Annotated in this window: 43 protein-coding genes and 1 tRNA gene (1 of these 44 running past the window's edge); 14 read left to right on the top strand and 30 right to left on the bottom strand. The window is 72.0% G+C overall.

What is annotated here, in order from left to right:
* Both JD276_RS13850 and JD276_RS13845 read right to left on the bottom strand, forming a co-directional pair.
* Positions 1 to 916, bottom strand: partial view of a 5-oxoprolinase subunit B/C family protein gene (locus JD276_RS13850; protein ID WP_200116254.1) — the 5' portion only. The gene continues 884 nt to the left of window position 1, outside the view; the window shows 916 of its 1,800 coding nt (coding positions 1-916); its start codon is at positions 914 to 916; its stop codon lies beyond the left edge, outside the window.
* Complete coding sequence (locus tag JD276_RS13845; RefSeq protein ID WP_200116253.1) at positions 913 to 1,677, bottom strand: LamB/YcsF family protein; 765 nt, start codon at positions 1,675 to 1,677, stop codon at positions 913 to 915. The genes JD276_RS13850 and JD276_RS13845 overlap by 4 nt, the downstream gene beginning before the upstream one ends.
* Positions 1,678 to 1,915: 238 nt before the next feature.
* On the opposite strand from JD276_RS13845, the gene JD276_RS13840 reads away from it, so the two are divergent.
* Positions 1,916 to 2,587, top strand: a complete 672-nt coding sequence (locus JD276_RS13840) for a GntR family transcriptional regulator (protein ID WP_200116252.1) — start codon at positions 1,916 to 1,918, stop codon at positions 2,585 to 2,587.
* Between the two features lie 105 nt (positions 2,588 to 2,692).
* Here the strand turns inward: JD276_RS13840 and JD276_RS13835 are convergent, their stop codons facing one another.
* The 6 genes from JD276_RS13835 to sdhC are packed head-to-tail and all read right to left on the bottom strand — an operon-like array spanning position 2,693 to position 10,134.
* Entirely contained in the window at positions 2,693 to 5,566 is a 2,874-nt protein-coding gene (locus JD276_RS13835) for an FAD-binding and (Fe-S)-binding domain-containing protein (RefSeq protein WP_200116251.1), read from the bottom strand.
* A 10-nt stretch (positions 5,567 to 5,576) separates the two neighbouring features.
* Positions 5,577 to 6,605 (bottom strand): YihY/virulence factor BrkB family protein, encoded by a 1,029-nt coding sequence (locus tag JD276_RS13830; RefSeq protein WP_200116250.1) that lies wholly within the window; start codon positions 6,603 to 6,605, stop codon positions 5,577 to 5,579.
* 26 nt (positions 6,606 to 6,631) lie between these two features.
* Complete coding sequence (locus JD276_RS13825) at positions 6,632 to 7,396, bottom strand: succinate dehydrogenase iron-sulfur subunit (protein WP_200116249.1); 765 nt, start codon at positions 7,394 to 7,396, stop codon at positions 6,632 to 6,634.
* 4 nt (positions 7,397 to 7,400) lie between these two features.
* Entirely contained in the window at positions 7,401 to 9,212 is a 1,812-nt protein-coding gene (gene sdhA / locus JD276_RS13820) for a succinate dehydrogenase flavoprotein subunit (RefSeq protein WP_200116248.1), read from the bottom strand.
* 36 nt (positions 9,213 to 9,248) lie between these two features.
* Positions 9,249 to 9,692 carry a succinate dehydrogenase hydrophobic membrane anchor subunit gene (locus JD276_RS13815; protein ID WP_200116247.1) on the bottom strand — a complete coding sequence of 148 codons (444 nt, stop codon included), beginning with the start codon at positions 9,690 to 9,692 and terminating at the stop codon, positions 9,249 to 9,251.
* Between the two features lie 19 nt (positions 9,693 to 9,711).
* On the bottom strand, positions 9,712 to 10,134 hold the full coding sequence (gene sdhC / locus JD276_RS13810; RefSeq protein WP_200116246.1) for a succinate dehydrogenase, cytochrome b556 subunit: 423 nt from the start codon (positions 10,132 to 10,134) through the stop codon (positions 9,712 to 9,714).
* Positions 10,135 to 10,348: 214 nt separating this feature from the next.
* Here sdhC and JD276_RS13805 point away from each other — a divergent pair, with 214 nt between their 5' ends.
* Together JD276_RS13805 and JD276_RS13800 are read left to right on the top strand one after the other, a co-directional pair.
* Positions 10,349 to 11,494, top strand: coding sequence for a mannose-1-phosphate guanylyltransferase (locus JD276_RS13805; RefSeq protein ID WP_200116245.1), 1,146 nt, complete (start codon positions 10,349 to 10,351; stop codon positions 11,492 to 11,494).
* Positions 11,495 to 11,558: 64 nt separating this feature from the next.
* The gene (locus JD276_RS13800; RefSeq protein ID WP_200116244.1) at positions 11,559 to 12,065 is read left to right on the top strand and encodes a glutathione peroxidase; all 507 of its coding nucleotides are present in this window, start codon (positions 11,559 to 11,561) and stop codon (positions 12,063 to 12,065) included.
* 11 nt (positions 12,066 to 12,076) lie between these two features.
* Here JD276_RS13800 and JD276_RS13795 read toward each other — a convergent pair whose 3' ends face one another.
* Entirely contained in the window at positions 12,077 to 12,409 is a 333-nt protein-coding gene (locus JD276_RS13795; protein WP_200116243.1) for a sugar ABC transporter ATPase, read from the bottom strand.
* Positions 12,410 to 12,696: 287 nt separating this feature from the next.
* On the opposite strand from JD276_RS13795, the gene JD276_RS13790 reads away from it, so the two are divergent.
* Positions 12,697 to 13,968: an MFS transporter gene (locus JD276_RS13790; RefSeq protein ID WP_200116242.1), complete on the top strand. Its 1,272-nt coding sequence runs from the start codon at positions 12,697 to 12,699 to the stop codon at positions 13,966 to 13,968.
* On the opposite strand, the gene JD276_RS13785 is transcribed toward JD276_RS13790, so the two are convergent.
* From JD276_RS13785 to JD276_RS13760, 6 genes are all read right to left on the bottom strand, one after another.
* A complete protein-coding gene (locus JD276_RS13785) occupies positions 13,913 to 16,531 on the bottom strand; it encodes a LuxR C-terminal-related transcriptional regulator (RefSeq protein WP_200116241.1) in 2,619 nt (872 codons plus the stop codon). The two genes, JD276_RS13790 and JD276_RS13785, sit on opposite strands and share 56 nt — an antisense overlap.
* 202 nt (positions 16,532 to 16,733) lie before the next feature.
* A complete protein-coding gene (locus JD276_RS13780) occupies positions 16,734 to 20,924 on the bottom strand; it encodes an isopeptide-forming domain-containing fimbrial protein (RefSeq protein ID WP_200116240.1) in 4,191 nt (1,396 codons plus the stop codon).
* Positions 20,925 to 21,212: 288 nt separating this feature from the next.
* Positions 21,213 to 21,288 (bottom strand) — tRNA-Ala (locus JD276_RS13775).
* A gap of 62 nt (positions 21,289 to 21,350) precedes the next feature.
* Positions 21,351 to 22,397 carry a hypothetical protein gene (locus JD276_RS13770; protein ID WP_200116239.1) on the bottom strand — a complete coding sequence of 349 codons (1,047 nt, stop codon included), beginning with the start codon at positions 22,395 to 22,397 and terminating at the stop codon, positions 21,351 to 21,353.
* 101 nt (positions 22,398 to 22,498) lie between these two features.
* Complete coding sequence (locus tag JD276_RS13765; protein ID WP_307866583.1) at positions 22,499 to 23,125, bottom strand: GNAT family N-acetyltransferase; 627 nt, start codon at positions 23,123 to 23,125, stop codon at positions 22,499 to 22,501.
* A 9-nt stretch (positions 23,126 to 23,134) separates the two neighbouring features.
* Complete coding sequence (locus JD276_RS13760) at positions 23,135 to 24,067, bottom strand: UTP--glucose-1-phosphate uridylyltransferase (protein ID WP_200116238.1); 933 nt, start codon at positions 24,065 to 24,067, stop codon at positions 23,135 to 23,137.
* A gap of 114 nt (positions 24,068 to 24,181) precedes the next feature.
* On the opposite strand from JD276_RS13760, the gene JD276_RS13755 reads away from it, so the two are divergent.
* From JD276_RS13755 to mscL, 3 genes are all read left to right on the top strand, one after another.
* A complete protein-coding gene (locus tag JD276_RS13755) occupies positions 24,182 to 24,778 on the top strand; it encodes a 5-formyltetrahydrofolate cyclo-ligase (RefSeq protein ID WP_200116237.1) in 597 nt (198 codons plus the stop codon).
* Between the two features lie 45 nt (positions 24,779 to 24,823).
* On the top strand, positions 24,824 to 25,147 hold the full coding sequence (locus JD276_RS13750) for an FmdB family zinc ribbon protein (protein WP_200116236.1): 324 nt from the start codon (positions 24,824 to 24,826) through the stop codon (positions 25,145 to 25,147).
* A 73-nt stretch (positions 25,148 to 25,220) separates the two neighbouring features.
* On the top strand, positions 25,221 to 25,703 hold the full coding sequence (gene mscL / locus JD276_RS13745; RefSeq protein ID WP_200116235.1) for a large-conductance mechanosensitive channel protein MscL: 483 nt from the start codon (positions 25,221 to 25,223) through the stop codon (positions 25,701 to 25,703).
* 96 nt (positions 25,704 to 25,799) lie between these two features.
* On the opposite strand, the gene JD276_RS13740 is transcribed toward mscL, so the two are convergent.
* The 6 genes from JD276_RS13740 to JD276_RS13715 all read right to left on the bottom strand — a co-directional run bounded on the left by JD276_RS13740 (position 25,800) and on the right by JD276_RS13715 (position 36,874).
* Positions 25,800 to 26,033, bottom strand: coding sequence for a hypothetical protein (locus JD276_RS13740; protein ID WP_200116234.1), 234 nt, complete (start codon positions 26,031 to 26,033; stop codon positions 25,800 to 25,802).
* A complete protein-coding gene (locus JD276_RS13735) occupies positions 26,030 to 29,755 on the bottom strand; it encodes an AAA family ATPase (protein ID WP_200116280.1) in 3,726 nt (1,241 codons plus the stop codon). The genes JD276_RS13740 and JD276_RS13735 overlap by 4 nt, the downstream gene beginning before the upstream one ends.
* A 235-nt stretch (positions 29,756 to 29,990) precedes the next feature.
* Positions 29,991 to 31,391, bottom strand: a complete 1,401-nt coding sequence (locus JD276_RS13730) for a uracil-xanthine permease family protein (protein WP_200116233.1) — start codon at positions 31,389 to 31,391, stop codon at positions 29,991 to 29,993.
* Positions 31,392 to 31,438: 47 nt separating this feature from the next.
* Positions 31,439 to 32,824, bottom strand: coding sequence for a M18 family aminopeptidase (locus tag JD276_RS13725; protein WP_200116232.1), 1,386 nt, complete (start codon positions 32,822 to 32,824; stop codon positions 31,439 to 31,441).
* A 46-nt stretch (positions 32,825 to 32,870) separates the two neighbouring features.
* A complete protein-coding gene (locus tag JD276_RS13720; protein WP_200116231.1) occupies positions 32,871 to 35,258 on the bottom strand; it encodes a trehalose-6-phosphate synthase in 2,388 nt (795 codons plus the stop codon).
* 95 nt (positions 35,259 to 35,353) lie between these two features.
* Positions 35,354 to 36,874 (bottom strand): leucyl aminopeptidase, encoded by a 1,521-nt coding sequence (locus tag JD276_RS13715; RefSeq protein ID WP_200116230.1) that lies wholly within the window; start codon positions 36,872 to 36,874, stop codon positions 35,354 to 35,356.
* 327 nt (positions 36,875 to 37,201) lie between these two features.
* Between JD276_RS13715 and JD276_RS13710 the strand changes: the two genes are divergently transcribed.
* A complete protein-coding gene (locus JD276_RS13710; RefSeq protein WP_200116229.1) occupies positions 37,202 to 38,251 on the top strand; it encodes an LLM class flavin-dependent oxidoreductase in 1,050 nt (349 codons plus the stop codon).
* Positions 38,252 to 38,342: 91 nt separating this feature from the next.
* On the opposite strand, the gene arr is transcribed toward JD276_RS13710, so the two are convergent.
* Positions 38,343 to 38,750 carry an NAD(+)--rifampin ADP-ribosyltransferase gene (gene arr / locus JD276_RS13705; RefSeq protein ID WP_233615742.1) on the bottom strand — a complete coding sequence of 136 codons (408 nt, stop codon included), beginning with the start codon at positions 38,748 to 38,750 and terminating at the stop codon, positions 38,343 to 38,345.
* Positions 38,751 to 38,880: 130 nt separating this feature from the next.
* Entirely contained in the window at positions 38,881 to 39,384 is a 504-nt protein-coding gene (locus tag JD276_RS13700) for an SRPBCC family protein (protein WP_200116227.1), read from the bottom strand.
* A gap of 496 nt (positions 39,385 to 39,880) precedes the next feature.
* Here JD276_RS13700 and JD276_RS13695 point away from each other — a divergent pair, with 496 nt between their 5' ends.
* From JD276_RS13695 to JD276_RS13680, 4 genes are all read left to right on the top strand, one after another.
* The gene (locus tag JD276_RS13695; protein ID WP_200116226.1) at positions 39,881 to 41,896 is read left to right on the top strand and encodes an ABC-F family ATP-binding cassette domain-containing protein; all 2,016 of its coding nucleotides are present in this window, start codon (positions 39,881 to 39,883) and stop codon (positions 41,894 to 41,896) included.
* A gap of 222 nt (positions 41,897 to 42,118) precedes the next feature.
* Positions 42,119 to 42,841 (top strand): VIT1/CCC1 transporter family protein, encoded by a 723-nt coding sequence (locus JD276_RS13690; protein ID WP_200116225.1) that lies wholly within the window; start codon positions 42,119 to 42,121, stop codon positions 42,839 to 42,841.
* A gap of 82 nt (positions 42,842 to 42,923) precedes the next feature.
* Positions 42,924 to 43,262 carry an MGMT family protein gene (locus JD276_RS13685; RefSeq protein WP_200116224.1) on the top strand — a complete coding sequence of 113 codons (339 nt, stop codon included), beginning with the start codon at positions 42,924 to 42,926 and terminating at the stop codon, positions 43,260 to 43,262.
* Positions 43,259 to 44,224, top strand: a complete 966-nt coding sequence (locus JD276_RS13680; RefSeq protein WP_200116223.1) for a LysR substrate-binding domain-containing protein — start codon at positions 43,259 to 43,261, stop codon at positions 44,222 to 44,224. Before JD276_RS13685 ends, JD276_RS13680 begins: the two co-directional genes overlap by 4 nt.
* A gap of 115 nt (positions 44,225 to 44,339) precedes the next feature.
* Here JD276_RS13680 and ypfJ read toward each other — a convergent pair whose 3' ends face one another.
* The 5 genes from ypfJ to JD276_RS13655 all read right to left on the bottom strand — a co-directional run bounded on the left by ypfJ (position 44,340) and on the right by JD276_RS13655 (position 54,811).
* On the bottom strand, positions 44,340 to 45,209 hold the full coding sequence (gene ypfJ / locus JD276_RS13675) for a KPN_02809 family neutral zinc metallopeptidase (protein ID WP_200116222.1): 870 nt from the start codon (positions 45,207 to 45,209) through the stop codon (positions 44,340 to 44,342).
* 214 nt (positions 45,210 to 45,423) lie between these two features.
* Positions 45,424 to 46,398: a prolyl aminopeptidase gene (gene pip, locus JD276_RS13670; RefSeq protein ID WP_200116221.1), complete on the bottom strand. Its 975-nt coding sequence runs from the start codon at positions 46,396 to 46,398 to the stop codon at positions 45,424 to 45,426.
* A gap of 30 nt (positions 46,399 to 46,428) precedes the next feature.
* Complete coding sequence (locus JD276_RS13665) at positions 46,429 to 48,552, bottom strand: acyl-CoA dehydrogenase family protein (protein WP_200116220.1); 2,124 nt, start codon at positions 48,550 to 48,552, stop codon at positions 46,429 to 46,431.
* A gap of 210 nt (positions 48,553 to 48,762) precedes the next feature.
* The gene (locus tag JD276_RS13660; protein WP_200116285.1) at positions 48,763 to 50,508 is read right to left on the bottom strand and encodes a DEAD/DEAH box helicase; all 1,746 of its coding nucleotides are present in this window, start codon (positions 50,506 to 50,508) and stop codon (positions 48,763 to 48,765) included.
* A 1-nt stretch (position 50,509) separates the two neighbouring features.
* On the bottom strand, positions 50,510 to 54,811 hold the full coding sequence (locus JD276_RS13655) for an efflux RND transporter permease subunit (RefSeq protein WP_200116219.1): 4,302 nt from the start codon (positions 54,809 to 54,811) through the stop codon (positions 50,510 to 50,512).
* 79 nt (positions 54,812 to 54,890) lie between these two features.
* On the opposite strand from JD276_RS13655, the gene JD276_RS13650 reads away from it, so the two are divergent.
* Positions 54,891 to 56,213: a DUF445 domain-containing protein gene (locus tag JD276_RS13650; protein WP_233615738.1), complete on the top strand. Its 1,323-nt coding sequence runs from the start codon at positions 54,891 to 54,893 to the stop codon at positions 56,211 to 56,213.
* Between the two features lie 38 nt (positions 56,214 to 56,251).
* Here the strand turns inward: JD276_RS13650 and JD276_RS13645 are convergent, their stop codons facing one another.
* Positions 56,252 to 56,902: a hypothetical protein gene (locus JD276_RS13645; protein ID WP_307866581.1), complete on the bottom strand. Its 651-nt coding sequence runs from the start codon at positions 56,900 to 56,902 to the stop codon at positions 56,252 to 56,254.
* A gap of 134 nt (positions 56,903 to 57,036) precedes the next feature.
* On the opposite strand from JD276_RS13645, the gene JD276_RS13640 reads away from it, so the two are divergent.
* Entirely contained in the window at positions 57,037 to 57,246 is a 210-nt protein-coding gene (locus JD276_RS13640; protein WP_200116217.1) for a DUF3073 domain-containing protein, read from the top strand.
* 133 nt (positions 57,247 to 57,379) lie between these two features.
* Here JD276_RS13640 and JD276_RS13635 read toward each other — a convergent pair whose 3' ends face one another.
* A complete protein-coding gene (locus tag JD276_RS13635) occupies positions 57,380 to 57,562 on the bottom strand; it encodes a hypothetical protein (RefSeq protein WP_200116216.1) in 183 nt (60 codons plus the stop codon).
* Positions 57,563 to 57,671: the final 109 nt, after the last annotated feature.

Here is a 57,671-nt window from a genome sequence, read left to right as displayed (position 1 = left end):
CACCGCGATCGGCCGCGCCCGAGGCGCTCACGCCGAGCTCGGCGAGGCCGGGGCGGCCGGCGTCCTGGACGAGGGTCTGCAGCCCGGGATCCCGCACGATCAGCGCGGGCGGGGAGGCGAGGCCCGGCGCGCTCTCCGAGCGAGGTTCGGAGGCGCCCGACGCGCCGTCGTCGGGCCGGGCCGGGCCGGGGTCGCCGACGCTCCGGGCGCCCGTCGCGCGGGGATCGGCCGCGCGCGCCTCCTCCCGCGTCGCTGCGAAGCGCACGCGCCCGCCCGGGATCAGTGCGGCGGGCTGCTCGCGGCCGAGATCCCACATCGGGTAGTCGGTGCGGCCGAGCAGCTGCCAGCCGCCCGGGCTGGGCCGCGGGTACACCCCAGAGAACCGGCCGGCGATGGCGACGGCGCCCGCCGGGATCCGCGGCCGCGGAGACGGCCGGCGCGGCACCGCGAGCGCGGGATCGCCCCCCGAGAGATAGGCGAAGCCCGGCGCGAAGCCGGTGAAGGCGACCGTGTACTCCGCGGCCGTGTGGCGCTCGATCACCTGATCGACGCTCATGCCGGTCAGCTCGGCGACCTCGGCGAGATCCGCCCCGTCGTAGCGCACGGGGATCACCGTGCCCGGCGCCTCGGCGGCCCGGCCCGCGCCGCCGCCGGCACCGGCGAGGAGGCCGCTCAGCCGCGCCGCGAAGACCCGCGGGTCGCGCGCTTCGCCCCCGCGCACGAGCACGGTCTCGGCGGCCGGCACGAGCTCGACCACGTCGAGTGCGCCGGCCGCCCGGGCGGAGTCGAGCGCCTCCAGCACGCCGAGGGCGCCCTCGAGGCTGCCGCAGTCGAGCAGCACCGACTCGTCGCCCGAGGCGCGCAGCCGGGGCGTCCGCAGCGCACCGCGGGAGGCGGCCGGCCCGGCTCCGGTCACCGGGCGCCCGCGAATGCCGCGAGCTCGACGCCGGCGCCCCGCAGGCGATCCCGCACTGCGACCGCCATCTGCACGGCGCCGGCGCTGTCTCCGTGCACGCAGATGGACTGCGCGCGCACCTCGACGTCGCTGCCGTCCCGGGCGGTGATCCGGCCCTCCTGCACGAGGCGCAGCATCCGCTCGGCGACCTCCGCGGGGTCGTGCAGCACGGAGCCCGGCTCCCGCCGCGAGACCAGGGCGCCGTTCGGCTCGTAGGCGCGGTCGGCGAAGGCCTCGAGCACCACCGTGAGCCCCGCGGCCTCGGCCTGGGCGACGATGGGGGTGCCCGCCAGGCAGACGAGCGGCAGGCCCGATCCCTCGGCCCGCATCGCCGCGATGACCGCCGCCGCCTGCCGCTCGTCGTGGGCGATCGTGTTGTAGAGCGCGCCGTGCGGCTTCACGTAGCGCACCTCCGTGCCCTCGGCGCGGGCGAGGGATCGCAGCGCGCCGATCTGGTAGAGCACGTCGGCCTCGAGCTCGGCGTTCGTGGGGTTCAGCGGGCGACGGCCGAAGCCGACGAGGTCGGGGTAGCCGACGTGGGCGCCGACCGAGACGCCCTGCTCGGCGGCGGATCGGAGCGTGCCCCTGATGGCCAGCGGGTCGCCGGCGTGGAAGCCGCAGGCCACGTTGGCGCTGGTGACGATGCCGAGCATGGTCTCGTCGTCGCCCATGCGCCACGCGCCGTAGTGCTCGCCCAGATCGCTGTTGAGGTCGATGCGCATGTGCTTCCCCGCTTCCTTGCCAGCTTCGTCTCGATGCCCCGCGCCGGGCCGTCGGCGCCGAGGCGGGATCGCCCATCACACCGCCGAACACCTGCCATAAGCGCGGATGAACTGCTCTCGAGAATACACGTCCTGTTGAGCAAAGTGAAGCGCTTTGTTGAACAATTTGGATCCGGGGAAATCGGACGAGGAGGATCGCGGGCACGCCCGCTCGCGCCCGGGCACTACAATCGCCCGTATGCCCTCTCCCACGGCCGCCCCGGAGCCCGGATCCGCCGGCTCGAGGGCGCAGCGGTCGGCGGACGCGCTCCGGGAGCTCATCGCCGACGGCGCGCTCGCCCCGGGAGACCGTCTGCGCGAGGCCGAGCTCGCGGCCCGGCTCGACGTCTCGCGCAACACGCTGCGCGAGGCGTTCCGCATGCTCAGCCAGGAGGGTCTGATCTCGCAGATCCCCCATCGCGGCGCCCTCGTGGCGATCCCGACCGCGGCCTCGATCGTCGACCTCTTCCGCGTCCGCCGACTCGTCGAGTGCCAGGCGGTGCGCGAGGCCTCCCCCTCGCACCCGGCCGTGGCGCTGATGCGCGACGCCGTGGAGTCGGCCACCGGAGCCCGCGAGCGCGGCGACTGGCGCGGGGTCGGGAGCTCGAACCTCGCCTTCCACGCGGCCGTCGTGTCGCTCACCGACAGCCCCAGGCTCGCCCACCTCTACCGGCAGCTCGCGGCCGAGCTGCGGCTCTCCTTCGGCCTGGTCGACGACCCCGCCCGCCTGTACGCGCCCTTCCTCGACCGCAACGCGGAGATCCTGCACCGCCTCGAGGCGGGGGAGCCCGACGCGGCCGCCTCCGCGCTCGAGGACTACCTCGTCGCGTCCGAGCGGATCCTGCTCGCCGCGCACGAGCGTCCCGCCTGAACGCGGCTCCCCAGCGGCGGATATGCCTCCAGCGGAACCCGGGTCGCCTTTTCGGTTCCGCTGACGGCAGATCCCCCGCTGGAGGCGGCCCGCCGCGAGCCCGCCTCAGCGCAGCGTCGCGGCGAGCAGCTCGGCGAGGTGGACGCCCTCCGCGCCCGCCAGCTGGCCGGCCTGCGTGCGGCACGAGAAGCCGTCGGCGAGGAACACGTCGCCCTCCTCGAGCTCCCGCAGCGCCGGGAGCAGCTGCTGCTCCGCGACGGCGACCGAAACCTCGTAGTGCCCGCGCTCCATCCCGAAGTTGCCGGCCAGACCGCAGCACCCGCCCAGGGTCCGCACCTCCGCGCCCAGCTCGCGCAGCAGCTCCGCGTCGGCCCCGTAGCCCATCACCGCGTACTGGTGGCAGTGCGGCTGGACGACGATGCGCCAGCCCGCGAGCGACCCGGCGGCCCACGTCCGCGGATGGGCGGGCGCGTGCGCGCTCAGCAGCTCGGCCAGCGTGAGGGTCCTCGCGGCGAGCCCTGCGGCGCGGGGATCGTCGGGGAAGAGCTCGGGCAGGTCCGACCGCAGCACCGCCGTGCACGACGGCTCGAGCCCCATGACGGGGATCCCCGCATCGACGTAGGGGTGGAGCTCGTCGAGCAGCCTTCCCAGCCGGGCGCGGGCGCCGTCGAGCTGCCCGGTGCTGATCCAGGTGAGACCGCAGCAGACGGAGCGCTGCGGCGTGAGCACCTCGAAGCCGCACGCCTCGAGCACGCTCACCGCCGCGTGCGCGATGGGCGGGGAGAAGTGGTCGCTGAACGTGTCCGTCCAGAGCAGGACGCGCGGGCGAGGCGAGGCGCCCGCGACCGCGGTCCGGGCGCCTCGCGACTCGGGCGCGGCTCGCATGCCGCGCCCGCGCTCGGCGGTGAAGGTCCGCTCGGCGAAGCGCGGCACCTCGCGCCTGGCGTCCATTCCTCCGAGCGGCAGGGCGATCCGGCGCAGCGGACCTATGCGCATGGCCGCGTTCACGAGTCCCGCGAACGGCGCCGCCAGTCTCGTCCAGCGGGGCAGCCACCCCAGCACGTAGTGGTTGACGGGGCGGAGTCTGCCGCGGTATCTCCGGTACAGCGTCTCGGCCTTGTAGGTCGCCATGTCCACTCCGGCCGGGCAGTCGCTCGAGCACGCCTTGCACGAGAGGCAGAGGTCGAGCGACTCCTCGACCTCCTGCGAGCGCCAGCCGTCGACGACCAGCGAACCGTTCGCCATCTCCTGCAGCACCCGCGCGCGCCCCCGTGTCGAGTCCTTCTCGTCCGCCGTGGCGCGGTAGGAGGGGCACATGAAGCCTCCCACCGCGGGATCCGCGACCCGGCACTTCCCGACGCCGACGCAGCGGTGCACCGCGCGCGTGAAGTCGCCGTCGTCGTGCGAGAACGAGAACCCCCCAGGCGTCGGCATCGGCAGGGCCGCGGGCCGCCGCAGCTGCAGGTCCAGCGGGGCGGGGTCGACGATCACCCCCGGGTTCAGGAGGTTCCGCGGATCGAAGAGGCCCTTGAAGCCGGCGAACGCGCGGAGGGCGTCGGAGGAGTACATGTGTGAGAGCAGCTCGCTCCGGGCCCGACCGTCGCCGTGCTCCCCCGAGATCGAACCGCCGTGGGCGGCGACGAGGCGGGCGCCGTCCTCCATGAAGGCGCGCAGCGCCGCACCGTCCTTCTCCAGGGGGAGATCGAGGCGCAGGTGGATGCAGCCGTCGCCGAAGTGGCCGTAGGGCATGCCGGTCACTCCGTGCTGCACGAGCAGCTCGTCGAGATCGCGCAGGTAGGCCCCGAGCCGCTCGGCGGGGACAGCCGCATCCTCGAACCCCGGCCAGGCCTGCTTCCCCTCGGGCGTCCTCCCCGCGAGGCCCACGCCGTCCTCGCGGATGCGCCAGATCGGCCTGGCGCTCCGCGCGTCGGGGAAGACGCGGGAGCCGACCGCGCCGGAGTCCCGGAACACCCGCTCGGCGCGCTCCATCGTCGCGCGCCGGTCCTCGCCCGACAGCTCGACGAGCAGCCACCCCGCCCCGTCGGGCAGCGCGGCGACGGAGCCCGCTCCGTGCCGGCGCCTGACCGTGTCCACGAGGCGGGCGTCGAGGCCCTCGATCGCCCCCGGGCGATGCGCCAGGAGGGCGGGCACGGCGTCGGCGGCGTCGATCATGCTCGGGTACCCGAGCACGAGGAGCACGGGGTCGAACGGCGACTCCACGAGGCTCACGGTCGCCTCCAAGGCCACGACGCAGGTTCCCTCGGTGCCGACGAGCGCCTTCGTCAGATCCCCCCGATGCTCCGGCAGGAGGTGCTCGAGCGAGTACCCCGACACCTGCCGGCCGAAGCGGCCGAGCTCGGTGCGGATCGTCGCGAGGTCGGCGCGCACGAGTTCCTCGAGCCCCTCGACGGCGTCGATGCCCGCCGAGCCGCGGAAACGACGCCCGCGGCCGTCGACGACGTCGAGGTCGAGCACGTTGTCGACCGTCCGCCCGAAGGAGAGCGAGTGCGAGCCGCAGGCGTTGTTGCCGATCATCCCCCCGATCGTGCAGCGGGCCCAGGTGGAGGGATCCGGCCCGAACCGCAGCCCGTGGGGTCGCGCGGCCCGCTGGAGGGCGCCCATCACGGCTCCCGGTTCGACCACCGCGGTCCGCGCCTCGGGATCGAGTTCCAGGATGCGGTGCATGTGGCGCGAGAAGTCCATCACGATGCCGGGACCGACGGCGTTGCCCGCCACCGACGTCCCCGCGCCCCTGCTGGTGAGCGGCGTTCCCGTCGCGAGCGCGAGCTCGACGACGGCGACGGCGTCGTCGGCGTCGCGCGGGAAGACGACGACCTCCGGGACGACGCGGTAGTTGGACGCGTCGCTCGAGTACTCGGCTCTGCGCCGCGAGGACGCGTCGACCTCGCCGTCGACCGCTGCGCGGAGGTCAGCGATCAGCGAGCGCGCCCCCTCGGAGCCGGTCGTCGAGACTCCCATAGCGGGAATGCTACACCGGCGCCTCGGGCCGCCCCAGCTCGGCGTCCTCCCCCGTGGCGATCCACGACGCGGTCAGCAGCAGCGCGCGGCAGATGAAGTTGAACCACAGCAGCAGACCGACGAAGACCGCGAAGGACGCGAGCAGCGGGTTGCTCGACGCCCCGCCGAGCGCCGCGGCACCGGCGATCTTCAGCAGGAAGGTGACTCCCGCCCCCAGCGCGCAGCCGATGAGCAGGTGCGCGCGGGGCACCCGGATCTCCGCGAGGAAGCGGAACATCGCCATGAGCACGACCGCGTCGAAGACGTACATCGCGGCGTAGCGCGCGAACGTGCCGAGTCCGCCGACGATCCAGCTGTCGGGATCCCAGGCCAGCCAGTCGAGCAGAACGTCGAAGAGGTTGGAGCTCACGACCGTGAGGCCTGCGGAGACGAGGATCGCGAGCGAGAAGCACACCGCGAGCACGAGGTCGCGCATCTTCAGGAGGAACCAGTTGCGGTACTCCTTGACCTCGAGCCCGAAGATGATCCGGATCGCCCGCCGCGTCCCCGTGAACCACAGCACCGCGACGAACGCGAGCGATGCACCGGCGACGACGCTGCCGATGCTCACCGCGGGCGCGTTCAGCAGGCTGTGGAGCGAGACGAGGCTGCTGCCGTCGTCGCCGATGAGGCCGGGCACGAGCAGGTTGAGCTGCTGGACCAGGGTGTCGAGCAGCTCGGTGCGCCCGCGCAGCCAGATGCCGAGCACGCTGAATCCGAGCCACAGCCCGGCGAACACCGCGAACAGCGCCTGATAGCTCATCCCCGCGGAGAGCACGCCGCCGCCCACCTGGGTGAAGCGGGACACGGTACGCCACACGCGGGTGCGCCGCGCCCACTGCCACCGCTGCCGCCCCTCGGCGATGAGTTCGCGCGTGCGGCCGATCTCCGCCTCGCTCCGCGGTGGGCGGGCGTCGAGCAGGCGGCGACGGGAGGCCCGGGACGACGAAGCCCCGGGATCCGCGCTCGCGTGAGCGTCGGGATCCCGGGGCTTCGTCATCGGAACTCGCGGCGGACGAGCGCCGGCTAGGAGGTCTTGCCGGTGCGGATGGCCGCCTTGACCTCGGCGATCGCCTTCGTGACCTGGATGCCGCGCGGGCAGGCGTCCGTGCAGTTGAAGGTGGTGCGGCAGCGCCAGACGCCCTCGGTGTCGTTCAGGATGTCGAGGCGCACCTGCGCGTTGTCGTCGCGCGAGTCGAAGATGAAGCGGTGCGCGTTGACGATCGCGGCCGGGCCGAAGTACTGGCCGTCGGTCCAGAAGACGGGGCAGGACGAGGTGCACGCGGCGCAGAGGATGCACTTGGTCGTGTCGTCGAAGCGCTCGCGCGCGGCGATGTCCTGGATGCGCTCCTTGCCGGGCTCGGGGGCCGAGCTCGCGACGAGGAACGGCTGCACCTCGCGATAGGAGGCGAAGAACGGCTCCATGTCGACGATGAGGTCCTTCTCGAGGGGCAGCCCCTTGATCGCCTCGACGTAGATCGGCTTGGAGATGTCGAGATCCTTGATCAGGGTCTTGCACGCGAGCCGGTTGCGGCCGTTGATGCGCATCGCATCGGATCCGCAGATGCCGTGCGCGCATGAGCGGCGGAACGAGAGCGTGCCGTCCTGATCCCACTTGATCTTGTGCAGCGCGTCGAGGATGCGGTCGGTCGGGTACATGGGGACGTCGAAGTCCTCCCAGTACGCCTCGTCCTTCACCTCGGGGTTGTAGCGCCGGATCAGCAGGGTGACGTTGAACGGCTGGGGGGCGTCCTCGACGGGAGCCGCGGCTTCGGCGGTTGCGGTGCTCATCGTCCTAGTACTTCCTCTCCATCGGCTGGTAGTTCGTGACGACCACCGGCTTCCAGTCCAGGCGAATGTGGTCTTCCGGATCCGCGGAGTGCGGATCGCCGGAGAGGTACGCCATGGTGTGCTTCATGTAGTTCTCGTCGTCGCGCTTGGGGTAGTCGTCGCGCATGTGCCCGCCGCGGCTCTCCTTGCGGTTGCGAGCGGCGAAGACGAGCACCTCGGCGAGGTCGAGCAGGAAGCCGAGCTCGATGGCCTCGAGCAGGTCGGTGTTGTAGCGCTTGCCGCGATCCTGCACGCCGACGTTGTTGTAGCGCAGGCGCAGGTCGTGGATCACGCCGAGCACCTCGGTCAGCGACTCCTCGGTGCGGAACACCTGAGCACCGCGGTCCATCGTCTCCTGCAGTTCCTTGCGGAGGTCGGCGACGCGCTCGGTGCCGGTGCCCGTGCGGAAGCGGTCGACGAGGTCGCGGATCTCCCGTGCGGGATCCTCCGGGAGCTCGACGAAGGAGGCGCCGTTCGCGTAGTCGGCGGCGCGGTTGCCCGATCGCTTGCCGAAGACGTTGATGTCGAGCAGCGAGTTCGTGCCGAGGCGGTTCGAGCCGTGCACCGAGACGCAGGCGCACTCGCCCGCCGCGAAGAGGCCGGGCACGACGGTGTCGTTGTCCATCAGCACCTCGGCGTCGACGTTCGTCGGGATGCCGCCCATCGCGTAGTGGGCCGTCGGGAACACCGGGACCGGCTCGGTGACGGGGTCGACGCCCAGGTAGGTGCGCGCGAACTCGGTGATGTCGGGCAGCTTGGTCTCGAGCACCTCGGCGCCCAGGTGGGTGCAGTCGAGGTAGACGTAGTCCTTGTGGGGGCCGGCGCCGCGCCCGTCGAGGACCTCCTGCACCATGCAGCGGGCCACGATGTCTCGCGGGGCGAGGTCCTTGATGGTCGGCGCATAGCGCTCCATGAAGCGCTCGCCGCTCGCGTTGCGGAGGATGGCGCCTTCGCCTCGGGCGCCCTCGGTCAGGAGGATGCCCAGGCCGGCGAGGCCCGTGGGGTGGAACTGGTAGAACTCCATGTCCTCGAGCGGCAGCCCCTTGCGCCAGACGATGCCGACGCCGTCTCCGGTGAGGGTGTGCGCGTTCGAGGTGGTCTTGAAGATCTTGCCGAAGCCGCCGGTCGCGAAGACGACGGACTTCGCCTGGAAGACGTGCAGCTCGCCCGTCGCGAGCTCGTAGGCCACCACGCCGGCGGGCCTGCGGTCCTTGCCCTCGCCCGTCATGACGAGGTCGAGCACGTAGAACTCGTTGAAGAAGTTGACGCCCAGCTTCACGCAGTTCTGGAACAGCGTCTGCAGGATCATGTGACCCGTGCGGTCTGCCGCGTAGCAGGCGCGGCGCACGGGCGCCTTGCCGTGGTCGCGCGTGTGCCCGCCGAAGCGGCGCTGGTCGATCTTGCCCTCGGGCGTGCGGTTGAAGGGCAGGCCCATGTTCTCGAGGTCGATGACCGCGTCGATCGCCTCCTTGGCGAGGATCTCGGCAGCGTCCTGGTCGACGAGGTAGTCGCCGCCCTTGACCGTGTCGAAGGTGTGCCACTCCCAGTTGTCGTCCTCGACGTTCGCGAGGGCCGCCGCCATGCCGCCCTGGGCCGCGCCCGTGTGCGAGCGGGTCGGGTAGAGCTTCGTGATGACCGCGGTCTTCGCCTTGGGGCCGGCCTCGATGGCGGCGCGCATGCCCGCGCCGCCGGCGCCGACGATCACGACGTCGAACTGGTGGTAGGTGACACCGTCCTTGACGGTCACTTCCTCGCCCTGGTGGGTGTTGCTAGTCACGAGATTCTGATCTCCGTATCGGTTTCGGTGAAGTCTTTAGGACGCCGTGCAGAACGAGGCGAGCAGCTCGGGATCCGCGCCGGCGGGGCAGGGGTCGAACGTGAACACCACGAGCGTGCCCAGCACGATCAGCAGGGCCGCGGCGAGGAAGAGGGCGACCTTCAGGGCCTTGGCGAGCCCGGGGCGCGAGACGTAGTCGTTCACGATCGTGCGCATGCCGTTCGTGCCGTGGATCAGGGCCAGCCACAGCAGCAGCACGTCCCAGACCTGCCAGAAGGGGTTCGCGAGCTTGCCGCCGACGAAACCGAAGTCGATGGCGGCGACGCCGTCGCCCACCATCAGGTTCGAGAAGAGGTGGCCGAAGATCAGCACCACCAGCAGCACGCCGGAGGCGCGCATGTAGATCCAGCCCCACTTCTCCCAGTTGGTGCGCTTCTTGGCGGGGGTCTGCGAGCGCGGGGATTCGATCGTCATGGTCATGTTCTGCTCCACCCTCGTCTCAGTGCCCGAAGACGTTCATCAGGTGACGCGGCGTGAAGGCCAGCATCACGATCACCCAGAGCACGACGACGGTCCAGAACATCGCGCGCTGGTGCTTGGCACCCTGGCTCCAGTAGTCGACCAGGATCACGCGGATCCCGTTGAAGGCGTGGAAGACGATGGCGCCGACCAGGCCGACCTCGCCGAGACCCATGATCGGGGTCTGGTAGGTGCCGATGACGGCGTTGTACGCCTCGGGGCTGACGCGGATCAGCGCCGTGTCGAGCACGTGCACGAGCAGGAAGAAGAAGATCGCGACGCCCGTGATGCGGTGCAGCACCCACGACCACATGCCCTCGTTGCCGCGGTAGAGCGTGCCACCCGGCGTCTTGCGCTTCTTGACCGCTGGCGCGGCGGCTGCCGTTTGGGCTGACACGTGCATCCTCCTCAAGATCCTGCGCCACCGGGCAGGCTCCCCGGCGGCCGACGCCGCAGGTTCCGGTGCGAGGCGTTCCGCGCAGGAGTGCGCGGACAGCCTCGTAGCTGGGAATCTGCCGCGACCCCATTATGGCACCTTTCCCGGGTGCTCCCGTCCGCAGAGGCCGGGCCGCGCCGCATTTCCCACCAAGCGACATCCGATCGTTAGGCTGGTGCCCATGACCGCTGCTTCCGAGGCCCTCTCACCGGCCCGCACTCCGGCTCTCGAGCGCCTCACCTGCGTGATCCCCGCGGGAGGCGTCGGCTCCCGGCTCTGGCCGCTCTCCCGCGCGAACGCCCCGAAGTTCCTGCTCGACCTCACGGGCAGCGGCGACTCCCTGCTGCGGGCGACCTGGGATCGGCTCTCCCCCGTCACTCCCGCCGAGCGCGTGATGGTCGTCACGGGCAATGCGCATCGCGCCTCCGTGACCGAGCAGCTGCCGGAGCTCCTGGCGCAGAACCTGATCACCGAGAGCGAGCCGAAGGACTCGTCGGCGGCCATCGGTCTCGCCGCGGCCATCCTCGAGACCCGGGATCCCGACGCGATCATCGGATCCTTCGCCGCCGACCATGTGATCCGGGGCGACGTGCTGTTCCAGCGCGCCGTCTCGACCGCGGTGCAGGCCGCTGACCAGGGGTACATCGCCACCATCGGGATCCATCCGTCGCATCCGGCGACCGGCTTCGGCTACATCGCCTGCGGCTCGGCCCGCGGCGACCTGGCGCCCTTCGACGTGTACGAGGTCACCGAGTTCGTGGAGAAGCCCGACGAGGCGACGGCGACCGACTACCTGCTCCGCGGCAGCTATCTCTGGAACGCCGGCATGTTCATCGCGAAGGCCACGGTGCTGCTCGACCAGATGGCGCTGGCGGAGCCCGAGCTGGTGCGCTCGCTGCGCGAGATCGCGGATGCGTGGGACACGGACCGCGGCGCGCAGGTGCGGGAGCGCCTGTGGCCGGCGCTGCCGAAGATCGCGATCGACTACACCGTGGCCGAACCGGCCGCCGCTGCCGGCAAGATGGTGTGCGTCGCGGCGCACTTCGACTGGGACGACGTCGGAGACTTCGCCTCCGTCGCGAACCTGCTCACCCGCGGCCGCTCGAGCGACCTCGCCGTGCTCGGCGACGGCGCCCAGGTGCTGTCCGACGCCTCGAGCGGCATCGTCGTGTCGGAGAGCGACCGCCTCGTCGCCCTGGTGGGCATGGAGGACGTCGTGGTGGTCGACACCGCCGACGTGCTCCTCGTCACGTCGAAGAGCCGCGCGCAGGACGTGAAGAACCTCGTGAACCGCATGCGCCTCACGGGCGGCGGGCACCTGCTCTGATCCGGATCCGCCGCGCCTCCCCCACCTCCGCCCTCGGCGGAGCTGCAGCGCGTACGATGCTGCCATGCGCCTCGATACAGCAGCTCTCCGCAGGATCCCGCTGACCACGATCGACGGGGAGGCGACCTCGCTCGCCGCCTATGCCGATCAGGCGGTGCTCGTCGTCAACGTCGCGTCCAAATGCGGCCTCACACCCCAGTACGAGCAGCTGGAGGAGCTGCAGCGCCGCTACGGCGACCGCGGCTTCACGGTGCTCGGCTTCCCGTGCAACCAGTTCATGGGTCAGGAGCCGGGCAGCGCCGAGCGGATCAAGGAGTTCTGCTCGACGACCTACGGCGTCACCTTCCCCCTCATGGAGAAGACGAAGGTGAACGGCAGGCACAAGCATCCGCTCTACGCGCAGCTCCGCCGCGTGCCCGATGCGGCGGGGCGGGCGGGGAAGGTGAAGTGGAACTTCGAGAAGTTCCTCGTCGCACCCGACGGCGGGGTGACGCGCTTCCGTCCGGCCACGCGCCCCGACGATCCGGCCGTGATCTCGGCGATCGAGCGGGCCCTGCCGGATCGGACGTAGCTCCGAGACGCTCAGAGGTCCTCGGGGGCGAGATCCCCCTCGCCCTCTTCCCCGAGTTCGGCGACCAGCGGATCCTCGCCCTGACTCTCGGGCTGCAGCTCCGAATCGGGCAGGTCCTCGGCGGGGATCTCGGGATCGCCGCCGGGTGTCCCGACGGGGTCGTCGCCGATCGACGGATCGGGGTCGTTCTCCGCCGCGGCGCTGTCGAGCGCCTCCGTCCGGTCCCATTCGGTCTGGGCCGGATCGGCCGCCGGGTCCGCCGGCGCCGTGGCGTCGCCGTCGCGAAGCGGTCGCACGGCGTCCGCGTCCCCGGCGTCGGAGAATGTGTCCGGTGTCGATTCCATGGCTCCTCCTCGGTGCGTCCCGCGGTGCGCGGGGCGGGCCGTCCGACCCGCTCGCCCTCAGTCTGGCTGGTCCCGGCCCGACTGCTCAGAGGGTTGAAGAAACGGCGCCCGCTGGGTACAGTCGCGAACTCCTCGGAGGTCCGCTCGTCGAGGGCGCCGAAGCAGGAGGGGCGATCCGGAGTCGCGCCCGATGACCGCATCGGGGCCGCTGCAGGCTCGGTCCTTGACTAAGCTGAGGAGCACGGCTCGTCGATGTCCGGGAGCCGCTGGGGGAGGTCGGGGGCGGCGTGCGGAGGGTGCTGATCTTCGCCGCCGTCAATCTCGTGGCGCTCGGCTCGCTGACGGCGCCCGCGATCACCGGTCTCCCGATGCTGGTGGGGCGACTCGTTCCCGAGAGTCAGCGGACATCGTCTCTGGCCTTCGTCGTCACATGCGGGGCGCTGACGGCCGTCCTCGCGAATCCCGTGTTCGGTATCGCCTCCGACTGGACCCGGAGCCGATTCGGCAGGCGGCGCCCGTGGCTCCTCGGCGGGGTCCTCGCAGGATGGGGAGCGAGCGCGGCGCTGCTGAACGCCGCATCGGTGGCGGAGCTCGCGGCGGCCTGGGTGGTCGCGCAGGCCGGATACAACGCCACGCTCGCCGCCGTCGCCGGTTTCGTCGGGGATCAGGTGGAGGAGCGGACGCGCGCCTCGGCCTCCGGGGTGTTCGGCGCCGCCGCGTTCCTCGGGACGCTCCCGCCGCTTGCGCTGGCCGCGATGGTCCCCTCCCGGCTCGACGTCCTGATCCTCGCGATGCCGTCTGCCGCCGTCATCGTCGCGACGATCTGCTGCGCGGTGATCTCCGACCCTGCGCCTCGACTCTCGACTCCTCCGCCGTTCTCACGGGAGGGCGCGCGTCAGCTGCGCGAGATCCTCCGCAACCGCGCATTCGTCTGGATCTGGGGGCAGCGCCTGCTCATGCAGCTGGCGTTCTCCCTGGCGACGTCCTTCACCCTCTACTTCGTGATGGCCCGTTTACGCCTGTCACCCGAAGCCGCCTCACCGGTGGTCGCGGCGGCCACCCTGCTGGGTGGGACGGGGATCGTCCTGGCGGCGGTGACGGCGGGGTTCGCGGCGGGGCGGCGAGGACGCTACGGCCCCTATCTGGTCGTGTCGGGAGCGGGTCTGGCCTTCGCCGGCATGCTGCGCGCCACGGCGTCCGGGGAACCGCAGCTCTGGCTCGCCGCAGCCGTCGGAGGAATCGCCATGGGGGTCTACTTCGCCGTCGATCTCGCGCTCGCTCTCCGCACGATCCCCGATGGCAGGGCCGGAACGTATCTGGGACTGCTGAACGTCGCCGAGACGCTCCCCCAGGCCGTCGCGCCCGGCATCGCGGTCGCGATGCTCTCCTCGTCCGGGCCCGACCCCCTCTCGACGGGCGCCGACAACTACCTCGCCCTCTACATGTCGGCCGGAGTCCTCGCTCTGGTCGCGCTCGCGGCCGTGCGGTTCATCGGCCCGGCGCTCACTCGAACGGTTCCTCGAGACGCGCAGGGATATCGTCCGGATCGGCGCTCGTGAACCCCATCGCGGCGAGGGCGGCAAGAGCCTCCGCCCGCGTCCCGACACCCAGCTTCCGGTAGAGCCCGCGAAGCTGGGTCTTGACGGTGTTGAGGGAGATGGAGAGCGCCTGCGCGAGCTCGGTGTTGGTCCGGGTTCGCGGCAGCGTCTCGATGAGGGCGAGTTCGCGCGGAGTGAACGCCGACTTCGGACGTGTCGAGGCGATGATCCCGGGCACCCGGCCGCGCGAGAGATGCGCGTCGTGCACCGCGAGCCCGGCTCGCTCCACCAGCGAGAACACGGCGTCGAGGGCCTTCGGCGGCACCATCGCCAGCGCCATCCCCTGCCGACGCTCCCGCAGGAACTCGAACGCCGCGCGCGTGGCCGTCACCGCGCGTTCCTCGTTCCCGAGCAGCGCCATCGCTCCCGCGCGGAGCGCCAGGTCCTCGGCGATCCGACGGGACGAGGGCCGGGCCCGGGCGGGATGGCGCTCGGCGGCGAGGAGCAGCCGCAAGGCCTCTTCCGGCCTGTCTCGGACGAGACTGATCCGGGCGCGGCCGACTGCCCCGCCCGCGGACTGCCGCTTCCCGAGCGCTTTCTCGGCCGCGTGGGGGTTCCCCGCCGCCAGTTCGATCAGCGAGGAGGTCCGACCGAGGCGCGCGAGCGTCTCCGGTGCGACCGCACGGCGGCGGTTCTGGCTGGTGATCTCCGCCTGGAGCCGGAAGCGCGCCTGGTCGACCTCACCGCGCAGGAGCGACACGAGCGCGTCGGCGTGCGCGAGCAGGGGCCAGTGCTCGATCGTTTCGCGGTGGGGATCGAGCGAGCGGAGGTGACGCTCGGCCGCATCGGCGTCGAAGGCCTCGAGCGCCAGCATCGCCTCCGCGAGAGGGATGAAGCTGCCCATGTACCCGGTCAACCAGCCGTCCGGCCATTCGAGGCGGCTGGCCTGCTCCAGCAGCGCTCGCGCCTCGGGCCCGTCTCCGGCGATCGCGAGGGTGCCGGCGGAGAGCGCGAGTCCCTGCAGGCCGCCCGTGAGACCTCGCGCCTCGCCCACCGCGGTCGACCGGGAGAAGGCGGCGAGGGCCTCTTCGTCGAGACCCGCATAGACGAAGGTGGTGCCGTACTGGTTCAGCAGCGTGGGTTCCGTCCGACCCAGGTCGTCCCGGTCGGAGGGACTCATCGCGAGCAGCGTCTCGTAGCCCTCCACCGCGGGTCCCAGCGCTGCGTCGAACCGACCGCTCACCCTGAGGGAGGCCGTCTCGATCGCACGCAGCACCGCCCGGTCCGCCCGACTCGCGGAGGCGCGCTGCTTCCGGGCGGCGTAGCGCGCGAGGGCGAAGTACTCCAGCGCCCTCAGGCGGCTCCGCCCGGTGCGGTTGTACTCGAGGGCGAGCAGCATCGTGAGGAAGGGATGGGTGCGGAGCACCGAGAGCGGAGTGCCGCGGAAGAGCTCTCGCAGCTGCGGGCCGTGATTCCGCAGCAGGTCGTTCCAGTGCATCCTTACGACGCGGGACGCGAAGGTCCAGTCGTGGAACTCGACGGCCTGGCGGAGGGCGGAGAACGGATGCCCCGCTCGCAGCTCCCACCGGGCCACGGCGCCGACCAGCTCGGGCACTTCCCGGGGCTGCTCCGCGCGCAGTCGTCGCTCGAACGCCTCCCGGATGAGCGGGGTGTAGGTGAACGTCGCGGCCCCGGTCGCATCCGGGCTCCAGAGCCCGAGGCCCTCGGCCTCTGCGCGGTCCAGGAGCGCCCGTGCGGATGCGCGCTCCTCCGAGGCGTCCGCCTTCGCTTCGCCCGCCGGCCTCCGGGTCGCGATCCGCAGAAGCCGGGCTGCGAGATCCGGGTCCATCGCCTCGGCGATCGAGGTCGCCGTCACGAAGCGGAGGAACGGTTCATCCACCGGTGAGGACTCCAGTTGCAGCCGGATGAACGAGTCCACGAGATCGGGGAGGGTGCGGCCCGACAGAGCGGGCTGCGCGGCCTCGCCGAGCGACGTGGCCAGAAGCTTCGCGAAGAGCGGAGCCCCTCCGTGCGCCATCACCTCGTTCACGAGGTCGGAGTGGGGGTCCACGGCCATGATCCGCGCCGCCTCCTCGGCGGTGAGCGCCAGATCGGGGGCCTCCAGCGTCGCCAGCTCCATGTCCAGCGCCAGAGCCGGCTCGTCGAGGACCGTGCGCTTGCGCGCGGTCGCGCGGAGCTCCAGCGTGCTGAGGTCGCGGACGGCGTCGACGAGAGCCAGCTGCGTCGATCGGCGGAGACCGTCGATGCCGTCGACCGCGAGGGCCAGGGGGCCGGGAACGCCGCGCAGCCCCCGCCGCAGCAGCTGCCAGGGATCCGCTCCGCCCGCCATCGCCTCGGAGGCCAGCCGCAGCGGGTTCCCGTCCTCGAGGAGGCCGGCGGCCCGCATCTCGTCGGCGAGGAGTTCGACGAACTCGGCGGATTCCATCTCCCGGTCCCGGATCCGCACCCAGACGCCGCTCGTCGCGGTGGTCGAGGCCCACTGGGCCATGGCCACGGTCTTCCCGTACCCGGCCGGGGCGCGGGCGACGATGATCGGCTCGGCGCCGTCGAAGCGAGAGCTCAATCGATGTCTCGACAGCACCCACGACGGTATCCGGGGGACCCCCTCGATCGCCATTCCCCGAACTTCCTCCTCGGATCGCCCCTGTCATCCGGGTCGAGCCGCCCGAGCGGCTCCTCATCAGTGTAGAAGAGGTCCGGGCATCGGATGCGACGCATTCGATGCCCGGACCTCTTTCCCGCGGGAGACTACGCTCTCAGCCCGCCTAGAGGGCCGAGTCTCGACGACGCGTCACCAGCAGCACCCCTCCGCCCGCGAGGAGAAGCGCGCCCAGCCCGGCGAGCCAGGGCACCGCCCGCTCACCCGTGACGGCCAGCTGGGTCTTCACCGGATGCTCCGTCGACGTCTCCGGCGGAGTGATCGTCACCCCTCCCGGAGGCGTCGCCGAGGCGCTCGCGCGGTTGACCATCGTCTGCCCCGCGGCGTCGTCGTTCACGCGAACCGAGTAGGTGACGGTGACGGTCTCGCCACTGGCGAGCGGCCCGCTCCAGCTGAGCCGGCTGCCCTCCACCGAAGGCGCATCCGCCTCGCGATCGCCGATGTGCGCGACCGCGTCTCCTCGGTATGCGGCGTGCTGCAGGACCCGGCTGAGGTCGTCGACGATCTCGACGCGCTCCAGATCCGTTGCACCGGTGTTGACGCCCGTCAGCGTGTAGGTCACGATGCCGCCGGCGGCGACGGACGTGCCCGAGCTCGGGTCGGCCGTCTTCGTGAACTCGAAGCCCGGCTCGTTCACCGGATGCTCCGTCTCCACGGGGGGCGGCGTCAGGGTGCTTCCCCCGGGCGGCGTCGCAGAGCCGCCCGCGGTGTTGACGAGGGTCGCCCCGCCCGCGTCGCCGTTCACCGTCACGGAGTACGTGATGATGACCCGCTCGCCGATCCCGAGCCCGCCCGTCCACGACAGCTTCTCGCCCTCGACCGCGACCGCTCCGCTGGAGGCGGCGACGTCGCCGTTGTAGGCGGCGTGCGCGAGCACGCCCGACAGGTCGTCGACGATCGAGACGGGATCGAGCACGGTCTCACCGGTGTTCACGCCCGTCAGCGTGTAGCTGACGACGCCGCCGGGGTCCACGGCCGTCCCCGCTCCGGGGGCCGCGGTCTTGAGGATCTCGAAGCCGGGTTCGTTGACCGGGTGCTCCGTCGTCGAGGGGGGCGTCTCGATCGGAGGCGCGTCCCCGGGTGGCGTGGCGGAGCCGGCCGCCTCGTTCCGAAGGGTCTCGCCGCCGGCGTCTCCGTGCACGGTCACCGAGTAGGTGATGATGACGCGCTCGCCGACTCCGAGGCTCCCGCTCCACACCAGCTCCTCGTCGTCCAGCGCGACCGCTCCCGTCGAGGCGGACGCGTCGCCGTTGTAGGCGGCGTGCGCCAGGACTCCGGAGAGGTCGTCGACGATCGAGACGGGATCGAGCACGGTCTCACCGGTGTTCACGCCGGTCACTGTGTAGGTGACGACGTCGCCCGGGTCCACGGCGCTGCCCGTCTCGGGGTCGGCGCTCTTCGAAACGGAGAATCCGGGCACGTTGACCGGATTGTCCGTCTCCACGGGCGGCGGGACGATCGTCTCACCGCCGGGCGGGGTCGCCTCAGCCGTCGCGGCGTTGAGGATGCTCTCGCCCGCGGCGTCGGATCCCACGGTCACGGAGTAGGTGATCGTCACCGTCTCGCCGGCGTCCAGCGCACCGCTCCAGCTGAGCTGCGTCCCGGAGACCTCCGGAGACGCGGCGGGTTCGCCGTTCACCGAGGCGGAGACGTCGCCGTTGTAGGCCGCGTGCGCGAGCACGTCGGAGAGGTCGTCGACGATCGTCACGGGATCGAGCGCGGTCTCACCCGTGTTCGCGCCCACGAGCGTGTAGGTCAGCACCGCTCCGGTATCCACGGCGGTTCCCGAGACGGGATCGACGGACTTGCTGAGCTCGAACCCGGGGGCGTTCACCGGGTGCTCCGTCTCCGCCGGAGGGGGAGCGATCGTCTCGCCTGGGGTGGTCGGGCTCTCGGGGTCGCTCGGGTCCTCAGGGATCCGAGGGGTGCCCTCGCCGCTCGCGGTGTTCGAGAGCAGCGCTCCGCCCGCATCGCCCTTGACCGTCACGGAGTACGTGATCTCGACGCGCTCGCCGGCGGGGAGCGAGCCGCTCCAGGTCAGCTCGTCGCCGTCCACGGATACCGTTCCGCTCGTGGCCGAGGCGTCGCCGTTGTAGTCGGCGACGTCGAGCACCGCGGCGAGGCTGTCGGTGATGGTCGCCGGGTCGAGCAGGGTGTCGCCCGTGTTCTCACCGGTCACCGTGTAGGTGACGGTGTCGCCCGGATCCACGGCGGTCCCCGAAGCGGGATCCGCGCTCTTGGCGACCGCGAAGCCGGAGGCGAGGACCGGATGGGAGGTCTCGACGGGGGCCGGCACGATGGGTGCGCCGGGGATCGTCGGGCCGCCCGGGTTATTCGGGTCGGGCGTCTGGGGCGTCGCCGATCCGGATGCGGAGTTGTTGATCGCGACGCTCGAGGCGTCCTTCGCGACCGTCGCCGAGTAGGTGATCTCGACGGTCTCGCCCGCGGCGAGGGCGCCCGTCCAGCTCAGCGCGCTCCCGGACACGGATACCTCGCCGCTCGTCGCGGTCGCGTCTCCGTTGTAGGCCGCGTGCGCCAGGACGCCGGAGAGGTCGTCGACGATGCTCGCGGGGTCGAGCAGCGTGGCTCCGGTGTTCGTGCCGGTGACCGTGTAGGTGACGGTGTCGCCCGGCTCGAGGACGGTGCCCGAAGCAGGATCGGCCGACTTGGCGATCTCGAAGCCGGCCACGGGATGCTCCGTGGTCACGGCGGGAGGCACGACCGGCTCACCGGGGCCCGGCGGGGTGCCCGAGGCGGTGACCCGGTTCTCGATGGATGCGCCCGCGACCCCCTCGTTCACGGAGACCGAATAGGTGATCGTGACGGTCTGCCCCGGCTGGAGCGCGCCCGTCCACGCGAGGTCGTCGCCCGTGATCGTCGCGGGGTTCGCGGTCTCCTCCGTGCCGTCGATCGCCGTGGTGACATCGCCCCGATAGGTGGCGCTGTCGAAGACCTGCGAGAGATCGTCCGCGATCTCGACGGGGTCGAGCGCGGTGTTGCCCGTGTTCTCCGCCTCGACCGTGTAGGTGATGGTGTCGCCGGCTTCGACCGACGATCCGTTCGCGGGATCCGAGGTCTTCCGCAGATCCAGCCCGGGAACCGCCGCCTCGTGCGCGTCGTTCGTGATCGTGCAGATCACGTTCTCACCCCGATCGCTCGTCGGGAACACGACGTCCCACGAGGGGCCGCTGCCGGTCGTCGCCACCGGGGCTCCGCCGGAGTCGACGCAGGAGATGGACGAATCGTAGTCGGCCAGGTCGGCTCCTCCGGCCGCCGTCTCGGAGACGGTGTAGGTCTCGCCGGCCTCCACGAACACCGGGCCGGCGATGACCGGCTGCAGGCCCGTCATCGCGCCGGTGGTCGTCGCCGAGCGGTCGTCGTCGATCGTGTCCCCGTCGATGTCGAGGGTGAACTGGTCGCCGCTCTCGAATCGGTCGACGATGTCCTTCTGCAGGGAGATGGTGTTCGGGAACGAGCAGCTCGACATGTCGGTGTTCGAGAAGCCGCGCGTGGCGATCGTGCGCAGCATCTGTCCGGTCGCGAGATCCACCTCGCTGATGGAGCCGCTCTGCGACACGAAGAGCTTGCCGTTGGCGCCGAACGCGATGCCGTTGCCCTGCGTTCCCGCGGGCAGTCGCGTGACGTGCGTGAGCGGGATGTCGCCGGAGCCCGGGGTCGTGGGAACGTTGTTCGGCTGCACGACGAAGATGTCCCGGTCCGCGAGAACGTACAGCTCGCCGTTCGCGCCGAAGGCGAAGTCCCCGTTGCCGTCGATGCCGGTCGCCAGTACGCCGACCTGCCCGATGGCCGAGCCGGTCGCCGGATCGTAGGCGCCGAGGTAGGAGTTCGCGGAGCTCCCCGAGTAGTAGTAGATCCCCGTCTCGGGGCTGACGGCGCCTCGGATCAGGACACCGGGGACGCTCGGGTCTCCCAGTGCCTTCGTCTCGGTCTGCTCGGTGGCGCCGTTGTAGATCGCGATCTGCTTGTTCGCGCCCCCGCTGCCGTTGGAGTTGTCGAGCGTATAGGCCATGTTCCCGTCGGCCGAGATGCCGAGGGCGTTGGCGCGCTGGCCGGAGGCGTGCACGTCTCCGAGGCCGGAGCCGTTCGGCGAGACATCCACCGACCGGATCTCCCCCGAGGCGTTCTGCGTGTAGATGGTGTTCGCATCGCAGGCGAACGGCGCGGCCTCTGCAGGCGTGGCCGCCGCCCCGACGGTCACCAACGACGTGGCGACGACGGCGGCGGACGCCACTATGGCGCCCCACCGTCTCACCACGCTGGATGGTCTCTTGCTCATGTTTCGTGCACTCCCTGACATCGAAGAAGGCAGAGGAGATGCCTCGGCCCTCGGCGACGGTAGCAACCGCCGGGACACACGGGGGAGACGACGATTTTCGGCCCTGATCAGGCAGGAAGCGGCGTGGCAACCCGGCTCAGGGGCGGCCGCCGAAGGAGGAATTCATCCTTTTCGAGCGAAGATTCACCCGCCTCGGGTTCTCAGCGCGAGCCGGGCGTCATCGACGGACGCGACGAAAAGCCCCTGCCCCGCAGCGAAGCGGGACAGGGGCGACGAGGTGTTTCGAACTGGTGGATCTGAGGGGAATCGAACCCCTGACCTTCTCATTGCGAACGAGACGCGCTACCAACTGCGCCACAGACCCTGACAGCGACCAACTCTAGCAGTCGCTTCCGCGAGCGCGAAATCGACACCGCGACCTCGTAATCAGCCGGCGTTGCGGCGACGTCGCAGCACCGCGTCGAGATCCGGCATCCCCGAGCTCGTGTCGCCGACCACGCCCATCTGGCGGAGCTTCTCGGCGGCCGCCGCCTGCTCCGCCGCACGCGCGGCCGCCGCACGCTCCGCGGCGCGCGCGGTCTCCGCGATATCCGCAGCCTTCGCGGCCTGCCGGCCCCGGTCCGCGTCCGATGCCGGTCGAGACTGAGGCGCAGCCGGCGTCTGGTCGGCGGCGCGGCTCGCCGCGACCTGCGCCCGCGCCTCCTCCAGCAGCATCGAGTCGGGCTGATTCACGCGGGGCGCGGGCACCTCGGCGCGCGCGCGGGCCAGCGCGCGGGCCCGGGCGATCCGCTCGGCTGCGGCTTGCTGCGCCGCGGCGTGGGCCCCGCTCGTGTCAGTGGCCTCCTCCTCGGCGATCATCTCCGACTCGATCGCCACGGTCTCGGCCACGACGACGGTCGCCTTCTCCGCGGGGATGGCCGCGTCCTTGACCCGGCCGGGCGCGAGCAGCACGAGGGCGCCCACGCCCGTGGCGAGCAGCAGGCTCGACCACAGCAGCGCGCTCGTCCCGTTGCCCGCGAGCGCGATGCCCGCTCCGACGAGCACACCGCCCAGCGCCACGACGACGAGGAGCGCCGCGACCGCGCGCACCCGGCGGACGATGGGCCGGCGCAGCTTCGCCGCCCGAGACGCGGCCGCCTGCCTGCGCCGCATCTGCTGCGCCTTGATCTCGGCTCGGACCTGTTCTGCTCGCGCTTCTGCCAAGGCAGCCTCCCGTTCGGCCTCCTGCCGCTTCTGCGCCGTGCGCAGCAGCTTCTCGTGTGCGAGGGCCTGCTTCGCGGTCGCCTCGACGCGAACCTCCTCCGGCACCTCGGCGGTCTCCGCCAGCACTCGCAGCGTGCGCTGCAGCCTCATCGCGTTGCGCTCCGCCGCCCGGAACTCGCGGCGGCGCACCCAGGCGGGCACGAGCACGGCGGCCCAAAGCAGAGCGGCCACCACGAAGATCACGCCCCCACCGAGTGCACCGCCAGTCATGCCGTTTACTGTACGGTTCGGATCGGCGAGCCGCTCCTCGGCGCGCCGGGCGATCCGCGACACTGTCAGGCAGCTATGCGTTTCGCCGGGCGCCTCGGGGATCAGGGCTCCGGCCGCAGGGTCTCCCGCAGACGCTCGAGCATGCCCCGGGGCGCCTCCTCCCGGGTCACGGCGAAGCTCTCGTGATCGCGCCATGCCCCGTCGATGTGGATGTAGGCCTCGCGGCGCCCCTCTGACCGCAGTCCGAGTTTGCGCACGACGCGCAGCGACGCCGCGTTCTCGGGACGGATGCAGATCTCCACGCGGTGCAGCCCGAGCGCCTGGAAGAGGTGGTCGATGGCGAGCGCGACGGCGATCGGCGTGATCCCGCGGCCGGCCACGTGCTCGGACACCCAGTAGCCGATCTGCGAGGAGCGCAGCGCTCCCCCGCTGATCTCGGACACGCTCAGCTGGCCGACCACCTCGCCGTCGAAGAGGATGACGAAGGGGATCCCGCAGCCGTCCCGCAGCTGCGCGCGCATGACCCTGATCGTGGGCCGCATCGACACCGAGCCGGGCGGCGGCCCCGATCCCGTGGGGTTCGTCGCCTCCCAGCGCTGCAACCAGCCCCGGTTGCGGCGCAGCAGCTCCTCCAGCACGCGCGCGTCCGAGACGCGGATCACCCGGAGGCCGACCCTGCCCGCCTCGATCCGCCCCGGCGGCGGGATCGGCCGACCGAGCGGGGCCACGGGCGCCGCCTAGTCCGCGGAGCCGCGGCGCTCGCGCAGACGATCCGCGAACTGGAGCACCCACTCGCTGATCTCTTCGCCGAGCTCCGGGTGATCCACGCCCAGCAGCACGTTCGCCTTGATCCAGTCGGCACGATCGCCCGTGTCGTAGCGTCGACCGCGGAACACCACCCCGTAGACCGGGGCCTCGCCCTTGCCCTGGGCCAGATGGTTGAGGGCGTCGGTGAGCTGGTACTCGCCGCCCCGCCCCGGCTCGAGGTCGTCGATGATGTCGAAGATCTCGGGCCGCAGCACGTAGCGCCCGATGATCGCGAGGTTCGACGGGGCCTCCTCGCGCGACGGCTTCTCGACCAGCTCGGTGACGCGCACCACATCGGGCTCATCGGTGGGCTCGACGGCGGCGCAGCCGTAGAGGTGGATCGACTCGGGCGGCACCTCCATCAGCGCGATCACGGTGGCCTGGCGCGCGTCGTGCTCGGCGATCATGCGGTCGAGCAGCGGGTCGCGCGCGTCGATGAGGTCGTCGCCCAGCAGCACGGCGAACGAGTTGTCGCCGACGTGCCGCCTCGCGCGCCCCACGGCGTGGCCGAGCCCCTGGGGGTGCCCCTGCCGGAGGAAGTGGACCTCGGCGAGCTCGTTCGCCTCGTGCACGCGCTCGAGGCGCCCCTCGTCGCCCTTCTGCTCGAGGGTGTGCTCGAGCTCGGGCACGCCGTCGAAGTGGTTCGAGAGGTTGCCCTTGTTGCGCCCGGTGATGATGAGCACGTCGTCGAGCCCCGCGGCTGCGGCCTCCTCGACCACGTACTGGATGGCCGGCTTGTCGACGATCGGCAGCATCTCCTTCGGCATCGCCTTCGTCGCCGGGAGGAATCTCGTGCCCAGCCCCGCCGCGGGAATGACCGCCTTGGTGACGCTTCCACCGTGAAGTCGCTGCGTTTCGCTCATGCCGTCAGCCTAGAGGCTGCGGCGGAGACTTCCAATCCGGCCGGGGACGGCTCGACGTGCGGGGCCGAAGCTGCTACGGGTGAGCACCGCGCTCCGAGCCGTAGACTGTGTGGCATGGCCGATGAGATCGACCTCGAGAAACAGCGCATCCGCGACGAGGTGCGCGCCCGTCGGGCCGCGATGGGCGACGCGGAGCGGGTCGCGGCACGGGACGGCATCACCGCGCAGCTCGTCTCCCTCGTAGAGGCGCGGGAGGCGCGCTCGGTGTCCTGCTACCTCCCGGTCGCGAGCGAGCCGGATACCTCCGGATTCCTGGGCTGGGCGAGGGATCGGGGCCTCGACGTCCTGCTCCCCTCCGCCCGGGAGGACGGGCTGCTGGACTGGATCCGGCCGAGCTGGGAGGGCATGGTGCAGGGCGCCCACGGCATCCCCGAGCCCCTGGGCGCCTTCCTCAGCCCGATGGCGGTCGGCGAGGTCGACCTCATGATCGTCCCGGCCTGCGCCGTGGATCGCACGGGCGTGCGCCTCGGCTGGGGCCGCGGCTACTTCGACAAGAGCCTCGGCTCCATGGAGCGCAGGCCTCCCGTCTTCGCGGTCGTGCACGAGGCCGACTTCGTCGATTCGCTGCCGTCCGACCTCCACGACGTGCCCGTCACCGGCGTCGTGACGCCGTCGCGCATCGAGTACCTCGACGATCCCGCCGAGGAATAGGCCCTCGCGCGCCGGGCCGCCGGAAGCGCAGTAGAATCTCTCTTCGTGCCCACCTATGCCTACCGCTGCGCCGACTGCGGCCACGCCTTCGACATCTACCAGTCCTTCTCGGACGACGCCCTCACCGAGTGCCCCGAGTGCGGCGGCACCCTGCGCAAGGTCTTCGGCTCCCTCGGGGTGACGTTCAACGGCTCGGGCTTCTACCGCACCGACTCGCGCTCCTCGGGATCCGGCAAGGGATCCTCGGGCGCTCCGAGCCCGGGATCGTCCGGCTCGGGATCCGGGAGCGGTTCGTCGGGATCCGGATCCGCAGGATCCTCCGCGGGATCCTCGTCCTCCTCGGGCTCGTCGTCGTCGAGCGCCTCCTGACGCGCCGCCGAAAGCGCCTCCCCGCGACCCGCGCCCACTAGTCTGGAGTGCATCCGGACAAGGGAGAACAGCCATGCTCAAGGGTTTCAAGGAGTTTCTGCTGCGCGGCAACGTCGTCGACCTCGCGGTCGCGGTCGTCATCGGAGCGGCGTTCAACAGCATCGTCGACAGGTTCGTCGAAGCGCTCATCAACCCCGTCATCGGCATGGTGTTCCGCGCCGACTCCCTCGACGGGGCCCTCCAGGTCTCCCTGCCCGGCGGGGGCACGCTGGCGTTCGGCGCCGTCATCGGCGCGATCATCAACTTCCTCATCGTCGCGGCCGTGGTGTACTTCGTCTTCGTGATGCCCATGAACACGCTCCGCGAGCGGACGAAGAAGGAGGACGAGCCGGAGACGCCTGCGGGCGAGACCGAGCAGGAGCTCCTGACCCAGATCCGCGATCTCATGCGCGAGCAGCAGGCGCAGGGCCCGCAGACGGTCCCCGTGCAGGATCCCGCGCAGATGACCTCGGCGGACGAGACCCCGCGCGGTTCCCACGGCGCCCACGGGGCGTAGCGCCTCCACTCCGGTGCACCGCCCTCCGCGGTGGCATCGAAACCACCGTGGTTTGGGTGCCGCCGCGGAGGCTTCATGCGGAAGGGGCTGGAGAGGTCAGCCCCAGTGGGGCGGCCGGTCGCGGGCGAGGCGCGCATCGTTCTCGCCCTCGGCGCCCTCCCGCGCCCCCGCGGCCTTCCGCGAGCGCGGCGCGGCGCCCGCGTCTCCCCAGCCGCCGGGCGCGTCCTCCGCGGCGGGCGCGTTCAGCGGATGGTCCGAAGGCGTCTCGTCCACGCCCTCGGGCGCGGGTCGCGAGACGCGCCGCGACCGGCCCGCCCGCCGCTCGCTCACTCGTCCTCGATGACGCCCGTGCCGGCGCCGCCCTCGGCGATCACGTCGGTCTCCGCGGCTGCACCGTCCGCAGTCCCGGCCGGCGCCGCCACCTCGGCGCCGACGATCCTCGCGATCCGCAGCGCCGCCTCGTCGGGGTCCGCGAAGAGGTCGAAGCTCTGCACGCGGTGGTAGTGCCATCCGAGCCGGCGGAGCACCGCCGGGCGCAGCCGCAGCGCGTCTCGCAGGCTCTCCTCGCCGTCCGCGAAGTCGAGGTCGACCGCGATCGCCCGTTCCCCGAGCGAGGCGGCGAGCGGGATCACCCCGCGGTAGTCGAGAGCGACGGTGAGGCCGAGGTTCTCGAGGCGATCGGCCAGCTCGCCGAGCATGGGATCGCGCTCGGCCGGCAGCGTCATCGGCTCGGGCTCCGGGTGCTCCAGCGCGAGCAGCTCGGCGAGCTCGACGACGCCGTGCTTCATGCGCCCGCGATCGAGGTCGGCGGGGCGGAAGCAGCTCACGATGGTCATGGCGCGGCGCGCCCGGGTCATGGCGACCGCCAGCAGCCGCTCGCCGCCGGGCCGTCCGAGAGCTCCGAAGTTCGACAGCACGCGGCCGTGGGGCGTGCGGCCGTAGCCGATGGAGAAGATCACCCGGTCGCGGCTCTGGGCGGTGGCCTGCTCGAGCGTGAGCACGGCGAACGGCTCCGCCCGCTCGCCGAGCAGGAAGTCCCGGTACTGGGGGAGCTTCGAGAAGGTCTGGAGCACGGCCTGGTAGACGCGCACGGCGTGCTTGGCGCTCGCGGTGATGACCATGAGCGACTCGCGGGGTCGCTCGCTGGCGTGCTCGAGCACGAGCTGCACCACGCGGTCGACCTCGGCGTCGGTGCTCTCGACGGCGCCCGTCTGCTGATCCGGGAGCCCCTGGCCGCCGCGCACGAACTCGTGGGTGATGCTCGAGTGGCCGAGGAAGGTGCCCGCCCACGGCAGCGACGTGATCGCCCCGTCGTAGAAGCGGTTGTTGACGAGGTTCGTGAGATCCTCGCCGCCGGCGCGGTAGCTGCGCGTGAGCACGAGCTCGGGCAGCACCTCGCCGAGCCGCGCGAACGCGGACTGCTCGTGCAGCGCCTCCCCGTCGTCGCCGCTCTCGCTCTGCTCGTCGACGTACCGCACCGCGATCTCGAAGCGCGACGGGGTCTGCGTGACCGTGTCGCCGAAGGCCACGACCTGGCCCGCGCGCCGGATCGCGCCGACGTTCTCGACCAGCGTCGTCGCGCCGGCGTCGATGAGCAGCGCGGCGTCGAAGCGCAGGGCGTCGGGCAGCAGGGCCACCTCGTAGGGCGACATCGCCCACACCGGCGCCAGCACCGCCAGCAGGTTGGGGGCGTCCTCCACGAGCTTCTCGAGCGAGGACTGCCCCGAGCGCAGCGCCTCGCGCAGCGCGAGCGCCTCCTGCCGGTGATCCACGACGGCCACGCGCCAGGCGTCGGCGAGGCTCGATGCGAGGAGGGCGCCGTTCGCTCCGGCGTGCGCGTCGTCGACCAGTCGGAAGTCGGCCTCCAGGCGCTCGATCACGCCCGTGTTCGCGCTCAGAAGGGCCTGGTTGCTCCGCAGCATCTGCTCGAGCGCCGACTGCCACCAGGCGAGCTCCAGCTCGGAACCGACGCGCTCGGCGGGGACGTGCCGCGCCGAGAGGTCGTCGAGGAGCGGCTCGAGGTTGACGGTGCGGAGTCGCTCGACGATCGCGGTGCGCTCCTGGATGTTCTGCAGCACCTCCGACTCGCGGGCCAGCTCGGTCGAGCGCCGGGCGAGCGCCGGAAGCGAGAGGTTCTTCAGCTTCTCGGACTCGGCCGTCGTGCCGAGCACCCGGTCGAGCTCGTCGAGATCCTGGTACGCCGACTGGAACGCCACCACCACGTCGGCGATCCCGAGCGGCACCTCGGGGCGGGCGCCCGCCACCGTCGTGTAGCGCTGCCACAGCACCCGCTGCTGCTGGATCTGGACGAGGCGGGAGTACATGTCGCTGACGTGCACGCCCGGTCGCACGTACTCGCGGGCGAGCTTCTTCAGCCGGCGCCGGTTCGCGTTCGACATCTCGTCGCCGCCGCGGGGGGCGTGGGCGGCGATGACCTCGGTGAGCGAGCGGTCGTAGACCTCGGGGACGAAGCGGTCGAGCGTCTCGCGGATCCCCATCAGCAGGCGCAGGTAGACACCGAGCTCGGCGATGGTCTCGTAGGGGCGCATCGAGGTCTGCTCGATCACCTCGTTCGCCATCGAGACGAGCCGGGGCAGCTGCGACTCCGCGAGGTTCACCGCGAGCGAGTACGCCGAGCGGGCCTCCTCGGTCGTGGAGAAGCTCACCCCGTACCAGGGGGAATCCTCAGGTCCGTACTGGAACTGCCCGAGGCGCGCGACCTCCGTGAGGGCCTCCGCGACGGAGGATCGGTCGAGCGTGAGCTGGCCGAGCGCCCGCTCGTCGAGACGCACCGTGGTCGTGGGCGGATGCTCCTCGAGGGCGAGCCGCGTGAGCTCGCGGAGGGCGTCGAGCGGCGACACCCCGAAGCGGGAGTCGGGCCGCGACAGCGCGGTCTGGTAGTCGAGCAGCACGCCGCGCAGACGCACGAGCGCGTCGTCGACGTCGCGCAGCTGCTCGCCGCGCGCCGACTCGTTGCGGCTGATCGCCTCGACGAGGTTGCGGCGGAGCAGACGCGGGGAGACCGACAGGCCCGCGAGCCCGGCCCGGGAGAGGCGGTGGGTGATCCCGTCGAGCGTCGCGCGCCGCGGCGAGACCACGAGCACGCGCTTGCCCGCGCGCACGAGGCCGCCGATCGCGTTCACCACGGTCTGGGTGCCGCCGGTGCCCGGCAGCGTCCGCACCACGACGGAGTGGCCCGCCTCGATCTGCGCGAGCACGTCGTCCTGCTCGGCGTCGGCGTCGTAGAGGTGGCGGTCGGTCTCGGGGGACCGCTCGTTCGGCGGCGGCGCGGTGACCGGGTGGTACGCCTCGGCGATCTGGCGGCGAGCCGACTCGTCGCCGCGGACGGCGCGGAGGATCGGGGTGTCGAGATCCCGCGCGTCGGCGACCATGCGCTGCGACACGTTGAGGAACGACGAGACGACGAGGCGCGGCTGCACCACGAAGCCCGGCACGCCGGCCACCATCTGCCGGAGGCGGTCGATCACGGGCTGCGGCTTGAACACGCCCTCCGACTGGGAGAGCTGCAGCAGCGTGCGCGCGTCGATGCCGATGCCGAACTGCTCGCGCAGCACCCGCACCAGCTCGGGGTTGACCACCGGATTCTGCTTCAGCTTGAGCTCGAAGTCGCGGCCGTAGCGCCGGATCGCGAGCGGGCGCAGCAGCACCGGCGCGCAGAAGTCGTCGCCCTCGAAGCTCCACTTCGCGATGCCGACGCCGAGGTGCACCGTCTCGAGGCCGCGCACCGTGCGCATCTCGATCGCCTTGTCGGTCACGCGGCCGGCGGCCACGCGCGCGTGGCGCAGCGCGAGATCGTCGCGGATCAGGGCCGAGAGCAGGATCTTCTGGCCGGTGATGAACTGGGGCAGCCCGCCGGGGTGCGTGGTCGACAGCTCGATGCGGTTCGCAGGGCGATCCTCGAAGAAGAGCAGCGGGTTGCGTCCGCCGACGTCCGCGAGCTCCCGCCGCCACTCCTCGTGCTCCTCGGCGTCCGCCGGCACGGTCTCGGCCGGTGAGACGGGGGCCGTCAGCTGCGCCTCGGTGACGTTCATGTCCTCCGCGTCCGAGGGCGACGGCTTCGGACCTGCGCTCCCCTCGTCCACGGGTCTCGGGGTCGCACGGCCCTCGTCGGTCGGTCGGGCCTGCTTGGCGGGCGCGGCATCGTTCGCCGCGGCGTCCGCATCACCGCTGCCTCTCACGCCGGGCTTCCGGCGCCGATCCACACTCCACACACCGACACCATATGCGCTGGCCCCGAGAATCCGCGGAGTGCGTCCGGTGTTTCAATCACTTCGACCGCGGCGCGCCCGCGCCCGCCCCGGAGCCGGTCTCGAGGCCCGTCGCGGAGACGGCTCCGGTCTCCGCCGTCACCACGGGGTCGGCGACCTCCACGCGGCCGCCCCTGAGCCGGGCCAGGCCGCTCATCAGGTGGTACACCGCGATCGCGGCGACGGTGCCGAGCGCGATGCCGTTGAACACGACCGAGCCGGCCTGGAGCGAGAAGTCCGCGATCCCGACGATCAGCGCGACCGCCGCGGTGAACTGGTTGATGGGCTTGCCGAAGTCGACCTTGTTGTCGATCCAGATCTTCACGCCGATGAGGCCGATGAGGCCGTAGAGCGCGACGGTCACGCCCGCGAGCACGCCCGCGGGGATCGTGTTGATGAGGGCGCCGATCTTGGGCGAGAAGCTCAGCAGGATCGCGATCGCGCCCGCGACCCAGTAGGCCGCCGTCGAGTACACGCGGGTCGCGGCCATCACGCCGATGTTCTCGCCGTAGGTCGTGGTACCGGATCCGCCCCCGAAGCCCGCGAGGATCGTCGAGACGCCGTCGGCGAGCAGCGCGCGCCCCGTCACCGGATCGAGGTCGCGGTCGATCATGAGGCCGACGCTCTTGACGTGGCCGACGTTCTCGGCGATCAGCACGAGCACGACGGGGAGGAACGCGGGCAGCAGGCCCCACAGCGCAGGATCCGCGAAGGGGTTGCCGACGGCGTGGAAGGCGGGGAGGCCGAGCCAGGCCGCATCCCGCACCGGGGAGAAGTCGACCTCGCCCATCCCCACGGCCGCGATGTATCCGACGACGACGCCGAGCACGATGGACAGGCGCCCGATGAGGCCGCGGAAGAGCACCGTGATGAGCAGCATCGCCGCCAGGGTGACGAGCGCGACCCACCCCGAGAGCTCGGTCGCGTTCCAGTTGTTCTTGACGGCGGGAGCCAGGTTGAAGCCGATGAGGGCCACGATCGCGCCCATGACCACGGGCGGCATGAGCGCGTTGATCCACCCCGTGCCCCACCGGTTCACCACGATGCCGACGATCGCCATGAGCACGCCGATCGACAGGATGCCGAAGGAGGCGCGCGCGAGATCCGGGTTCCCGGGGTCTCCGCCGGCCGTCGCCGCGGCGATCGGCGCGATGAACGCGAACGACGAGCCGAGATAGCTCGGCAGCCGGTTGCCCGTGATGAGCAGGAAGAGCAGCGTGCCGAGACCGGAGAAGAACAGCGTCGCGGTGGGGCTGAAGCCCGTGATGAGCGGCACGAGGAAGGTCGCGCCGAACATCGCGACGACGTGCTGCGCGCCGAAGCCGATCGTGCGGGGCCACGCCAGGCGCTCCTCGGGGAGCACGATGGCCTCCTGAGAGACGGTCCTGCCGTCTCCGTGCAGCTTCCAGGGCAGGGCCATCGGGTTCTCCTCGGGTTCGGTGTTTCGCCAACGCATGAGTGTAGCGCCTACGCGCCCGCGAAGAAGGCGCTCGTCGCTCGCGCGAGCCCGTGCAGGTCGTCGACGTGCGCGAGCTCCCGCGCCGAGTGCATCGACAGCAGCGGCACCCCGACGTCGACGGTGCGGATCCCGAGCCGCGTCGCCGTCAGGGGTCCGATCGTCGACCCGCACGGCACGGTGTTGTTGGAGACGAAGTCCTGGGTCGGGACGCCGGCGGCGGTGCAGGCCCGCTTCCAGAGCGCGGCGCCGTGCGCGTCGCTGGCGTAGCGCTGGTTCGCGTTGATCTTGAGCATGGGGCCCGCGCCGGGGCGGGGCCGCACGCGCGGATCGTGCTTCTCGGGGTAGTTCGGGTGCACGGCGTGCCCGGCGTCGGCCGACAGGCACCACGATGCCGCGAGCGCGCGGGCTTCCGCCTCGGCGAGCCGCTCGGCGGTCGCGTCGAACCGCGCTGCGGTCTCGGTCCCGGATCCCGCGTCAGAGCGCCCCGCGAGTCCCGCGCGGAGCCGGCCGAGCACCTCCTCCAGGAACGGGCCGCAGGCGCCGGATCGCGTCTCCGAGCCCAACTCCTCGTGGTCGAAGGCGGCGAGCACGGCGATGGTGCCCGGGGCGGGCTCCGTCTCGAGGATCGCGACGAGACCGGCGACGACCGAGCTGAGGTTGTCGAGCCGCGGCGAGGCGTAGAGCTCGGCCGCGGCCCCGATGCGGCCGGGCTCCTGGGTGTCGAAGAGACGCACGTCGGTGCCCGCGATCTCGGCGGCCTCGATGCCCGCCGACGCCGCGAGCAGCCCGAGCACGCCCGCCGACCCCGCGGTGCCATTCGCCCCCGCCGCGCCCACGGCGCCCGCGGTGCCGGCCGTGCCCAGGATCGGCTGCACGTGGCGCTGCCGGTCGAGCGTCAGACCCGAGTTGGCCTCCCGGTCGAGGTGGATCGCGAGCTGCGGGATCCTGGCCACCGGGCCGGTGCGCACGAGGTGCTCGGCACCGTCGCGGGTCACGACTCGGCCGGCGAAGCCGAGATCCCGATCGAGCCAGGAGTTCAGCAGCGGGCCGCCGTAGACCTCGACGCCGGCCTGGGCCCACCCCTCCGCGGAGAAATCGGGCTGCGGCTTCAGCACGAAGCCCGGAGAGTCGGTGTGGCTGCCGAGGATGCGGACCGGGCTCTCGGCGGTGAGATCGGCGCCGGCGCGCCACGCGATGAGCGCGCCGTCGCGACGGACGAATCCGCGGTCGCCGCCGTCGAGCGGCGCCCAGGCGTCGACCTCGAGGCGCTCGTCGAAGCCCTCCGCCGAGAGCGTCTCCGCGAGCGCTCGCACCGCGTGGTAGGAGGTCGGGGCCTCCCTCACGAACTCGGTGAAGCGGTCGATGTAGCGGTCGCGGTCGGCAAGCAGGCTCATGCCCTCCATCCAACCACCCTTCGGCGGGGTCGGGACCCGGCGTCCGCTACTCCGGGTACTCCACGTACTCGGAGCCGACCACGACGCCGGTGCGCAGCTCCGCGAGGCGGGCGAGCAGCGCGGCCACCTCCTCGGGATCGGCGACGCGGTACTCCGCCACCGAGTCGGCGCTGCCCACCCGAACCCCGAGATCGCCGGCTCCGAGCGCCCGCAGCGCGTCCTCGTCCGTGACGTCGTCGCCGATGAACACCGTCGGCCCCTCGGGCAGCGCCTCCCTGATCCGCCTCAGCACGCTGCCCTTGTCGGCCTCGCGCACCGAGAACTCGAGCACGCTCTTGCCGCTCCGGGTGTGCACCACGAGGCCGTGCGCGTTGGTGCTCCCCGTCTCGTTCTCGAGTGCGAGGAGCAGGTTCTCGGCGGTGGTCGGATCCTGCACCTGACGCACGTGCACGGCCGCCCCGAGCGGCTTCTCCTCGATCCACGCGCCCGGCACGGCGGCCACCCGCGGTTCGAGCACCGCCATGAGGCGCCCGAGCTGCTCGCGCTCGGACTCGGACGGCGCCACCGCGGCTCCCCAGCGGGGCTCCGCGTCCGAGAGCGGGGCGTCGCCCGGCTCGGGAGGAACGGGCGCCTCGGCGCTCGGCAGCCCCACGAGCTCGGCTCCGTGCGATCCGGCGATGATCCTGCCGTCGACGTGCACCCCCGTCTCCGCGAGGCTCTCGACGGATCGCCCCGAGATGAGGGCCACCTGCACGCCGGGTGCATCCTGCAGCACGGCGAGGGCCTGCTCGGCCCGCGGCAGGATCCGCGCGTCCTCGGGCCGCGTCACGATGGGTGCCAGGGTGCCGTCGAAGTCGCAGGCGATGAGCAGCTGCGGCTCGGCGGCGAGCCGGCGCAGGGCCGCGTCGATGCCCCGGGGCAGGAAGATCGGCGAGGTCGGCGGCGCCTCGCCGTTGACGGGGTCGCCGCCCGTCTGGCGGCGGTGCTCCGCCGCGGCCTCCACGGACCGCAGGAAGTCCTCGGACCAGCGGGCGACGTCGGCGCGGAAGATGACGCGCCGCATCGCCCGCATGCGCTGGCGCTGCTCGGTCTCCGACATGCGCAGCGCCTCCATGAAGGCGGCCTTCATGCCGTCGATGTCGTGCGGGTTCACCAGGAGCGCCCTGCGCAGCTCGTCGGCCGCCCCGGCGAACTCGCTGAGCACGAGCACGCCCTGCTCGTCCGAGCGGCAGGCCGCGTACTCCTTGGCGACGAGGTTCATGCCGTCGCGCAGCGCGGTCACGGCGAGCACGTCGGCGGCGAGGTAGAGGGCCGCCATCTCCTCCCTCGGGTACCCCCGGTGCAGGTAGACGACGGGGCTGTGCGCGATCGTGCCGTAGTCCCCGTTGATGCGGCCGACCGTCACCTCGATCTCGTCGCGCAGGTGCTGGTACGCCTCCACGCGCTCTCGGCTCGGGCTCGCCACCTGGACGAGGGTCACGTCGCCGGCTTTCACCTCGCCGTCGCGCAGGAGCTCGGAGAAGGCCTTCAGCCGGTGGCGGATCCCCTTCGTGTAGTCGAGGCGGTCGACGCCGAGGATGATCTTCTCGGGATTGCCGAGCTCCTCTCGGATCTGCCTGGCCCGGAGCCGCACCGACTCCGAGGCCGCGAGCTCGGCGAAGGCCTCGGCGTCGATGGAGATCGGGAACTCCTGGGCGAGGACGCGCCTGGCGGGCAGGCGCTTCCGTCCCCGCGTCGCGGGCCGCTCCGACAGCACGATCATGTTGCCGTTCGAGGGAGCGCCGACGAAGCGGCGCACGGCCGAGCGGAAGTTCGCGGCGTCGGCGACCCGCTGGAAGCCGATCACATCGGCGCCGAGCAGCCCCTGCAGCACCTTGCGGCGCCAGGGCAGCTGGCCGAAGAGGCCGTGCGAGGGCCACGGGATGTGCAGGAAGAAGGCGATCACCAGGTCGGGCCGCAGCTCGCGCAGCATCCCCGGCACGAGCTGCAGCTGGTAGTCGTGGACCCAGACCGTGGCCCCCTGCGCCGCAACCGAGGCCGCCGCGTCGGCGAACCGCTGGTTCACGCTGACGTAGCGGTCCCACCATTCCCGGTGGTAGCCGGGAGGGGAGATGACGTCGTGGTAGAGCGGCCAGATGGTGTCGTTCGAGAAGCCCTCGTAGTACTCGGCGAACTCCGTCGCGTCGAGGGAGACCGGCAGCAGTTCGGTGCCGCCGACCGTGAACGGCTCGATATGCTCGTCGATGCTGCCGGGCCAGCCGACCCAGACGCAGCCGAGATCCCGAACCACCGGTTCCATCGCCGTGACCAGCCCGCCGGGCGAGGTGCGCCAGGTGACGTTGCCGTTCTCGTCGGTGACCCGGTCCACGGGCAGGCGGTTCGAAACCACCACGAACTCATGGCCGGTCGGTGCTGCGACGTCGTCCTGCGGCATGGCGCCTCCTCGTCTGATGGTGTCCAATTCGGCTCGGCGCCAGTTTAGCGACGACTCGTGAGAACGGTCCCCGCCGCTATCCCTCGGCCTCGGGGCTATCCCTCGGTCTCGGGAGCCTCGAAGGCGGCGGCGAACTCCGTCAGCAGCCGGGCGCCGAAGCCGGTGGAGCCGACCGAGCGCCACAGGTCGTCGCTCTCGGCCTGCATCGTGCCCGCGATGTCGAGGTGCCCCCAGGGCAGCCCGTCGACGAACTCGTTGAGGAAGAGCGCGGCGAGGATCACGCCCGCGTACTGCCCTCCGATGTTGGAGAGGTCGGCGACGTTCGACTTCAGCTGATCGCGGTACCGGTGGTCGAGCGGCAGGCGCCAGGTGTTCTCGTCGCTCGCGTCGGCCGCGGCCTGCAGCTGCTCCGCGAGCGCGTCGTTGTTGGCGAGCATGGCCGCCGTCCGGGTGCCGAGAGCCATCATCGCGGCGCCGGTGAGCGTCGCGATGTCGACGATGGCGTCGGGGCGGCGCTCCTCCTCCGTGGCGAGCACGAGCCCGTCGGCCATCACCAAGCGCCCCTCCGCGTCCGTGTTCTTCACCTCGACGGTCTTGCCGCCGCGGATCGTGAGCACGTCGCCCAGCTTGGTGGCGCTGCCCGAGGGCATGTTGTCGGTGCACATCAGCCAACCGGTCACCGCGGTGCCGACGCCGAGCTCGCGCAGCGAGGTCATCGAGGCGAACACCGCGGCGGCGCCCATCATGTCGAACTTCATGGCGGCGTGCATCGCGTTCGACGGCTTCAGGCTGATCCCGCCCGAGTCGTACATGATGCCCTTGCCGACCAGCGCGAGGTGGGCGGTCTCGTCGGTCGCGTTCTCGGGCCGGTAGGAGACCTTGATCATGCGGGGCTCCTCGGTGCTGCCCGCGTTCACCCCGAGCAGGCCGCCGGTGCCGAGATCCATGAGCTGCTGGCGGTCGAACGACTCGACCTCGAGCCCGAACTCGGGGCCGAGCTTCTCGGCGATCTCGGCGAACTTCACGGCGCTGAGGTGCCGCGGCGGGGTGTTGGCGAGATCCCTCGCGAGCCCGGCCGCGCGCGCGAGGATCCGACCTCGCTCGACCCCCTCGCGCGCCGCATCGACGTCGGCGCTCTCCACGAGCAGCGTCACCGTCTCGAGCGCGACGGTCTTGGGGTCGCCCTTCAGCGCGTCGTAGCGGTAGCGCGCGAGGATCGCGCCCTCGGTGGCGACCTGCGCGGCGGTGCGCGCGTCGACCGCGTCGCCGCGCAGGTCGATCACGAGCGTCGCGGCCTCGCGGGCGGCCCGGGTGAACGCGGCGACGGCATCGCGCAGCTGCGCGCTCGTCTCGATGCCCTCCCCGATCCCGACGAGCACGCGCAGCGGCGATCCTGGCAGCAGCAGCGTCTGGTTCTTCGCACCGGTGAAGCCGGCTGCGGCGAGCGCGTCGCGGTCGAGGTCGCCGAGGCCGTCGCAGTCGGGGAGGTCGCCTTCCGAGGGGATGTAGCAGGCCCGGGCCCGGGCATCGGCGGGCTCTTCGGCGGTCACCACGACGTCGGCGACGCTGCGCAGTGAGGGGATGGGATCGAATGCGGGATCAATGACGACACTCATGCTCCCCACCCTACTCGCGCTGCGCATCCCGCCCTCGCCGGCCCGCGCGACCCCAGCCCACCCGACCCCGGCCCATCCGACCCCGGCCCGCCCTCGCCGACCCCGCACGCCCCTCGCCGGCCCGCGCGACCCCGGCCCGCACGATCCCGGCCCGCCCGCCCCGCCCGCTCCGCTTCTGGTGGTCAGTAGGTGCTGCCTGGGGACGCCGGAGGCAGCACCTACTGACCACCTGAGCGAGGGGCCTGCTCTCCGCCGCAGTGCCGCCCTCTGATCCTCCCCAGAAATATTCATGGGAATAGAAGTTTCACGCAACGGGTTGCACCCCGCATGAGAGCATTCGGATTCCTGTCCTTCGGCCACTACGGCGCCGTGCCGGGCACGCAGACCCGGTCCGCCGGCGACATGCTGCACCAGACCATCGACCTCGCGCAGGGGGCCGACGGGCTCGGCGTCAACGGCGCCTACGTGCGCGTGCACCACTTCGCGCGGCAGGCGGCCTCGCCGATCCCGCTGCTCACGGCGATGGCGGCGCGGACGAAGCGCATCGAGGTCGGCACGGGCGTCATCGACATGCGCTACGAGAACCCGCTGTACCTCGCCGAGGAGGCGGCCGCCCTCGACCTCATCGCGGAGGGGCGCCTCGCGCTCGGCGTGAGCCGGGGATCCCCCGAGACCGCCCTGCGCGGATACGAGGCCTTCGGGTACACGGGATCGGAGGATCCCCGCGGCGCCGACCTCGCCAAGCAGAAGTTCGACCTCTTCCTGCGGGCCGTCGAGGGTGAGACCGTCGTCGACGCCGACCCCCGGATGGGCCCGGCCGGGCGCCTCGCGATCGAGCCGCGCTCGGCGACCCTGCGCGACCACGTGTGGTGGGGTGCTGGATCGCGGGAGACCGCCGAGTGGGCCGGATCCCGAGGCCTGAACCTCATGAGCTCGACGCTGCTCACCGAGGCGACGGGGCAGCCCTTCGACGCGCTGCAGCGGGAGCAGATCGACCGCTTCCGCGCGGCGTACCGCGAGGCGGGGCACACGGGTGCGCCCCGAGTCTCCGTGAGCCGCAGCGTCTTTCCCATCGTGGACGAGCGCGACGAGATGTACTTCGGCCTGCGATCGCGGGAGAACCAGGATCAGATCGGCGTCATTGACGGCTTCCGCTCGACGTTCGGGAAGACCTACGCCGACACCCCCGACCGCCTCATCGAGCAGTTGCGGCGCGACGAGGCCGTGATGAGCGCGGACACCCTGATGCTCACGGTCCCGAACCAGTTGGGCGTGGAGTACAACCTGCACGTGCTGCAGGCGTTCGCGGAGCACGTCGCCCCCGCTCTCGGGTGGAGGCCGAACACCGAGGGCCAGGTCGAGGGATACGCGATCTGAGCGCCGCCGCTCGGGCGGCGCTGGATCGGCCGACATCCGCAGGCTCCCCGCTCTCGAGCCGGGAGGGGTCGAGGAAGCCGACGGGCCGGGGTCAGTTGATGATCTCGGCCCGCTCGTCGCGGAGCGCGGCCAACCGCTCCCGCCACATCTGCAGCGCCTCGGGCGTCAGACGCGTCCAGTCGGCGACCTCTCGGACGACCCGGAGCGGAGCGGAGCTGCGGTACGACCGGGTCGGGTTTCCGGGGAACTTCTTGTCGGTCACGTTCGGGTCGTCCTCGAAGTCACCGGTCGGCTCGACGGCGTAGACGCGCGGTGCGGGGTCGCCCTCGGCGAGCTCCGCCGCGATCTCGGCGGCGAGCCCGGCGCCGTCGAGCAGAGCGGTGAAGTAGACGTGATTCATCACGATCTCGGGGCGGTAGTTCGATCGATGCCCCGCCGAGAGGAGGTCGCCCGCCCGGAGATCCGCGATCGTGCCGTGGAAGAACGGCCCCTCGTCCATCACCGAGCCCACTGCGGCCCACCTTCCTCGATGAAGCGGCGACGCGGGCTCGCGAGCCACGAGCGCCCGTTCATCCCGATTCTCCCACACGATCGCCGCTCCTGCCCGGCTCGTGCCGCCGCGGCAGAGCTCAGGCGAGCTTGGCGAGATAGGGTTCGCGCAGTGCGGGGTAGTACTGGTCGAAGCCGGGGCGCTCGGTGCCCTCCGTCGCGGCGACGAGCAGATCGAGGTAGTACTCCCAGCCCGGGCCGATCTCGCCGATGCCGGCGACGTCCGGCCCCTCGAGGTGATGCGTGAAGCTGACGAGCGAATCGTCCTCGCCGTCCTCCTCGACGAGCAGCTCGAGCTTCCACCCGCCGACCTCCTGATCGGCCTCGAGCACGAGTCGCCGCGGAGCCTCGCAGTCGTGGATCAGCAGACTGATCGCGGGTTCGTGATCCTCGAAGCGCATGCGCACTCTGACGGCGCCGCCACGGCGGCCGTCACCCTCCCACGGCCCGAACCATCGCTCGGTGAGCTCGGATTCGGTGAGATACTCCCAGGCCTCCTCCGCGGGCACGGCGAGGGATCGCACCAGTACGAGATCCCGGCCCCTGTCGGTCGGGATCACGCGTCCCGTCGCCTCGATGCTCATCGCCGCCTCCCGTCGCCCGCGATGGTCGCGGGACTGCCAGCGTACCGCCCTCGCCCCACCCTTCCCTCGCACCGGTGCCCTGTCCCACGCGACCCCATCCAATCCCGCCCCCATCCAACCCCGCCTCTCATCCAATACCGCCCCTCGCCCCGCATCGGAGCTCCGCGGTCGCATCGGAGCTCCGCGGTCGCATCGGAACCTCCGCGGTTTCGACGCACCCGCGGAGGTCGGAGGCGCGGCCTCGAACAGGGCGGCGGGATCTTGCGCGAGCCCCCCTGCCCTGAGACACTGGGGGCGTGAAGATCTGAGTCGCCCACGTTCCGCGCCCGAGGCGCCGACCGTGTCGCGCGCCGGATCGAGGTGCACCGTGCGTATCCGCACGGCGACTCGCGCCCTCCCGGATCCCGCTCCCAGCGCCCTTCCGCGCTGCCGGATCCCTCGCGCCGCACGACCAGCCCGGCGGAACACCATCTCTGTTCCGAAAGGCAGGCGTTCCATGCCGGCACCGAAGCACACCTCCCCCACCACCCGAGACCCGCGATCCGAGGACCGCTCATCACGGCATCGCGGCGCGCACCTCTCCGTCTCCGGCGTCTCCAAGTCGTATTCCGATCGCCGGGTGCTGAGCGACATCTCGTTCAGCGCGAAGCCGGGCGACAGGATCGGGCTCATCGGCGAGAACGGCACGGGCAAGTCGACCCTGCTGGGCATTCTCGCGGGCTCCGAGCAGCCCGACGCGGGAACCGTGGCGCACGCCGAGAGCGTCGGGCTGCTCGCCCAGGAGCTCCCCTATCCGGCCGACGCCCCGGTGGCCCGGGTGCTCGACGATGCCCAGACCGACGCCCTCGAGGCGCTCCGCCGGATCGAGGCCGCCGCGGCTCTGCTCGCCGCCGACCCGGATGACGTCTCGGCTGCGCAGTCGTACGCCGAGGCGCTCGAGACCGCCGAGCGGAGCGACGCCTGGGCGGCCGAGGCCCGCCGCGGGGAGGTGATGCTCGGGCTGGGACTCGGGGGCATCCCGGCCGGCACCCCCGTCGGCCGGCTCTCGGGCGGGCAGCGCCTGCGCTTGAGCCTCGCCGCCCTGCTGCTGCGAGCGCCCCGCACCCTGCTGCTCGACGAGCCGTCGAACCACCTCGACGACGACGCCGTGGGCTACCTCGAGCGCGTGCTCGCGTCATGGCCCGGGATCGTGATCGTCGCGAGCCACGACCGCGCCCTGCTCGACGCCGTGAGCACGAGGATCCTCGACCTGGACCCTCTGCCGGTGGCGGCGGCGGAGCTCGCCGACGCCGAGGACGGGGCGGGCGTGCGAGCCGAGGCTGCGGATGCGCGTCAGGCCCCCGAAGCGGCGGGCGACCCGCGCCTTCGCGGCCACACGAACCCCGCACCCGAGCGCGCAGCCGCGGATCCGGAGACCGACGATCCGGGCGCGGGCCTCGGCGTGCGCGTCTGGGGCACCGGCTATTCCGCCGCTCGGGCGGCGCGCCAGGCCGAGCTGATGCGCTGGCGCGAGCGCTACGCCGCCGAGCAGGAGGAGCTGGCCGCGCTGCGGCACGAGATCGAGGTGGGCTCCCGCGAGGTGAACCGCAAGCACGAGTCCAAGTCCGAGGTGCGGATGGCCCGCAAGTTCTACGCCGACAAGGATGCGAGGGTCACGTCGCGACGGGCGCGGAACGCCCGGGTGCGGGTGGAGGCCCTCGAGCGCAGCCGGGTGCGCCGACCGCCGGAGCCGCTGCGCTTCGCCGGCATCGCCGCGCCCGGCGCGCCCGGCGCACCCGGCGCGGCCGGGGCCCCCGAACCGGACGCGGCGCACGACCCCGACTCGCGGCCGGGACGACCCTCCGGTCCGGGCGACGCCGGCTGGATCCTTTGGGCGGACCGGGTGGGACTGGCGGGGCGACTCGATCCGGTGTCGTTGACGGTCTCCCGGCTCGGCCGAGTCATGATCACGGGCCCGAACGGCGCCGGCAAGTCGACGCTGCTCGGGATCCTGGCCGGTGCTGAGGGCGCGGCGGGTGCTGAGGGCGCGATGGGCGCCACGGATGCGACGGGCGCCACGGTCCTGAGCGCGCCGGGTTCCGGCGGCGGGGTCCTCGCCCCGGACACGGGCTTCGTCGAGCGCGCCCCGGGGGTGCGCATCGGCTTCCTGCCGCAGGAGGTCGAGTTCGCGAAGCCAGATCGCAGCGCCGCGCAGACCTACCGCGACGCCGTCGGGAGTCGGACCGCCGAAGCGCGGCCGCTCGCGGACGCTGGCCTGCTCCCGCGCCGCGACCTGGACCGCCCCGTGGGCGCGCTCAGCGTCGGTCAGCGTCGGAGGCTGGCGCTCGCCGCGCTCGTCGCCGACCCGCCCGACCTGTTGCTGCTCGACGAGCCCACGAACCATCTCTCCCTCTCCCTGGTGGAGGAGCTCGAGGCCGCCCTGCGCGACTACGCGGGCGCGGTGGTCGTCGCCTCGCACGACCGCTGGCTGCGCTCCCGGTGGGAGGGCGCGGTCGTCGGCGTCGGGACGTAGTCACGACGCACGATCGCGCTGCCGCCACGCGGCAGCCCACGGAGCGAAGCGAGGGGTGGCGGTCGTCGGCGTCGGGACGTGGTCGCGACGGCCGCGGAGTTCGGGACGCCGAACTCGACGAGACGGCCGCACGAGGTGCGATCCGGGCTTCTCCCTCCGTCCCGGAACTTGCTAGCGTTGCCCCTCGTGCGCCGCGGGGCGCACTCAGCAGGAGGAGCCGCCATGACCGACTTCGATCTCTCGAGGCCGCACGACTACGACCACCGCCACTCCGATGTCTCGTCGGGGTGGCTGCGCGCCAGCGTCTTCGGAGCCATGGACGGCCTCGTCTCGAACGTCGGCCTCATCGCGGGCATCGCGGCCGCCGGTGCGGCGCCCGGCATCGTCGCGATCACCGGTATCTCGGGTCTCATCGCCGGAGCGATCTCGATGGCGCTCGGCGAGTACACGTCGGTGCGCACCGCCAACGAGCAGCTCGATTTCGAGATGCGCACCGAGATCGAGGCGCACACCCGCAACCCCGATGGCGAGCAGGCCGAGCTCGAGCGCCGCTTCCTGCGCAGCGGCATGACCCCCGAGGTCGCCACGGTCGCCGCGAAGCAGGTGCATCAGAACGCCGAGCACGCGGTGAACCTGCACCTCATGCAGGAGCTGGGCCTGCGCCCCGACGAGAAGGCGTCGCCGTGGGTGGCGGCGTTCTCGTCGCTGCTGTCGTTCGGGGTGGGAGCGATGATCCCGATCCTGCCGTTCCTCTTCGGCTTCGGCACGCTGTGGTGGGGGCTCGCGTTCGGCGGCGTCGGCCTGCTGTTCGCGGGCGGCCTCGCCGCTCGCGTCACGCGCCGCAACTGGGCCGCGGGCGCCGCTCGGCAGCTGCTCTTCGGCGGCATCGCCGTCGCGGCGACCTACACGATCGGCATGCTGCTCGGCGTCTCCGAGTTCGGCTGATCCTCCCCTCCGACCCGGCCTTCCCGGCGCCGAACCTGCCGGCGCGCCGCCGCTCGGGTCCCGCACCGCGTAGTCTGGGAGCGTGCCCAGCCCCGAGTTCGTCGAAGAGGTTCTCGACGTCGTGTCCCGCATTCCCGAGGGGCGCGTCATGACCTACGGCGATGTCGCGCGGGCGATCGGCTCGCGCGCACCCCGCGCCGTCGGGATGGTGATGGCGCACTACGGCCACACCGTGCCGTGGTGGCGGGTGGTGCCGGCGAGCGGCGGCCCGCCGCAGGGGCACGACGCCGAGGCGCTGCCCCACTACCTCGCGGAGGCCACCCCGCTGCGCGGCGCTCCCGCTCCCGGCGAGTTCAGGATCGCCCTGGCCGAGGCGCGATTGGACATCGACCACGAGATCTACGCGGAGATCGCACCGTGAGCACCCGCGAGACGCGCGATCCGCACGGGAGCTCCGGCGCGCACGAACCCGACGAGACCGGCGGATCCCCGGGAACCGCCGAGCCCCGGCCGTCGGGGCCGGCCCCGCTCCGCCTCGGATTCGCGCGCGGGATCGCTCCGAGCCGATGGGCGAAGCGCTGGGCCGCCGCTTCGCCGGGGCACCCCCTCGAGCTGGTGCCGATCGACGTCGCCTTCGGTCCGGCGCCGGACCACGGCGTCGCCGCGCAGGCCGCGCCCCTGGACGTCATGCTCGAGCGGGCCATGCCTCGCGAGCGTCCCGCGGAGTCCCGGCACGCGGTGCACCTGTACACGGAGTCGCTCGCCCTCGTCGTGGCGGTCGACCACGAGCTCGCCGAGCACGATTCGGTCGATCTCGGCGACCTCGAGCTCGTCCCGCTGCTCGATCACTCGGACCACGCGCCCGGCTGGCCGGATCCGGAGCCCTGGGCCGACCCGTCGTGGGCGCCGACCGATGCGGTCGCGGCCCTCCGGCTCGTCGCCACCGGTCTCGGCGGGATCCTGCTGCCGCTGCCGCTCGCGCGGCATCTGGCGAACAAGCGCGAGCACGCGGTGCTGCCGGTGACGGACGACGACCGGCTCCCGGGCAGCAGCGTGTGGGCGACCTGGGCGCGGGATCGCGACGCCGCCGACGTCCAGCAGCTCGCGGGGGTGCTCCGCGGGCGCACGGCCCGCAGCTCACGGCCCGGAGCCGACGCCGGACCGGGCTCCGGATCCCGCTCCGATCGGAGTCCTCGGGAGGACGCTCGCAAGACCGCAGACCGCAGCCGGCAGCAGGCGGGCGACACCCGGGCATCGGGGGCCTCCTCCGCGAAGAAGCCGAAGCTCAAGCCGAACTCGCGCGGGGCGCAGCTCGCCGCCGCGAAGGCGAAGGCCGAGCGCAGGAAGGCCGAGGCCCGCAAGGCGAAGAAGAAGCGCCGCTGACGGAGCCGCCGGAGCGGCGCGTGACGGCCGTCTGCGTCCGACGCCGGCTACGCCCGATCCCGCCTGCGTTCGATCCGGGCTGCGCCCCGATCCCGGCTCTGTCGGGGCGCGTCGTCTACAGCTCGGACGCCGGCACGTCGAAGGTGCCGCACGCCGTCGGGCCCTGCTGATAGCCGGTGAGGAACCAGCGCTGCCGCTGCTCGGAGGTGCCGTGCGTGAACGCGTCGGGGTTCACCCGCTGACCGGCCTGCTCCATGATGTGATCGTCCCCCACGGTCGCCGCGGCGTCCATCGCGTCGGCGATCTGAGCCTGGGACACCGGTTTCAGGAACGGGGTCCCGCGGTCGTCCGCGACGGTCGACGCGTCCTTCACCCACGCGCCCGCGAAGCAGTCGGCCTGCAGCTCGAGGCGCACCGATCCCGAATCGGCTCCCCGGGAGTTGCCTGCGCCGTTCAGCGACCCCACGAGCTTCGAGATGTGGTGCCCCCACTCGTGGGCGAGCACGTACATCTGGGCGAGCGAGCCGCCGGACGCGCCGTAGTCGGCGCGGAGCGTCTCGAAGAACGCGGTGTCGAGGTAGATGGACTCGTCGGAGGGGCAGTAGAACGGGCCCACGGCGGCCGAGGCGGTGCCGCACGCCGAGCTGGTCTGGCCGTCGTAGAGGATCACTCCGGGCGCTCGGTAGTTGCCGACCTGCTCGGTCCAGTAGCGGTCCAGCGAATCGCTCGCGCCGGCCATGCGGCACTCGGTGTTCTCGTTGGCGTCGGCCCCCGTCTCGCAGTCCTCGAAACCGACCTCCTGATCCTGCACGGTGCCGCCCTGGGCCATCCCGGCGAGGGGCGTCAGATCGATCCCCAGCAGCTGCGACGCGAAGAACAGCAGCACGGCCACGCCGATGCCGCCTCCCGCGATCGCTCCCCCGCGCCCGCCCCGTCGCCGGGACACCTTGCCGGTGTCGATCCGGACGTTGTCGTTGAACGTCATTGCGGCCTCCCGCTCACAGTGTATTCGGCTGAGCGCGGAACCGTGCCCCATGCCGGCGCCGGCACGGTTCCGGCACGGTTCCGGCATGGCGGATGCTCCGCGAACGGATGGCCGTCGTGCGAACGGATGGGCGTTTCGCGGGGATTCGGGCGTCCAGTCGCGGAGAAGCCATCCGCTCGAAAGCCAGGGCCGCGCCGTCGGGCTCGCGGAACGCCTAGGAGGCGAAGCGGTCGGTGGCGCGCACCAGCGCGTCGACGATTCCGGGCTCGCCGGCGGCGTGCCCGGCGTCCGGCACCATCACGAACTCGGCCTCGGGCCACGCCCGATGCAGATCCCACGCGGTTCGCGGAGGGGTGCACGCGTCGTAGCGCCCCTGCACGATGACGCCGGGGATGCCCGCCAGCTTCTCGGCGGCGTCCCGGATCAGCCCACCGTCCTCCATCCAGCCGCGGTTGGCGAAGTAGTGGTTCTCGATGCGGGCGAACGCGACCGCTGCCGGCTCGTCCGCGCGGGCGGCCGCGATCGCCTCCTCATCGGGGATCAGCCGGATGGTCGAGTTCTCCCACACCGTCCAGGCCACTCCCGCCGGCACGTGCACGGCGGGATCGGCGTCGAAGAGCCGGCGGTGATAGGCGGCGATGAGATCGTCGCGCTCGACCTCCGGGATCTGCGCGAGGTACTCCTCCCACGCGTCTGGGAACAGCGCGGACGCGCCCTCCTGGTAGAACCAGTGCAGCTCGGATTCCCGCAGCGTGAAGATGCCGCGGAGCACCAGCTCCGTCACGCGCTCGGGGTGGGACTGGGCATAGGCCAGCGCGAGGGTCGACCCCCAGGATCCGCCGAAGACCTGCCAGCGGTCGACGTCCAGGTGCTCGCGCAGCCGCTCGATGTCGGCCACGAGATGCCAGGTCGTGTTGCTGGAGAGGTCGGCGTCCGGTTCGCTCGCGTGCGGGGTGCTGCGCCCGCATCCGCGCTGGTCGAAGAGCACGATGCGGTAGCGTTCGGGGTCGAAGTAGCGGCGGTGGTCTGCTCCGCAGCCCCCGCCCGGCCCGCCGTGCAGGAACACGACGGGCTTGCCCTCCGGGTTGCCGCAGACCTCCCAGTGGATCTGGTACCCGTCTCCCACCGTGAGCCTGCCGAAGGCGTGGGGTTCGATGGGCGGGTAGAGGGTGCGCAGGTGCTCGGTCATGGCTCCACCCTAGCCAGCCGCCGCCGAGACTCAGCGCGCCTGCGCTCGCAGATCCTTCTCGTGGGTCGGCCAGGTGCCGTCGGCGATCCGGGCCTCCACGTAGGCCAGCGCCTCCTCCTGCCGCTCCGCCTCGATGCCGGTCGCGATCTCGGCGCGCAGCAGCTCGGGACCGAGCCCGAAGGCCTCCACCAGGTCGAGCGCGTGGTGGCGGAGCCGCCCGATGAGGCGGTCGATGTAGGCGGTCACGGCCTCGGCGCGCTGCCCCGAGATGCGACCGTGCATGAGGTACCAGGCCGCGTGCTTCTCGAGCAGTCCGAGTCCGAAGAGATCCCGCAGCCAGGTGAGCACCTGCCGGGACCCGGCGTCGTCGATCTGCTCCACGGCCTCGGTGAAGGCCTCCCACTGCAGCAGCTCGGCGTGCGCGCGGGCCGCCTCGATCAGCTTGTGCTGCTGCGTGTTGAACGCGGCGTCGCCGGCGACCGCGAGGGCCTGCTTGTCGCCCTTGGGGATGTCCTTCGTCGCGTCGCGCATGGCCATCGCCACCTGGGCGACCATCGTCTCCACGCGGTCGGTGAGCAGGGCCCGCTGCGACTCCACGCTCCGAAGGATCTCGACCGAGCGCGAGACCTGGCCGAAGTCCGCGACGCTCTGGGCGAGCTGCCGCAGCCCGAAGCGGGTCACCCGCTCGGTGAACTGGCCCGCCGCGGCCCGGGCGAGGGTCGCGGCGTCGGCGTTCTTGAAGCGCGCCGAGAAGTCGGTGAGCAGGCGCTTGCCGACGAGCTGCAGCAGCACGTTGTTGTCGCCCTCGAAGGTGACGTAGATGTCGAGGTCGGCGCGCAGACCGGTCAGACGGTTCTTGGCGATGAACCCCGCGCCGCCGCAGGCCTCCCGCGCCTCCTGCAGGGTGTCGAGCGCGGCCCAGGTGGAGAGCGGCTTGAGTGCGGCCGCCAGGGTCTCGAGATCCTGGCGGTTCTCGTCGGTGTCGCGCTCGCCCGAGAACACCTCGTCGAAGACCGTGAGCAGCCGCTCCCCCGCGAAGGCCATCGCGTAGGTCTCGGCGATCCTCGGGATCAGCCTGCGCTGGTACTGCCCGTAGTCGAGCAGCACCTTCTCGCGGCCGTCCGCGCCGGGGAACTGGCGTCGTTCGCTGCCGTAGCGCACCGTGATCGCGAGGGCCGCCATCATGGCCCGCACCGCCGAGCCGTCGAGCGACACGCGCCCCTGCACGAGGGTGCCGATCATCGTGAAGAACCGGCGCCCGGGGCTCGCGATGGGCGACGAGTAGGTGCCGTCGGGCGCGACGTCGCCGTAGCGGTTGAGCAGGTTCTCCCTCGGGATCCGCACGTGCGTGAAATGCAGCCGGCCGTTGTCGATGCCGTTGAGGCCGCCCTTGACCCCGTCGTCCTCGCTGCCGACGCCGGGCAGCATCTCGCCGTCGGGCGTGCGGATGGGCACGAAGAACGCGTGCACGCCGTGGTTCACCCCGCGCGTGATGAGCTGAGCGAAGACGACGGCCGCCTGACCGTGCAGGGCGGCGTTGCCGAGGAACTCCTTCCACGCGCCCCGGAACGGCGTGTGGATCTCGAACTCCCGGGTCTCGGGGTCGTAGGTGGCGGTCGTGCCGACCGACGCGACGTCCGACCCGTGACCGATCTCGGTCATCGCGAACGCTCCGGGCAGCTTGAGGCTCATGACGTCGGGCAGCCACTTCTCGTGGTGCGGGCGGGTACCGAGGTGCAGGATCGCGGCGCCGAACAGCCCCCACTGCACCCCGCTCTTGATCTGCAGCGACGGGTCGGCGAGCACGAGCTCCTGGAAGGCGGCGATGTTGCCGCCGTGGTTGTCGCTGCCGCCCAGGTCGCCGGGGTAGGCCCGCTGGATGGCGCCCTCCTCCACCAGGATCGCGAGCTGCTCGAGCGCCCGTTCGCGGTGCTCGGCCATCGACTGGCCCGGGATCGTGTGCAGGCGGGGGTCGGCGGCGAGCTCGCGCGATGCGAGGCGTTCCTGCTTCCACCTGCCGAGCAGGGCGTCGCCGACGAGCCCGACGTCGATGCGGGGCTCGGCGGCGCTGCGTCCGCCCCGCTCTGACCCGCCGCCGGCGGGGACGGCGCGGGCGTGCTCGGTGCGGGTGCTCTCGGTTGTGGCGTGGGTCATCGTTGCTCCTTGCGCTCCAGCGGCGACGCGACCGCGGCGCCGCTCCGGTGCCGCGTCTCGAGGGTTCGCGGCGATGCCGCCAGGTTAGGCCGGGCCCCGGCGCCCGACAACCGATCGGCTCACTCCCCACACCCGAGAGCCGCCGCACCCCGCACGCGTTTGTGCGCCACCTCCAATTCCGGCGGGACTCCGCTGTGCGGTCAGGCCAGCTCAGACGTCGTGCGGATCCTGCCCCGGCACGAAATCGCCGAAGTACACGGGCTCGATCTCGGCGTTCTCGAGCATCTCGCGCGTGCGCTTCTGCCGTGTGCGCGGGATCACGGTGATGACCTCGCCCGTCTTGCCGGCCCGCCCCGTGCGGCCGGAGCGGTGCAGGTAGGTCTTGTAGTCGTCCGCCGGGTCGGCCTGCAGCACGAGGTCGACGTCGTCGACGTGGATCCCGCGCGCGGCGACGTCGGTCGCCACCAGCACGGCCGCCTTCCCCTCCGCGAACTTCGCGAGGTTGCGCTCCCGCTTCGCCTGGGCCAGGTCGCCGTGCAGGGCGGTGACCCGCACGCCGGCCTCGCCGAACATCTCGGCCAGCCGCTCGGCAAAGGCACGCGTGCGGCAGAACACCACGATGCGGCCCGGTCTGCGCACCAGTTGCAGCAGCACCTCGTCCTTGTGCTCGCGCAGCACGATGAATACGCGGTGCTCGGAGGCGACGGCCGCGGGGTCGTCGCCCGCGACCTCGTGCACGGCGGGATCGCGCAGGAACTCGCGCACCAGCTCGGAGACGCCCTGATCGAGCGTCGCCGAGAACAGCAGCTTCTGCCCCTCGCGCGGCGTGTGCCGCATGATGCGCTGCACCGGCTCGAGGAAGCCCAGCTCGCACATGTGGTCGGCCTCGTCGAGCACGGAGACGGCGACCTCGCGGAGGTCGAGCCGGCGCCGCTTGATCAGATCCTCGATGCGGCCCGGTGTGCCGATCACGATGTCGACGCCCCGCTCCAGCGCGTGCAGCTGCGGATCGATCGGGACGCCGCCCACGAGCTGCGCCGTGTACAGACCGACGGATCGCGCGATCGGCTGCACGGTGCGGTCGATCTGCAGGGCGAGCTCGCGGGTGGGGGCGAGGATCACGGCCTTCGGGTTGCGCGCGGGGCGGCGCGGGGCGTGCTTCCGCTCGCCGCGCACCTGCTTGGGCCGCTCGCGGGGCGGATCCTGCGCGAACGCACCCGCGGCCCGGAGCTGCAGCAACCGCTCCACGAGGGGGGCGCCGAACGCGATGGTCTTGCCGGATCCGGTGCGCCCTCGGCCGAGCACGTGGCGCCCGGCGAGCACGTCGGGGATCGTCGCCGCCTGGATCGGGAAGGGGGTCTCGGCCCCCAGCTCGGCGAGGGTGCGCACGATGTTGCCCCCGAGGCCGAGCCGCTCGAACGTCGCGTCGGCGACGTCGGCCGCAGTGGTCCGCTTCGCCTCGAGGCGCTCGAGCACGACGTCCGCCGGCGCGTGGCGGTCCCGGGGGCCGGCCCCCTCCCGGACCGGCTTCGCCCGGCCGTCCACGTCGAAGGCGAACACGCGGGCGCCTCCCTCGCGCCGACTTCCGTGGTCGCGCCGACTTCCGTGGTCGCGCCGACTTCCGTGGTCGCGCCGGCTCGCAGCCGTCTCGTCCTGCCCGCCGCGCTCGTGATCGCGCTCGCGCTTGCCGCTCTCGTGACCGCGGGTCCGTCCGGCGCGGCGGTGATCCTCGAGGACCTCCCGCCTGGCGGCTCGCGGGTCGCGTTCGGATCGGGCCTCGCGGTCGCGCCCCACGTTCCGATCCTCGCCCGCGTGTCCGCGCCGAGTGCTCTTCGGATCCCGGTCCCCGGCGCTCTTCCCGCCCGCGTCGTCCGAGAAGCGGCGACGGGGCTTCCTGCCGCGAGAGGGCTCGTAGTTGGTCGGGGCGCGGTAGCCGCGTCCTCGCTTCTGCGCCACGTCAGCGCTCCGTTCCGGGCTCGACGGGGCCCTCGCCCTCGGGCGCGTTGGTCTCGGGCGCGTCGGTCTCGGGCGCGTCGGTCTCCAGCGCGTCGGTCTCGGCCGCGCCGGGGGACGGGGGCTCCGCATCCTCCGAGGCGGCCCGCCGGCCGGGCCCCGCCTCCTGCACGGCCTGGTAGATGAGCTGGTCCCAGTCCAGCTCCTCGGCGTCGCGCGGCTCCTCCTCGTCCTCCCCCGAACGGCCCCCGGTGAGGCCGAAGAGCTCCTCGATGGTGGGAGCGTCGTCCTCGGCGTCGTCCTCGGCGTCGTCCTCGGCGTCGGTCCCAGCGTCCTCGGCGTCCTCCTCCCGCGGTTCGGCCTCGGGAACCGAGGGTGCGTCCTCCGCGACCAGCGGCGCGCTCTCCGAGACGAGAGGCTCCTCCGGGGCCGGCGGTGCGTCCTCCGCTACGGGCAGTCCGCCCTGCGGGGGCGCCGGTTCCGCCCCGGCCACCGGTTCGACCGCGGGTTCGGGATCGGCGGCCGGATCGACCCCGATCACCGGCTCGGCCGGTTCAGCCGTCGGTTCGGAATCGGCGGCCTCCGGCGCGGGATCGGCCCCGGCCTCGGGCTCGGGGCCGGGTTCGGTGCCCGTCTCCCACGCGTGCACTGCGGGAAGCCCCATCTCGCCGAGCAGCTCGGCGAGTTCGGGCGAGATCGTCCCCTCCGGCTCGGCCGGCTCGACGCGGTCGCCGTGCTCCGGCGATCCGCCGTGCTCCGGCGATCCGCCGTGCTCCGGCGATCCGCCGTGCTCCGGCGATCCGCCGTGCTCCGCGCGATGCTCGGCGTCGGGTGCGCCGGTCTCCTCGTCCGGCTCGAAGACACCGTGACCGCCGGCTGCCCCCTCGCGATCCGCCGCGTTGACGCCGAGGCCCGCGGCCGCAGCACCCGCGACCGCAGCACCGGCGCCGGCGACCGCGCTCCCGGCGCCGACTCCGGCGTCGCCGGCCCGTCGTCTGGCCGCGCGACCGCGACGGCGCTGCGGCCGAGCCGCGCTCTCAGCAGCCGCCTCTCCGTCCGACGGGGCGGCGCCGCCCGCGCCGCCCGCGGCGGCCGCTGCGACCGCGCCGTCGCCCGGGAGCGACCCGCCCGCGCCACGCGTCGTCCGCCGCTCGCGCCAGATCTCGCGCCGCCGCTCCACCAGGTAGTAGAGGGTCGGCAGCACGACGAGCGTCAGCACGGTCGACGAGAGCAGACCGCCGATCACGACGACCGCGAGCGGCTGCGAGATGAAGCCGCCCTTGCCGGTGATCCCGAGCCCCATGGGGGTGAGCGCGAGGATCGTCGCGAGCGCGGTCATGACGATGGGGCGCAGACGCAGCAGGGAACCGTGCACGACGGCGTGGTGCAGCGTCTCGCCTCGGGCGCGGAACTGGTTGACGAGGTCGACGAGCACGATCGCGTTCGTCACGACGATGCCGATCAGCATGAGCACGCCGATGAGCGAGGCGACGCCGAGGGGGATGCCGGTCGCGATGAGCAGCAGGATCGCGCCGGTCGCGGCGAACGGCACCGAGATCAGCAGCAGCAGGGGCTGCAGCAGACTCTTGAAGGTGGCGACCATCACGACGTACACGATGAGGATCGCCGCGAGCAGCGCGATCCCGAGCTGGCCGAAGGCCTCCTCCTGCTGCGACATCACGCCGCCGATGCTCGCGCTCGCGCCGGCGGGAAGCTCGACCGATTCGAGGGCGGCGCTCACGGACGCGCCGGCGGTGGTGAGATCGTCGCCCTCCGGCAGCGCCGAGACGGTGACCATCCGCACGCCGTCCTCGGTACGCACTGTGACGGGGCCGTCGGCGACCTGGACCGTCGCGAGCGAGTCCAGCCGCTGCTCGCCCGTCGGCGTCGGGATGGGGAGGGCGGCGACGCCCGCCTGGTCGGCGGGGCGGGCGCCCGCGGACAGGTAGACGCCGATGGTGTTCTCCTCCATCGTGATCTGACCGATCTGGCTCGGCTGCATCCGCTGAGCGACGAGCCCCGCGACGGCGGCCTCACTGAGGCCGGCATCCGCCGCGAGCCGGCGGTCGACCGCGATGCTGAGGAAGGGGCGCGAGGTGCCGAGGTCGCTCTCGACCTGGATCAGCCCCTCCTGCTCGGACAGCTCGGCGGCGACGGCCTCGCTCGCGGCGGCCAGGGTCTCCTGGTCGGGCGCGGTGACGTACACCTCGATCGCGCTCGACATCGTGACCCCGCCGTCGCTCATCCCGAGCGAGAAGTCGCCGGCGTCCTCGATCCCGTCCACGGCATCGCGGATGCGATCCTGCACCTCGCTCTGCACCGCATCGGGATCGGTGGTGATCGAGTAGCTGATGACGCCGTCGTCCCCTCCGCCGAACAGCGCGGCCATGCCGTCGCCGCTGCCGATCGTCACCTGCACGGTGTCCACGGCGTCGATCTCCGCGAGCGCCTCCTCGACCTTCTGGGCCTGGGCGAGCTGCACGTCGAGGCTGGTGCCGGGGGCGAGCGTCTGCGTCAGTCCGACCGAGTTCTGCTCGTCGGCCCCCATGTAGTTCGTCTTCATGAGCGGGCTCGCGGCGATCGTGCCGCCGAACACGAGCGCCGCGAGCACGAGGGTGACCGCGGGGCGGCGCAGCGTCCAGTCGATGATGGGGCGGTAGCCCCGCTGGAGGGCGGTGACGCGGTCGGGATCGTGCTCGTCGATCGTCTCGACGCCCCGGCGCTTGAGGAACGCCGGCCTGCGCGAGTAGCTGTCGGGCTTCAGGAACCAGTAGGCGAGCACCGGCACGATCGTCAACGACACCAGCAGGGAGGCGGCGAGCGCGATCGAGACGGTGAAGGAGAACGGCCGGAACAGCTCCCCCACCATGCCCTCGACGAACGCCATCGGCAGGAAGACGGCCACCGTCGTGACCGTGGAGGCGGTGATCGCCCCCGCGACCTCGCGCACCGCGCTCACGATGGTGGCGCCGCGATCGACGCCTTCTCCGAGGTGGCGCTTGATGTTCTCGATCACGACGATGGAGTCGTCGACCACCCGGCCGATGGAGATGGTGAGCGCGCCGAGCGTCAGCATGTTCAGCGTGTAGTCGGCGAAGTTCAGCCCGATGATGGTGAGCAGCACCGACGTCGGGATCGAGATCGCGGTCACCAGGGTCGCGCGCATCGACATCAGGAAGACGAGGATCACGAGCACCGCGAAGACGAGACCCAGCAGCCCCTCCGTGGTGAGCGTCTCGATCGACTGCTCGACGTAGGGGGCCTGGTCGAAGACGACGCGGAGCTCGGCGCCGCCGAGGGCGTCCTCGAGATCGGCGAGCTCGGCCTCGACGCCGTGCGACACGTCGACGGTGTTGGCGGCCGACGTCTTGGTGACGGCGATCGTGAGGGCGTCCTGCCCGTTGACCCGGGAGATGCTCTGCACGGGGTTCTGCTCGAGCACGACGTTCGCGACCTGGCCGATCGTGACCGTCGCGGGCGCGGCCGGCTGCTCGGCGAACGGATCCTGCTGGAGGGAACCGCCGGGAGGCCCCTCGCCCTGCGCGCCGAGCGCCTCGGGGCCGCGCGCGATCGGCAGCGCCGCGATGTCCTCGGCCGAGTGCAGTTCGCTGCCCGCCTGCACGGCGAGCGTGCGATCGCCGTCGGGCACGGTGCCCGCCGCCATGAGCACGCCGCTCTGCTGGAGCGTGTCGGTGATCGACTGCGTGCTCAGGCCGTTCTCCGCGAGCAGAGCGGCGTCTGGGGCGATGGTGATCCTGTCTCCGCGGGCCCCCACCAGCTGGGCTTCCCTCACCCCGTCGACGTCCGACAGCTTCGGGATCGCCACGCGATCGACGAGCTGCCCGGTCTCCTCGATCGAGGATCCCTCCCCCGGAGTCACGGCGACCTGGATGACGGGGAAGTCGTCGATGCTGCCCGACATGACCTGGGAGTCCGCGGTCTCGGGCAGCAGGTCCGAGATACGGCTGATCGCCCGCTCCACCTTCTGCTCGGTGGCCGGGATGTCCACCCCGTAGGTGAACTCGGCGAGCACCGTCGAGGCGCCGGTGCTCGACGTGGCCGTCGTGGTCTCGAGCTGCGGCACCCCCCGCAGCGCCGTCTCGATCGGCTTGGAGACGTCGTTGTTCACGACCTCGGGCGACGCCCCGGGGTAGGCGGTGATCACCGCGATCGTCGGGAACTGGACGGAGGGCATCAGCTCCTGTTTCAGCGACCCGACGCTCAGCAGTCCGAAAACCGCCGTGACGATGGTCACGAGAGCGATGAGAGCGCGGTTCTTCAGGCTTGCTGCGGTGAAGAGGTGCATGGGCTCGATTATTTCACGCGAGCGGGCGCACTCGAGCAGGCGCGCTCCGGCGGAGAGCGGCAGGGAGGATAATGGTCAGATGCCTCAGTCACGCGTCGTCGCGCGATCCGCCTCACGCCCCCGCTCCAAGCGCACGCTGGGAGCCGTCACGCCGGCCGATTTCGAGCGTCTCCGCCAGCTCCGCCGCATGCAGGCCATCGCGCTCGGCCTGCTGCTGTTCATGGCCGTGGTGTTCGTGCTCTCCTTCGCTCTGCAGGAGCGGCTGCCCTGGCTCGGGTTCGTCCGCGCCGCCAGCGAGGGCGGCATGGTGGGCGCGCTGGCCGACTGGTTCGCGGTCACCGCGCTGTTCCGGCATCCGCTCGGGATCAGGATCCCGCACACCAACCTGATCTCCGAGAAGAAGGACGAGATCGGCGAGGGACTCGGGTCGTTCATCGAGGAGAACTTCCTCGCGGACGACGTGGTGCACGACAAGCTCGCCGAGATCCAGGGAGCGCGCCGCGCGGGCGAGTGGCTCGTCGAGCGCCCGCACGCCGAGCACGTGAGCGGCATGGCCGCCAGCGCCGGCCTCGGGGCGCTGACGGTGCTCGACGACAATGACGTCCGCGATCTGATCGAGGGGCTCGTCAGGCGGCACGTCGTCGATCCGGAGTGGGGGCCGCTGCTGGGACGCGCGGCCGAGTCCTTCCTCGACGGCGACCACCATCAGGCGCTCATCGACCTGGCGGCGGAACGTCTGGAGCAGTGGCTGGTGGAGCATCCTCAGGCCTTCGACAGCGTGGTCTCCTCGCGGCTGCCCTCCTGGGTGCCGAGCGTCGTCGACCGCTTCGTCGACGGTCGGCTGCACGCCGAGGCCGTGCGCTTCGCGCAGAGCGTCGCCGAGGATCGCGACCACCCCTTCCGCCGCGCCGCGAGTCGCTTCTTCGCCGACCTCGCGCGGGATCTGCAGCAGCAGCCCGAGCTTCAGGCGCAGCTCGAGTCGTTCAAGCACGAGGTCTTCGACAGCCCACGGATCCGGAAGCTCGCGGCGAGCACCTGGACGACCGCGCGGGCCGCCCTCGTCGAGATGCTCGAGGATCCGGGGAGCGAGCTGCGCGAGCGCATCACGACGGCGCTGCAGGATTTCGGGCGGCGCCTGCTCGCCGACACGACGCTGCAGTACAAGATCGACGTCTGGGTCATGGACGTCGTCGAGTATCTCGTGCACACCTACCGGCACGACCTCGCCAGCGTCGTCACCGACACGGTGCAGCGCTGGGACGCCCAGGAGGCCGCGGAGAAGATCGAGCTGCAGATCGGCAAGGACCTGCAGTTCATCCGCATCAACGGCACCGTCATCGGTTCGCTCGCCGGGCTCGCCATCTTCACCTTCGCCACCTTCGTCATCGCCCCGCTCGCATAGCGCGTCCGGCTGCCGGCGGCGGGCCGCTGCGGGTTCGACTACTGCGGGTTCTCGGCGAAGCGCACCGGCAGCTGCATGTCCTGCACGCGGTCGGAGCCGGCGGTGTGATCGGAGCGGGTCGTGACCGCGCAGCTGACGACCGAGCAGTCCAGCCCCCCTTGGGATGACGCGGGCACGGTGAGCTGGGCGGTGAACGCCCCGCTCTCGGCGTCGTCGTAGCCGTGAGTCGCGAAGGCCCGCCACGCCCAGTCGTCGGTGATCCAGACGCTCGACAGCGCGGCCCGGTCCGCGTGGCCCTCCTCCGCCCCCTCGGGGATCCCGCCGAGACAGGGCGAGGGTTTGTTCCCGCGATCCTCGGGAACGGCGCAGACGCCCACGTATATGCCGATAGACGCATCGAAGCCCGAGCCGCGCACGATGAGCTCGTCGCCGGGCCGGAGCTCCGAGAGGTCCGCGGGCGTCCCCTCCGGCGTCTCGACCCTAAGCTCGCGGGTCCTCCCGTCCGCACCCTCGGCCGCGGCGTGGGCCACGTACTCCTCCGGCAGCCGCTGCCCCGAGCCGCCGGCGCTCTGGTGGGTCAGGATCGGGAGCAGCACGGCCACAGCGCCCAGGAGCGCGGCGCTGGCGAGCACCAGCAGCACGATCAGCACGACGCGAAGCGCGCGCGGGCGGGAGCGGGATCGGGTCACGCTGTTCATCGTAGCCACCGAGCGTGTGCCCGGGGTGACCGTGCTAGGATTGAGCCTATACGTCTACTCGAATAGGTCTCTGCCTCGCGGCCCGATTGCACCCCGCGGGGCCCGAATGTGTAAGGGGGTCACGCATGGGGCGCGGCCGTCAAAAGGCAAAGCACACCAAAGTCGCGAGGGAGCTGAAGTACTACAGCCCTCAGACGAACTACTCCGAACTCGAGCGGGAGCTGGCCGCGGCAGCGGGCCGCAACTCCGACGAGGACGCGTGGGCTGAGTACGCCGACAAGTACAACACGGACGACGATTTCGAGGACGACCCGGGCGAGGATCCCGCTCGCTGAGCGAGCGGCTCGACGTTCCGCCCCCTCCGCAGGCGCCGGGCTCAGTCGCCCTCGCCGGCCGCAACTCCTGGAGACGGGCGGGGGCCGCCCGACGCGCGAGCGACGGCGCCTTCAGCCGCTGGGCACCGCCTCCTCAGGGGCGCGTCGGCCGTTCGTGCCCGGCGTGGTGCTCGTCGTGGGGCTCGTGCAGGGCGTGCAGCGCCCCGTTGACGTCGCCGTGCAGCAGGTCGTCCACAAGCTCATCGACGGCGACGGCTTCGTTGGTACCCTGCAGAAGCTCGACGCGGATCCCGGTGTCCCTAGATTTCCTGTCCATGCTTCATGATACGTCCGTTCGGAGCGGGCCCGCATAACTTTTTGCCGGGCCGTCCGCTCCTCGCGCGCACGAGAAGCGCGGCGGGCCCCACCCTTCCGGGTGGAGCCCG

The organism is Leucobacter chromiisoli (genome assembly GCF_016522505.1).
Classification (GTDB): Bacteria; Actinomycetota; Actinomycetes; order Actinomycetales; family Microbacteriaceae; genus Leucobacter; species Leucobacter chromiisoli.
This window is presented reverse-complemented; position numbering and strand designations above follow the sequence as displayed.

Bases quoted from the DNA above. Each gene is read 5' to 3' on its own strand.
- JD276_RS13780 (WP_200116240.1), bottom strand. From the start codon at position 20,924: ATGAGCAAGAGACCATCCAGCGTGGTGAGACGGTGGGGCGCCATAGTG.
- JD276_RS13635 (WP_200116216.1), bottom strand. From the start codon at position 57,562: ATGGACAGGAAATCTAGGGACACCGGGATCCGCGTCGAGCTTCTGCAG.
- sdhC (WP_200116246.1), bottom strand. From the start codon at position 10,134: ATGCACGTGTCAGCCCAAACGGCAGCCGCCGCGCCAGCGGTCAAGAAG.
- ypfJ (WP_200116222.1), bottom strand. From the start codon at position 45,209: ATGACGTTCAACGACAACGTCCGGATCGACACCGGCAAGGTGTCCCGG.
- JD276_RS13830 (WP_200116250.1), bottom strand. From the start codon at position 6,605: ATGACGAAGCCCCGGGATCCCGACGCTCACGCGAGCGCGGATCCCGGG.
- JD276_RS13840 (WP_200116252.1), top strand. From the start codon at position 1,916: ATGCCCTCTCCCACGGCCGCCCCGGAGCCCGGATCCGCCGGCTCGAGG.
- JD276_RS13730 (WP_200116233.1), bottom strand. From the start codon at position 31,391: ATGGCCCTGCCCTGGAAGCTGCACGGAGACGGCAGGACCGTCTCTCAG.
- JD276_RS13795 (WP_200116243.1), bottom strand. From the start codon at position 12,409: ATGGAATCGACACCGGACACATTCTCCGACGCCGGGGACGCGGACGCC.
- JD276_RS13760 (WP_200116238.1), bottom strand. From the start codon at position 24,067: ATGAGCGAAACGCAGCGACTTCACGGTGGAAGCGTCACCAAGGCGGTC.
- JD276_RS13770 (WP_200116239.1), bottom strand. From the start codon at position 22,397: ATGACTGGCGGTGCACTCGGTGGGGGCGTGATCTTCGTGGTGGCCGCT.
- JD276_RS13800 (WP_200116244.1), top strand. From the start codon at position 11,559: ATGCGCCTCGATACAGCAGCTCTCCGCAGGATCCCGCTGACCACGATC.
- JD276_RS13805 (WP_200116245.1), top strand. From the start codon at position 10,349: ATGACCGCTGCTTCCGAGGCCCTCTCACCGGCCCGCACTCCGGCTCTC.
- JD276_RS13835 (WP_200116251.1), bottom strand. From the start codon at position 5,566: ATGGGAGTCTCGACGACCGGCTCCGAGGGGGCGCGCTCGCTGATCGCT.
- JD276_RS13845 (WP_200116253.1), bottom strand. From the start codon at position 1,677: ATGCGCATCGACCTCAACAGCGATCTGGGCGAGCACTACGGCGCGTGG.
- JD276_RS13720 (WP_200116231.1), bottom strand. From the start codon at position 35,258: ATGCCGCAGGACGACGTCGCAGCACCGACCGGCCATGAGTTCGTGGTG.
- JD276_RS13690 (WP_200116225.1), top strand. From the start codon at position 42,119: ATGACCGACTTCGATCTCTCGAGGCCGCACGACTACGACCACCGCCAC.
- JD276_RS13700 (WP_200116227.1), bottom strand. From the start codon at position 39,384: ATGAGCATCGAGGCGACGGGACGCGTGATCCCGACCGACAGGGGCCGG.
- JD276_RS13825 (WP_200116249.1), bottom strand. From the start codon at position 7,396: ATGAGCACCGCAACCGCCGAAGCCGCGGCTCCCGTCGAGGACGCCCCC.
- pip (WP_200116221.1), bottom strand. From the start codon at position 46,398: ATGACCGAGCACCTGCGCACCCTCTACCCGCCCATCGAACCCCACGCC.
- JD276_RS13725 (WP_200116232.1), bottom strand. From the start codon at position 32,824: ATGAGCCTGCTTGCCGACCGCGACCGCTACATCGACCGCTTCACCGAG.
- JD276_RS13640 (WP_200116217.1), top strand. From the start codon at position 57,037: ATGGGGCGCGGCCGTCAAAAGGCAAAGCACACCAAAGTCGCGAGGGAG.
- JD276_RS13735 (WP_200116280.1), bottom strand. From the start codon at position 29,755: ATGAACGTCACCGAGGCGCAGCTGACGGCCCCCGTCTCACCGGCCGAG.
- JD276_RS13710 (WP_200116229.1), top strand. From the start codon at position 37,202: ATGAGAGCATTCGGATTCCTGTCCTTCGGCCACTACGGCGCCGTGCCG.
- JD276_RS13665 (WP_200116220.1), bottom strand. From the start codon at position 48,552: ATGACCCACGCCACAACCGAGAGCACCCGCACCGAGCACGCCCGCGCC.
- JD276_RS13715 (WP_200116230.1), bottom strand. From the start codon at position 36,874: ATGAGTGTCGTCATTGATCCCGCATTCGATCCCATCCCCTCACTGCGC.
- JD276_RS13655 (WP_200116219.1), bottom strand. From the start codon at position 54,811: ATGCACCTCTTCACCGCAGCAAGCCTGAAGAACCGCGCTCTCATCGCT.
- JD276_RS13695 (WP_200116226.1), top strand. From the start codon at position 39,881: ATGCCGGCACCGAAGCACACCTCCCCCACCACCCGAGACCCGCGATCC.
- mscL (WP_200116235.1), top strand. From the start codon at position 25,221: ATGCTCAAGGGTTTCAAGGAGTTTCTGCTGCGCGGCAACGTCGTCGAC.
- JD276_RS13815 (WP_200116247.1), bottom strand. From the start codon at position 9,692: ATGACCATGACGATCGAATCCCCGCGCTCGCAGACCCCCGCCAAGAAG.
- JD276_RS13650 (WP_233615738.1), top strand. From the start codon at position 54,891: ATGCCTCAGTCACGCGTCGTCGCGCGATCCGCCTCACGCCCCCGCTCC.
- JD276_RS13755 (WP_200116237.1), top strand. From the start codon at position 24,182: ATGGCCGATGAGATCGACCTCGAGAAACAGCGCATCCGCGACGAGGTG.
- arr (WP_233615742.1), bottom strand. From the start codon at position 38,750: ATGGACGAGGGGCCGTTCTTCCACGGCACGATCGCGGATCTCCGGGCG.